Here is a 57671-nt window from a genome sequence, read left to right on the forward strand (position 1 = left end):
CGCGCTCGCTACAGGCGGGTGAGATCATCGAAGTACAGGCGCGCCAAACCCTTTCCGACGGCACCGCCGGTGGCATCGAGCCAGGTGCTGTCAGCTTCCCGCTGTGCCAGGCGCTGGTCACCGGGACGGTGCTGGTCAGCGAGGACGAAATCCGTGCAGCCATGCGCGACATCGCCCGCCACGAGCGCTGGATCATCGAAGGCGCTGCGGCAGTTGCCGTCGCCGGCATGCAGAAATTGGCCAGGCAGTACCAAGGCAAGCGGGTTGCGGTGGTCCTGTGTGGCCGCAACATTGTTCTGGACAAGTTCCTCGAAGCGGTCGGGTGACAGCTGACGCCAGGGCCCGACATAGCGCCGGGCCCCAACCTCAACCGCTCAGAGCAGGCGCTGCACCTGGGCTGGCGTGCGCTGCATCAGCACCTTGCCATGGCGCACCGAGACCAGCGCATGCCCCTGGCTGCGCACCATCTCGTAGTCATCGGGTGCCGACAGCAGCAGCAGGTTGGCTGGGCGCCCCACCTCGATGCCATAGTGCTCGCCAAGGTTCAGGGTGCGGGCGCTGTTGTCCGTGATCAGGTCCAGGCAACGCTGCAAGTCTTCGTAGCCGAGCATGTGGCAGATGTGCAGCCCGGCTTCGAGAATGCGCAGGATGTTGCCGTTGCCCAGCGGGTACCACGGGTCCACGATGGAGTCCTGGCCAAAGCACACGTTCATGCCGGCGCGGTCGATCTCGGCTACCCGGGTAACCCCACGGCGCTTGGGGTAGTTGTCGAAGCGCCCTTGCAAATGGATGCTTTCGGTTGGGCAAGACACGAAGTTGATGCCCGACAGCTTCAACAGGCGGAACAGCTTGTAGCAGTAAGCGTTGTCATACGAACCCATCGCCACGGTATGGCTGGCGGTGACCCGGGCGCCCATGCCACGTACCCGGGCTTCCTCGGCCAGAACTTCAAGAAAACGTGACTGCGGGTCGTCGGTTTCGTCGCAGTGCACGTCTACCAGGCAGCCGCTGCGCTCGGCCAGGTCCATCAGGAATTTTATCGACGACACGCCCTGGTCGCGGGTGTTCTCGAAATGCGGAATGCCCCCCACCACGTCGGCACCAATGGCCACCGCTTCGGTCATCAATGCCCTGCCGTTGGCATACGACTCGATGCCTTCCTGCGGAAACGCGACGATCTGCAGGTCGACCAGCCCGCGGACTTCGTCGCGTACCTCGACCATGGCCTTGAGCGCGGTAAGCGTCGGGTCGGTGACATCGACATGCGTGCGCACATGCTGGATACCGTGGTCCACCAGCATGCCAATGGTTTTCTTGGCGCGGGCCTTGATGTCATCGTGGGTGGTGAACTGCTTGCGCTCGGCCCAGCACTCGATGCCCTCGAACAGCGTACCGCTCATGTTCCACCTCGGCTCACCGGCCGTCAGCGTGGCGTCAAGGTGGATGTGCGGCTCGACAAAGGGCGCTACCACCAGGTTCTGTGCAGCGTCCAGGTCGCCGGGCGCCTGCGCCACCACGTTTGCCTGCGGCACGATTGCGCTGATGCGCTCGCCAGCAAGTTCAATGCGGAACAAGCCGGGTTTGCCGCGCAGCCGGGCGTTGATGATGTTCATGCGGTTACTCCTTGCCGTGGGCTTCGCTCATGCGCCATACCAACATGGCGACCGAAGCATTCATGCGAAAAAGCGGGTCGTCGATCGACTGCCCGCTCAGTTGTTCGATGCGCTGTATGCGCTGATTGACAGTGTTACGGTGCAGGCCCAGGCGCTGGGCGGCTTTGAGGCTGTTGCCATTTTCCATGAGCAAGGCGTCGAGGGTGTGGACCAATGCAGTGGCTTGCTTACGCCCTGGTGCCAGCAGCGGGCCAAGGGTACGGCTGACGAAATCGTCGATCAGCGAGCGGTCGACGATGCCCTGTAGCAAGCGCAGCACGCCCAGCTCACTGAAATTGCAGTAACCACTGGCCGGGCGCAGGTGCCGGGCCACATCCAGTGCCTGGCGCGCTTCATTCAAGGCCTGGCGGTAGTGTGCACAGTCTTCGGCAAGGCTGGAAAGCCCCATGTACAGGCTTAACTCGCCGGCCACCCCTTGCAATTGCCGGTACAACCCGGCCAATCGTTCCGGCAGGTCTTGGGTGTCGGCCAGCAACACCACGAACAGGTCACCGGGCAGGTGCGCCGTGACGCTGCCCGGCTGCTGCCGGCACCAGGCTTGCAGTTGGTCCTCCAGGGCCTGGCGGGTGTGCTGCCAGCGCCGCTCGCCGAGCGTCAGCCCCAACCGCTGGAACAGCTCATCGACCCCGGCCAGGCGCAAGGCCAGCAGTCGGCGCGGCTCATCCAGCGCCAATTGCAGGTGCGCAGCGCGCTGCCGGGCAATCGCCAGGCTTGGGTAATCGCCACTGAGCAGTTGGCCGAGGATGTCGTTGCGCGAGCGGCGAACCTGGGTCATCTGCACCAGCGCAGTACCGATCAAGTGGGTGACCACCACCATTTTCAGGGCGTAAGGCTGTTCGATCAGTGGCAAACCCAGCTGCTCGGCACGGGCAATCACTGCAGGCGCAATGTGCTGGATGAAACTGCCGCCGGTGAGGATTACCAGCCCGGCAATGCCGACGGCGTCGCCGTCTTCGACCAGCGCAAGCAGGTTGGCCTCACCCCGTGGGTGGTTGATGCCGGTGACGAACACCAGCTCGCCGCCCATCACCCATTCGGCGATACCTTCGTTTTCTGCCACATAAGGCCAGCGTACCCGCCGTTGCAGGTTGCGCGCCCCGGCGCGCACGCTCATCTCGTGCAGGCCGGGCAGCTGCAGGATTTCTTCCAGCGCCAGGCTCACGGTTCGACGCCCGCCTGGGCCGCTGCGCGGCGCCCGCCCAGCTCAAGCACGACGATGTAGCACAGCGCCGAGGCGCCGATACCCACCAGCGGTGCCACCCAAGGCGACGCGTAGGCCAGTACGGCGCCAACGGCGTAGGCCAACAGCCCGACCAGGTTGTAACGGGGCAGCGTTGCAGTGCCCAGCGCCGGGTATTTGCCACGGTGGCGGTACCAGAAATCGGCCATGATCACGCCACCCACCGGTGGAATGATCGAACCCAGCAGCACCAGGAACGGGATCAGCATCTCGTACATCCCACCCATGGCCAGCACGATACCCACAGCGGCCGCCAACAGGGTCGCCGTGCGCCGCCGCTCGCTGCGCAGCAGGTGGCACGCGGCAGCCGAAACGTTGTAGATGGTCGGCCCCTGGATGGTCCACAGGTTCAGGCACAGCATGACCACTGCGGCAAAGGACAAGCCCTGCAGCATCATCACCTCGACGATATCGGCCTGCTGGTAGACCATGGCGCACCAGGCGCCTGCCACCACCATCAGGCCGTTGCCCAGCAGGAACGCGACCACACTGGCGCTTACCGCTACCCGCCCGCTGCGCGACAGGCGTGTCCAGTTGGTCGCCTGGGTGGCGCCGCTGGCAAAGGTGCCGAACACCATGGTCACTGCCGCGGAAAACGTCATGGTCTCATGCGGTACCACCGCCGCCAGGCCGGCGAACCCACCGGCATCCCGGGTGGCGATGTACATCGACACCAACAGCAGCACGAACATCAGCGGCACCGAAACCCGGGCCAGCACATCCAGCCCCTTGAAACCGAGGATGGCGGTGATGCTGAAGCCCAGGCCGAACACCACCATCAACGGCAGGCTGAAACCCTCTGCCAGGCCAAGCAACTTGACCAGCACGATCGCCACCGTGGCGGTGCCCCAGGCGTACCAGCCCAGTTCGGCGAAGCCCAGCAGGAAGTCGGACAGCCGGCTGCCTGCCTCCCCGAAACAGAAACGCCCCATCAACACCGTGTTCAGGCCGCTACGCGAGGCAATGAAGGCCAACGCGGCGGCATACAGCGCAAGCAAGCTGTTACCGAGGGTGGCGACCCATAGCATGTCGGCGAAACTGAACGCCATGCCCAGTTTGCCGCCGGCAAACATGGTGCCGGTGAAGAAGGTGAAACTGAACAGGACCATGGTGATCGGCAGCAGGCCCTTGCGGGCTGATGGCGGCGCTTCGCTGAGTGGAAATTCGCTGGGTGAGCTCATTGCACGGGGCTCCAGGTTGTAGTTGGGAGCAGCTGGAGCAAGATGCGGGCCGCTTTTTGCGGCCGCCAAACAGCGAAAAAACCGGGCATGCAGCCCATTGGTGCATGTGCACAGTGACCAGTAAAGCCGGGTTTTAGCCCGGTGAAAGTGTGCGGCTCGACTTCTTTTGAGGCATTCATGCACCAAAGCGGTTCCGGGCTGAGTAGTAACCACCCAGCCCGACACCGCACGCAACGTTATGCCGCCCCGTCCAGCCCCATCTGCCAGAAATCCGCTTCCAGGCTGGAGGCCTGGGCGAAAATGGCTGCCAGTTCGGCAAAACGCTGCTCGGTCATGCTGCGTGCTGCCAGCTCGTCGAGGTGCCGGCGAGCTGCCGCAGCCACGCCCTGGTAGGCTGTACCCGCGTACTCGCCAATCCACTCGCGGTACGGGTGGCCGCTCAAGTCGCCAATCTGTTCGGCCAGGGCGCGGCCGATTTCGGCATAGCCGACCACGCAGGGGGCCAGTGCCACCTGCAGCTCCAGCAGGTCCCCGGCAGCGCCGCAGTCCAGCACGTAACGGGTGTAGGCCACGGTGGCCTGATGCTCGGGCGCCGCTTCAATGTCGGCCTGGCTCAACCCCCAGCGCGCGCATAGCCGCAGGTGCAGCTCGGTTTCATCGAGAATGGCCGCGAGCGTGGTCTGTGCGGCACGAATGTCCGCCGGGCGTCGGCTTTTGTAGGCAGCCAGCGCCCAGGCCCGGGCAAACTGGACCAGGAACAGGTAGTCCTGCACCAGGTAGGTACGAAACGCTTGCTCGCTCAACGTGCCCGCGCCCATCTGCTGCACGAAGTCGTGCGTGACATAGCGGGCCCAGGGGCGGTTGGCGGCGGTTTTCAGGCGCTCGAAGATATCCATGCTCACTGGCCCTCCGGGTAGATAGCATCGAAGAAGGCCAGCTCCAGTGCCACGGTGCGTTGGTAGAAGTCACTGGCCAGCGCCGCCGCCTGCGGGCCTACCCGGTCCAGTTCAGCCTGCAGGAAGGCAACGAAGTCCTGGAAGGCCGGATTGTCATGCAGCGTGATCCATTCGGCATGGACAAAGTTCTCCGGCAAAGGCTTTGGCGCTTTAAGCGCCCAGTCCAGATACAGGCCCTCGGCAACGTTGAGCACCGCCAGCGCCGCCGCGTAGGAGCGGGTGGCGGCCGCTTCGCGCATGATCGCCTTGAAACCGGCGGTGGGTGCGGTATCGGCGGGTTCGCGCCGTTGCGCCGGGCTGACATCCAGCGCCTCGAACGCGCGCAGGAAATAGGTGTTCTCGTCGCTGCAGATCATGCCGGCAAAGCGGCCGAAGCGCAGCCGGGCCTCGAAGGTATCGGCGGTGGCGATGGCGGCACCGAGCAAGGTCAGGAAGCTGTCGAGAAAGCGGTGGTCCTGCACCAGGTAGTCGATCATGACCGGCGCCGGCAGGCTGCCGTCGCACAGTTGGGTCACGAAACGGTGGCCAACGGCGGCCGACCAGGTCGGTTCGCTGTGGCGGCGCAGGGTCTGGCTGAAGCGTTCGGTCATGGTGCTGTCCTTGTGGGGGGATGGCAGCGAGACCTTGGCACTGGGCATGGACGAGCCTCGCATGTGAGGCCGGCAAAAAGGCAGGTAACGACACGTATCGAGCCCATCCCTTCGCCGGCATGATCCGGATCAGGTTCGAAGGGTCACCGCGCTGCGATGCTCAGCGGTTTCTCAGCCCGTTGCCGGGCTCCCCTTGGTCGCGCTCAGGTATACCGTAGCGTGCCGCTGCTGTACAGCGCGCCCGATCACACCCGGGACAGCCGGGTGATTTAGGTTTATCGTGTAGCCATCCTCCACCGCCGCTTGCACCATGACCGATATCGAACGCTACCTGCGCGCCGCCACCCGCGACAACACTCGGCGTAGCTATCAGGCTGCCGTCGAACACTTCGAAAGCCACTGGGGCGGCTTTCTGCCGGCCACCGCCGAGAGCATCGCCCGCTACCTGGCCGAGCATGCCGACCAGCATGCCGTGAGCACCCTGCGCCAACGGCTGGCCGCGCTGAGCCAGTGGCACGTTGCCCAAGGCTTTCCCGACCCCACCAAGGCCCCCCTGGTGCGCCAGGTGCTGCGCGGCATTCGTAGCTTGCACCCGGCCCCGCCCAAGCAGGCAGCGCCGCTGCTGCTGCAGCACCTGCAAACGGCGGTCGCCTGTTTCGAAGAGGAAGCCCGCCAGGCCCGTGAGAATCACGACCTGGCCGCCTTGCGCCGCGCACGGCGCGATAGCGCGCTGCTGTTGCTGGGCTTTTGGCGGGGTTTTCGTGGCGATGAGCTGGCGCGCCTGCGCGTGGAGCATGTCCAGGCCGAAGCGGGTGTCGGCATCACCCTGTTCCTGCCACGCAGCAAGGGTGATCGCGAAGCGCTGGGGGTGCAGCACCGCACCCCCGCGCTCAAGGCCCTGTGCCCGGTCACGGCCTACCTGCAATGGCTGGAGGTTGCCGGCATTGCCCACGGGCCGGTGTTTCGCAAGCTCGACCGTTGGGGCAACCTGGGCGACAGCGCGCTCAACAGCAACAGCCTGGTGGGGCTGCTAAGGCGCATGCTGGCACGCGCCGGGGTTCCGGCAGCCTTGTACACCGGCCACTCGCTGCGGCGCGGTTTCGCCACCTGGGCCACCGCCAATGGTTGGGAGTTGAAAGCGTTGATGAGCTATGTGGGCTGGAAAGACGCCAAGTCGGCGCTGCGCTACATCGATGCGGCACAACGCTTCGGCGAACTGGCCGCCCTACCGGCCGGCCATGAGCAGGTGCTCATTCCCTGACGGCTGCGCAGCGCCACAGGCGGGCGATGTCACAGGCCCGCGCCTGCAGCAGCTCAGCAGCATCGGCACATGCCTGCTCCAGGCTCATTGGCCCACTGCTCAGGGCAAAGGCCGCATCCACGCCGTGCGCATACAACTGCTGGTAGCCCTCACCCAAGGTCCCGGCCAGTACCACCACCGGTACCCCGTGGCGCTTGGCGACCCGGGCCACGCCCATTGGCGTCTTGCCGCGCAAGGTCTGTGCATCGAAGCGCCCCTCGCCCGTCACCACCAGATCAGCACCTTGCACCAGGGCATCGAGCCCGGCCAGTTCCGCCACCACCACTACCCCGGGGCGGAACTGCGCGCCCATGAATGCCCGCGCGGCGAAACCCATGCCACCGGCGGCGCCACAACCTGGGTAGTCACGCACATCCTGACCCAGCAACTGCGCACAGTGGTCGGCAAAATGCCCCAGCGCCTGGTCCAGCGCCTGCACCTGCTGCGGGTTGGCGCCCTTCTGCGGGCCGAAGATCGCCGATGCACCATTGGCCCCGCACAGCGGGTTGTCGACGTCGGCCGCTACCTCGAACTGTACCTCAGCCAGGCGTGGGTCGAGATCGCTGGCATCGATATGCGCCAACTGCGCCAAAGCCAGCCCCCCTTCCTCCAGCGCCTGCCCCTGGGCATCCAGCAGGCGCAGGCCCAACGCACGCAACATGCCGCTGCCGGCGTCATTGGTGGCACTGCCGCCAATGGCCAGCACCACGCGCTGTGCGCCGGCAGCCAACGCGGCGGCAATCAGCTCGCCGGTACCCCAGGTGCTGCTGCGGCAGGCATCGCGCTGCCCGGTTGGGACCAGCTGCAGGCCACTGGCCTGGGCCATTTCGATGATTGCCGTGCGGCTGTGCGGCAACCAGCCCCAGCCGGCTTCCACGCTCTGCCCCAGCGGCCCGCGCACGGTCTGGCGGCGCAGCTCGCCGTCGCTGGCGGCAAGGATCGCGTCCATGGTGCCTTCGCCACCATCGGCCATCGGGCATTCGACCACCTGCACACCCGGGCAACCCTCACGCAAGCCGGCAGCGATGGCGCGCGCAACCCCGGCAGCATCGAGGCTGTCCTTGAACGAGTCGGGGGCAATGACGATCTTCATGGGGATTCTCCTGTCCTGATGGCGGCATGCTGACAGCTGTGCGCCCAGGCGGCCTCGGTCAAATGCACAAAACCCCGGGTGGGTTGTTTGGGCGGACGCCTTTGGCCTGTGGCGGCCCTATCGCCGGCAAGCCGGCTCCCACAGCAATGAGTGCTCCCTCAGGCCTGTATCTGTGGGAGCCGGCTTGCCGGCGATAGGGCCGCAACAGAGAAATGCTTCAGTCTGCAGGCAACAGCTGCAACCCCAGGTACAAGCTCAGCATGCCTTCCATCCGCAGCGGGTCGACCTCGCCCAACTCGGCAATGCGCTCCAGCCGGTAGCGCAGGCTGTTGCGATGAATGCCCAAGGCATCGGCACAGGCCTGGCTCTGGCCGTCATGGGCACACCATGCCCGCAGGGTGGTCAGCAGTTGGCCGCTGCTGTCCTTGACGCGTATGCGCTGCAACGGTTCCAGCAGTTCATCCAGTGCGTCATCATTGCGGTGGCGCCACAGCAGTGCCGGCAGCCGGTAGCGCTGCAGGCTGAGTAGGCGTTCGCCAGGCAATACCTCACGGCCATAAGCCAGCAAGTCACGCACCCGACGGTAACCCCGGCGCAACTGCTCCAGGCTCTGCGCGGCGCTGCCCAGGGCTAGCCGTTCCACTTCCCAGCCATGCCGTTGCAGGCGTTCCAGCAGGCGCGGCTCATCCAGCGCGGCACCCGCCGGGCGGCACCACAGCAACGACTGCCGCGCCGGGCTGACACACCAGCTGTCGGGGTAACGGCTGGTCAACCACGCTGCCAGTGCCTCGGCGGCCGGCCCCGAGGCCAGTTCGAACAAGCACGGCACACGCGGCAGCTGTGGCTTCAGGCCCAGTTGCCGGGCTTCGTCGAGCAACCGCGGGGAATCACCGCTGCCGCCAAGCAGCAACGCCAGCAGGTCGTCACAGCGCTGCCGCCGCCACTGCTGGTCGGCCTGCAAATGGCGCTGGGCCAGCAGCATTTCGGCGGTCATGCGCACCAGTTCACCGTAGGTCCGCACGTGCTGCGGGTCGCCGGTCAGGCCCAGCACGCCCATCAACCTGCCGTCGAGCATCAACGGCAGGTTGACCCCAGGCTGCACGCCCTTCAGGCATTTGGCCGCGTCAGTGTCCAATTCGACGATCCGGCCGTTGGCAAGTACCAACTGGGCGCCTTCATGGCGGGTGTTGATGCGTTCCGGCTCGCCGCTGCCCAGGATCAACCCCTGGCTGTCCATGACATTGACGTTGCACGGCAGAATGGCCATCGCCCGGTCAACGATATCCTGTGCCAGGTCATGGTCGAGTTCGAACATTGCACGGTCCTTAGGGTGTTAGGCTTTTGGGCTCGGGCACAGCAGCCCGCGCCCGGCACTGTGCAAAAGCACAAAGACAGGCACGCCGCAGTCCCCGAGACTCGTCAGGGCGAGCGCCGGCACAGGCGACGCGGCGATAACCATAACAACAGAGAATCCGATCATGGCACACAGCCCAGCCCCTGACCAAGGCACGGACACCACCCGCAACGCGCTGTACCGGCGCGTCACCCTGCGGCTGATTCCGTTCATTTTCATCTGCTACCTGTTCAATTACCTGGACCGCGTCAACGTCGGCTTTGCCAAGCTGCAGATGCTCGACGCGCTGAAGTTCAGCGAAACCGTGTACGGCCTTGGCGCCGGCATCTTCTTCATCGGCTATGTATTGTGCGGCCTGCCCAGCAACCTGGCGCTCAACCGCTTCGGCCCTCGGCGCTGGATCGCGCTGATGATGATCGCCTGGGGCAGTTTGTCCACTTGTCTGCTGTTCGTCACCACCCCGACCGAGTTCTATACCTTGCGCCTGCTCACTGGGGCGGCCGAAGCCGGCTTCTTCCCGGGTGTGGTGTTGTACCTTTCGCGCTGGTTCCCGGCAGCCAGACGCGGGCGCATCATGGCCCTGTTCATGTCGGCTATCCCGGTTTCGGGCCTGCTGGGCGGGCCGTTCTCCGGCTGGATCCTCGAACACTTCGCCGCCGGCCAGCATGGCCTGGCCGGCTGGCAATGGATGTTCCTGATCCAGGGCCTGCCCACCGTGGCCCTGGGCATTCTGGCAGTGTTCCTGCTCAGTGACGGTTACCAGAAGGCTGCCTGGTTGAGCGCGGGCGAACGCCAGCTGATCGCCGCAGACCTGGCGGCCGACGCTGCCAGCAAGCCCGCCACTACCGGCGACAGTGTACTGGCGGTACTGACCAACCCGCTGATCTGGACCTTTGGTTTCGTTTATTTCTGTATCCAGAGCGGTGTCTACGCCATCAACTTCTGGTTGCCGTCGATCATCAAGGGCATGGGCTTCGACAACCCGCTGCTGATCGGCTGGCTGAGCGCCATTCCGTATCTGCTGGCCGGGGTGTTCATGATTCTGTGCGGCCGCTCGGCCGACTTGCGCAACGAACGCCGCTGGCATCTGGTGGTGCCGATGCTCATGGGCGCCATGGGCTTGCTGATCGCAGTCAACTTCGCCGCCAACCCGGCCATTGCCATCCTTGGCCTGTCCATCGCCACCATGGGCGCGCTCACCGGTCTGCCGATGTTCTGGCCGATGCCCACGGCGCTGCTCAGCGCCAGTGCCGCCGTGGCCGGCCTGGCGATCATCAACTCGGTCGGCCAGATGGCCGGCTTCCTCAGCCCGTACCTGGTGGGGTTCATCAAAGACCAGACCGGGTCCACCGATGCCGCCCTGTATTCGTTGGCGGCACTGATCGTGCTCGGTAGCCTGGTGGCGCTGCGCGTGACCAGGGCCGGTGCACTGAGTGCTGCCCGGGCCAATTGAGTCCAGCGGCGAGCCAGCCCGCTGCCAGACCACGCCAGCATAGTGATGCAACGGGGGTGTTCTAGTGGCAGCGGGCGTGGCCCGTTACCACCGGAACACCGGTCGTCAGCTCAACGCACCCCCTTCCCACCTCAGGCGTCAAATGGTTCCAAAGGCCCCTTTGGAGAACCCTCATGACCCAGTACGCCGTGGCCCGCCTGGCACAACTCGACGAGGACCGCCCGTTGCGCGTTCAGGCCGGCAGCGAAGAGATCATCCTCGTTCGCCAAGGCCAGCAGGTACGCGCCTATCAGGCCAATTGCCCGCACGCCGGCGCGCCGCTCGACGAGGGTGTGGTGTGCGCCGGGCTACTGGTCTGCCCGTGGCACAAAGCCGCGTTTGCCGTCGACGACGGCGCAGTCTGCGAACCGCCGGCACTTGCCGACCTGCGCCGCTACCAGGTGTGGCTCAAGGGCGATCAGGTGTGGGTAGATGACCAGCCCCTGGCTGCCGTCGAGCCGCCCAGGCACAGCGATGCCCGCTGCTTTGTGGTGGTGGGTGCCGGGGCCGCGGGCAGCGCTGCGGTGGCCGCCCTGCTCAGGCAAGGTTTTGCCGGCCGGCTGGTGTGGATAGACCAGGAGCGTCAGCCCGCCTATGACCGGACCTCGCTGAGCAAATTCGTGATCGCCGGGCAGATGCCCCCCGACGAAGTACCCGCCTTGCTCGACGCCGATGCCTTGCGCCAAGGCCAACTGGAGCGCAAGCATGGCAAAGTGCGCAGCGTTGACGGCCAGCACCGCCAAATCACCTTGGCTGACGGCCAGTCGATCGCGTATGACGCTTGCCTGCTTGCCACCGGCGGTAAGCCCGTGCGCCCGCAACTGGCCGGTATCGATCTGCCTGGGGTGTTCACCCTGCGATCCCGCGACGATGCTGAGCGCGTGCTCGAAGCGGCCGAGCCCGGCCAGCCGTTGGTCATTGTGGGCGACGGCTTCATCGGCCTGGAGGCCGCTTCGGCCCTGCAGGCGTACGGCGCGCGGGTGCATGTGGTAGCCCGCCACGAGATCCCCTTGGCTCGACAGCTGGGTGAACGCATTGGCCGTTGCCTGCGCACGCTGCATGAGGCTCAAGGGGTGACTTTTCACGGCCCCACCGAGGTCAAGCTGATCGAAGGCCAGGGGCAGGTCGAGGCCGTGGTACTGGCCAACGGCGAGCGCCTGCAAACAGCCTTGGTCGTGCTGGGAACCGGCGTCAGCCCCGCGACGGCGTTTCTGCACGGGGTGCCCCTGGGGGAAGACAAATCGGTGAGGGTCGACGCCGACATGCGTGCTGCCCCCGGCCTGTGGGCGGCAGGGGACATCGCCACATTCCCGCTTGCCGGGCGCCCGGTGCGCATCGAACACTGGCGCCTGGCGCAGCAACAGGGGGTGATCGCAGCGGCCAACATGCTCGGCGAGCAACGCCGCTACGCCGACGTGCCGTTCTTCTGGACCTACCAGCACGGGGTTACCTTCGAGGTGCTGGGGCACGCACAGGACTGGAACCGCATCGAGTTCGTCGGCGAGCCGGAAACAGGTGACTTCATCGCCCTGCAGTGCGTGAACGAGCAGGTCGAGGCAGTGATTGCCAGGGGGTATTCCGATGCCATGGCGGCGCTGTCGCAGCGTATGAAACAGCCGTTGACCCTGCAACAGGCCCTGATGCTGATCGGCTGAAGGGGCTTGGGTAGGCCCGCCCTCCGATCACAGGCTCATGACAGCACCTTTATTACCAGCAGATGCACTGGATAAAACAGATAGCCCCAGCGCCCCACTGCCGGCACCCGCCAATCATCATGGCGCAACAGCGCTGAGCCAAGCGCAAGCGCCGAGGCCGCGCTCAGCAGTGTGAGCAGGGTGATCGGTGCCAGCAAATGCGCCTGCAACCAGCTATTGGTCAGGTTGCCGCCCATGGCCAGCAGGCAAGGCAACACCCAGGCCGCGCCGCCCTGCCGGCGCGCCATCAGGCAGGCGCCTGGCAGCAATACCCCGGGCACCCCATACATCAACTGCCCACTGAACAAAAAACCTGCCAGCCCGGCCGCCAAACCCAGCAAACGCAGCGACAGCAACGGGTAATGCACACCCCAGGCCACCAGCAACCCCAATACCAGCGTCGGCATCACGTTCAATGTCTGCGAGCCGCCGTCCAGCCAGCGATATGCAGGTTCCGATAGCACCGCGAACAGCAGCATCAGCCCCAGGTAGCGCACATTGCCAATGGTATTGAAAGCCCCTGCCCTGGCCCGCTGCACATTCACTGCAATGGCCAGGCAAAACAACGGGAACGCCAGCCTGCCCACCACGAACAGGCCATCGGCTGTGGGCCATAGAAAGCGCAGGTGATCGGCGACCATGGTCGCCATGGCGGTCCATTTGACCAGGTCCAGCCCCGCCGAGCGCAACGCTCAGCGCTCGCGTTCGACAGGGCTGACGCCCAGGTAGCGCTCGGTCCACAGGGCCAACGGCAGCGGTGGTTGCTGCTCCAAGACACGCCGCCAGATCAACACCAGGTCGCGCCTGTTGAACATCGACCCGGGCCCGGTTTGGAAAGCCGCTGGCACATCGACCACCCACTGCCCCTGGCGGTCCCGGTGGGCCATGTGGAAACGGAAGCTGTAGTTGCCCGGGATACCCATGCGCAAGTCCGTGACCACCAGCACGTCGCCGACCTGGTCGTAACGCAACCAGTCATCGGTGAACCAGCGCAAACGCTGATACAGCTCATCGGTGGCCAACACCTGCGCCAACTCCGTATTGCGCGGCAAGCGCTGCATTTCTGGCGCCTGCCGGTCGAAGACGCTGCTGATGCCTTCCAAGTAGTCACCCCCGGGGATTTTCGCCAACACTCGCCAGACCAGGCTGTTGAAGGCAATGGGTACGGCCCGCAGTTCAGTGGTGACGATACCTTGCTGGTCCAGTGCGGCCTGGAAGCGCTGCTCGGCGGCCATGCGCCCGGCAAGGCCGAAACCAAGGTACGCCGTGCTGAACACCAGTGCCAGGGTCAGCAGCCGCGTGGCCCTGGCAGTCACTCCGCGCACGGCCGCGTAGATAACGGCGGCCACCAGGGGCAAGGTATACACCGGGTCGATGATGAACACCGCAGCCCAGCTTTGCGGTGTGACTGGCAGAGGCCAGAACAACTGGGTGCCATAGACCGTGAAGGCATCGAGCAATGGGTGGGTGATCAGCACCAGCCAGAACGCCAGGAACAGCCTGTTCAAGGTATAGCCTTTGTCGGGCCAGCACTTGTTGACCAGCCAGGCCAGCAGCAAGGCCAGCCCGGTGAGCACGAACAGCGAGTGGGAGAAGCCGCGGTGGTAAGTCATCTGCGACACCGGGTCGGCGTAGCGGATGATCACGTCGAGGTCCGGCAGCGTGCCCAACGCCGCGCCATACAACAGCGCGCGGCGGCCTTGCAGGCGGCCCAGCACGGCACCCTGCAGGGCGGCGCCGAGTACAGCTTGGGTAATCGAGTCCAAGGGAGCATTCCTCGCAGGTGGTGACGGGGAAACTACCCTCAACCAGGGCCGCTAGGCAATTCCCCGCCTTGTTGCCAGATGCAACCCCGCAAGACCAGGCGGTTCAGCCGAGGTCACCGCCCCCCACCGGCAGGGTCACCCCGGTGATGTATGACGCTTCATCGCTGGCCAGGAACAGAATTGCCCCGACCTGCTCGTCGATGCTGCCGTAGCGGTGCATCAGGCTGCTGTCGAGGGTCTGGTCGACAATTTGCTGGTACCAGCGCCTCTCCTGCTCGGTTTGCTCGGCGGTGTTGCGCGGTACCCGCCGCGGCGGCGCTTCGGTGCCACCGGGCGCGGTGGCGTTGACGCGGATGCCACGGCCAGCGGTTTCGAAGGCCAGGCAAGCAGTCAGCGCATTGACCCCACCCTTGGCCGCACCATACGGCACCCGGTTCACGCCCCGCGTGGCGACCGACGAGACATTGACAATGACCCCACTGCCGCATTCGAGCATGTACGGCAGTGCGGCGTGGCAGCACCACAGGGTGGGAAACAGCGAGCGGCGCACTTCGGCTTCTATCTCTTCGGCCGCGTAGTGCTCGAAAGGCTTGGCCCAAATGGTACCGCCCACATTGTTGACCAGTATGTCGAGGCGGCTGAACGTTGCTACTGCGCTGGCCATGACCCGGACGCAGTCGGCGTGCCGTTCAAGGTCGGCGGTCAGGGTCAGCACCCCCTCGCCGGCCAGTTCGTGGACCAGTTCGGAGCGGTCTACCGCCACCAATTGCGCACCCTCGGCCTTGAGCCGCCAACACACGCCACGACCGATGCCTTGGGCGGCGCCGGTGACCAGGGCGACCTTGCCTTGGAATCTGTTGTTCATGTTCAAATCTCCGCTTCCCCGCGGTCCCCGTAGGAGCGGGTATACCCGCGAATGCGTCCGACAAGGCAACGTTGCTGTACCTGCTGGCCTCTTCGCGGGTAAACCCGCTCCTACAGGCACTGCACAGTGTTCAGAACCTGTGGCGGACCTGTGGGAGCGGGCGAGCCCGCGAAAAAGCCAACGCTGATGGATCAGGTTACTGACCGGCCTGGGCCGCTGCATCACGCGAGGCTTGCAGCCACTGGTCAAACTGCTGACGGTGGGCGGCAACCCATTCACCTGCTGGTGCAACTGGCCCTTGGCAACCAGGGCGTGGCGCTGGGCTGGCACCACCTGGTGGCACAACTGGTGGCCCAGGGGCTGCTGGTGCGCCCGGTGCAAGAGGAGTTGGTGCTCAAGGACACCTTCCACTTCCTGGCCTTCAACGAAGATAAGGAAAATGAGCCCAGTTGCCTGCGCTTGCGCGACTGGTTGCTCGAAGAGTTCCAGCCGTTGCTGGATTCACTGGGCAGCAGCTGCCGCTGTTTCGCAGGCGCGCAACGGCCGGCACTGCCCACCCGCTCACTGCGGTAACAGCTTGCAACCAGTCCAGCCCACCATTGAGGCACTTTCCTCACACGCACGCCCCGGCATCTGTTAAAAAGCCCACATGCCCACCCTTTTCCTCTCCCACCTACGCCGCCGCTGGCTGACCTGGTTGTGTGCCACCTTGCTGGTGATCGGCCTGCCCAGCAGTTGCGCGGTGCTTCAGCACAAAGAGCGCGAACTGGTGTTCCGCATCGAACCTGGGCAGGCCAGCTGGTTCCGTGGCCTGCCCAGCGGTGTGCAGGAGCTTGACCTGCGGCCCCGCAGTTTCGCTGCCAATCAGAGCCTGCACGCCTGGTGGTGGCCGGCCAGGCGCGCCAATGCCCCGGCCATCCTCTACCTGCATGGGGTGCGCTGGAACCTGACCGGGCAGTTGTTCCGCATCGAGCAGTTGCATGCCATGGGCTACTCGGTGCTGGCCGTGGACTACCGCGGCTTTGGCCAGAGCCGCGGCGGGCTGCCCTCCGAGGCCACTGTCTATGAAGACGCGCGCATCGCCTGGGAGCGCTTCGCTCAGTTGCAACCCGACGCAGGCAAACGGCTGATCTTCGGCCATTCGCTGGGCGGTGCGGTGGCCGTGGAACTGGCCCGCGCGCTGGCAGCCGAAGCACGCCAGGGCGGTGCCGCGGCCCCGGCGCGTGGGTTGATACTGGAATCGACATTCACCTCGTTGGGCGATGTCGCCGCTGAGGTAGCCAATACGTCACTGCCGGTGCGTTGGTTGCTGTCGCAGAAGTTCGACTCGCTGGGCAAGATCCAGGATATCGGCTTGCCCGTGCTGCTGGTGCACGGGCTGGATGACCGCTTCGTGCCAGCGCGTTTCAGCCAGCAGCTGTACGAGGCGGCCCGGCAGCCCAAAACCCTGCTGCTGGTACCGGGTGCCAGCCACAACAACAGCATGAGCCTGGCCGGGCCGCGTTATCGGCAAGCGATCCAGGCGCTGCTCTGAAAGCGTTACTGGCCGCTCCTACCAGGGCCAATACAACAGCCAAAGTCACTGTACGGGCAGGAAGTTCATCAGCAGCAAGCTCTGTGCATAGTTCAATCCGATCCGCCGATACCGCTCGTCCAGCAACTCTGCCAGCAAATCCAGGCGCGCCACGATCTTCCCGAACTCCACGGCGAAACTCAGGTTGCTGCCCTCTTCGGAAATCTCGTTGGAAAACAGCAGCAACACGCCATTGGCATCTTGCCGCTGGCTCAACATCCAGGTGGCCTTTTCGATATTGCGCGCGGCGTTGTTGATGAACAGCGGGTCGATCGTGTCGGTCATGTAGAACTCGGTGCGCCCGCCGTGAGCGGTGATCAGCATGCTGCCGATGGCATAGATGAAGGCGCCGACGCGGTCACCGCGAAACTCCGGGCTCAACGCGTAACTCAAGGCTGCCAGGTCGCGACGGTTGCCCAGCTGCGCCAGCGGCTGGCGGTGTTCGATGGCCTTGCGGATCTGCCGCTCGGCAGTGGCGGCGTCGACGTACCCCGACAGCTTCAACTGGTTGGGGTTGCGCAGGTACAGCTTGTTCATCAGCAGGTAGAGGCTTTGCAGGTTGTCGCGCATCGACAACGTGGCCAGGCGGTCGACACTGGTCTGGAACAGTTCGCTGGGCTTGCCGTCGGCAAACTGGTCGAGCATGTCGCGGCCCTGTTCCTGGGTGCAGGCACACAGGCAGGTGAGCACGCCTGCCAGCAGCACGCGGGGAATCAGATGAGGGTAGCTTGCAACCATCGGCACCGGGTCGATATTCGGCGGCCGCATCGGGGATTGATGTGGCCTGGCCAAGCATAGAGCGCGGAAATGGCAAAAAGTGCAGTGTAAAGGCCGCCGCAGGCCCGGTGCCGTACCCTCACATGGCGTGGCGCAGCTTCTCCACCATCTGCGCGTGCAGCGCCGGGTCGCCACAGGCCACTACACAGCCGCCGTGCTGCGCCGAACTGCCATCCCAGGCGCTGATCACCCCACCCGCCCCTTCGATGATCGGCATCAGCGCCTGTACGTCATAGGGTTGCAAGCTGGCCTCCACGATCACATCGACGAACCCCGACGCCAGCATGCAGTAGGCATAGCAATCGCCGCCGTAGCGCATCAGCCGCGCCTGCCCGGCTACCGCCTCGAACGCGGCCTTGCGCTCGGCTGTGTCGAACATGTCGGGGGTGGTGCACATCAGCGTGGCCGTAGCCAGGTCGGCGCAGGCGCGGGTACGCAAGGGTGTAGCGTTGCGCCAGGCACCCTCGGGCGTGCCAATGAAACGCTCGCCGGTAAAGGGCTGGTTCATCACCCCCAGTACCGGGCGGGTACCGTCGTTCAGCGCAATCAACGTTCCCCACAATGGCAGGCCAGTGATGAAGGCACGGGTGCCGTCGATGGGGTCGAGCACCCAGGTCAGCGGGCTGCTGCCCACCGCCACCCCGGCCTCTTCGCCAAGAATGCCGTGGTCCGGGTAACGCGCCTGGATCAACGCGCGCATCGCATCCTCGGCCGCCTTGTCGGCCACCGTCACCGGGTCGTACAGGCGCCCCCCCTTGTCCTCGACGTCCAGGCTGGCACGAAAGTACGGCTTGATGGCCAGTGCAGCGGCGTCGGCCAGTTGCTCGGCGAATGTACGCAACTCACCAATCTGTGGGGCACTCAGGGACATTGGGAACAGGCCTCGTGACAGTTATGAAGATCGGCATGATACCTGACAACCTGTATTGCACCAGCCGCGTGCGCAACGAGCCTGGCCGATGCTGCTTCATCCATGAATGCCAGGGAGTTGCAGGGGCTTTAAAGTTAATGCATCTGGTAATGATTCGTAGTAGCCTTAATTCTTTTCGTCCCCCTTCTCTAGCGCCCTACTTCAGGATCGTCCAGTCGATGCGTCGCATGTTCGTTTCGCTTTGTGTACTTCATGCTGTCTCCCCAATGGCCCTCGCCGAGCCCGAACCGCTCAGCGACCCGGCCCAGATCGAACTTCAGGCCCTGAGCATCACTGGCACAGCCGACAGCGAACGGGCTGATGGCCCAGTGCTCGGCTACAAGGCCAACCGTTCCGCCAGTGCCACCCGCACCGACACCGCGCTGCACGAAACACCGCAGTCGGTCAGCGTGGTGCCCAAGGCGGTGCTGCAAGACACCGGTGCCACGCGCCTGCAAGACGGCCTGGACTATGCCGGTGGCGTCGGCCGGGCCAACAACTTCGGTGGCCAGGGCCTTACCACCTTCACCGTGCGCGGCTTTACCACCGGCGAGTTCTACCGTAACGGTTTCCCGATCAACCGTGGCTACCCCAACGCACCAGACGCCAATACCGTCGAGCGGCTGGAGGTGATCCGCGGCCCGGCCAGCAGCCTGTACGGCCGTGGCGACCCCGGCGGCACCTTCAACGTGGTCAGCAAGCAGCCGCTACCAGAACCCAAAGTCACCCTGGGCAGCCAGTTCGACGACCAGGGCATGCACCGCGCTACCCTCGACGCCGCCGGCCCGCTGAACCAGGACGGCTCGCTGGCCTACCGCCTGAACCTGCTTGGCGAGGGCGGCGACAGTTTCCGTGATGATGTGCAAAGCGAGCGTTATGACGTGGCGCCAGTGCTCAGCTGGCAGGTAAACGACACGACCAAGGTTGTGTTCGAAGGCGACTTCATGCGCAACAACCACCCGCTGGACCGCGGCCTGACCCGCTACGCCACCCAGCGTGGCAGCGCCTCGCGCGACACCTATATCTGGGAAAAAGGCAGCGATAACCTGCTGCACAACGACAACAACATGGCGCAGGTGCGTTTCGAGCACCTGCTCAATGACAACTGGACGCTGGCGGGCGGGTTCCAGTTCCTCGATGGCTCGCTCAAGGGCAATGCGGTCGAAGCCAACGGCGCGCCGCTGGATGGGCGAACGCTGGAGCGTAACTTCAACTACCGCAAGCTGGAGTGGACCGATCGCGACTGGCAGCTGAACCTGACCGGCTACTTCGACACCGGCGGCTTCAGCCACACCTTGCTGACAGGGGTGGAGTACGAGAACTATGACTACAACTCGATCATCCAGCGGTCCTCTGCGGTGGCGGGCACCTACCCCATCGACATCTACGACCCGGTGCTTGGCCAGCCACGGCCGGCGCTGACCCGGACCACGACCTGGGACAAGGAAAACCTGCAGACCTGGGCCTTCTTCATCCAGGACCAGGTGGCCCTGACCGAGCGATTGAAGGCTTTGGCAGGGGTACGCTTCGAGCGCTTCGAGCATGACTACGACAACAAGCTGGACAATGCCGGTGATTTCAGCAAAGGCGAAAACGGTGCTACGCCCCGGATTGGCCTGGTCTATGACCTCACCGACACGGTCGCCGTCTACGCCAACACCGCGCGCTCTTTCAAACCCAACACGGGAACCCCGGCCAGCGGCGGGGGCTTCGACCCGGAAAAGGGCAAGTCCTACGAACTGGGCGTGAAATGGGAAGCGCTCGACCGCCAGCTGAGTGTCGACGCAGCGGTCTACCACATCGTCAAGGAAAACGTGTTGACCCGCGACCCGGTGGACCCGAACTACAGCGTGGCGGCCGGCGAAGTGCGCAGCCGGGGCCTGGATATCAACGTTGCTGGCAATGTCACCCCCGAGTGGCGCGTCATTGGCGGCTACGCCTATGTGGATGCCGAAGTGACCAAGGACAACCGCCTGCCAACCGGCACGCGACTGGCCAATATCCCGCGCAACAGTTTCAGCCTGCTCAACACCTATGAGTTCCAGGACGGTGTCGCCAAGGGGCTTGGCTTGGGGCTTGGGGTGAAATACGTGGATGACCGCAACGGCCAGACCGAGGCGACCACCTACACCATGGAGCAATACACGGTGGTTGATCTGCTGACCTTCTACCAGGTCAACGACCATATACGCCTGAACCTGGATGTGAAGAACCTGTTCAACAAGGCGTATGACGAAGGCGCATTCAACCTGTATGCCTACCCGGGTGCGCCACGTACGGTACAGGCTGGCGTCGCGTACACCTTCTGAACGGCTGGGGCTGCATAAGCAGCCCTACCTGTCAGAAACCTTTGCTGTAGAACAGCGAATACGACTCGATGCCGTCGTTGGGCTGCTTGATCCCGGCGTTGGAATAATGGATCGCACGCAGCCCGACCTTCTGCTCCCCTGGCAGTTTCAGGCCTAGGCCGATACGGTCCTCGAAGTTGAACGAAGAACCCAGGCGCTGGTCGCCTACATCGGTCTTGGAGAACGCAGCCAGGCCGATGCCCGCTTCGATGTACGGGGTGTAGGTGAAACCGCTGAATTCATAGGTGAACACCGGGCTGAACGACAGCGAATGGGCGCCACTGGCGTCGCCGCCCTCCCAGTAGGTGTAGCCGGCGTCCCAGTAACCGCTGACATAGCCGATGTCGCTTTGCAGCCACTTCTTGTCCCAGTCGAACGACATACCAATGCGGTAGGTCATGTCGCCCTGGCTGGTAACGCCCACGGCGCCGGACACCTGCGCGGCCTGGGCCGTGCCAGCGCCGGCAAGTGCCAGCGCGGCAACGGCCAGCGATGCTGCGAGACGGGTTTTCATCTACGACTCTCCTGATGGTCTACACGGCAAGCGGGGGCTGTAGCCCCTCGATTGATTGGCGACCGGTTCATCCGGACCGGTCACACGAGGTAATACTTTTCTGATTATTGTCCGATAATCAGAAAGTTGGAAGTAAATTGCCATTATTGCTCATACACCGTTGCGGTGTGAGGCGCTACCACACCGCGAGCGCCGTACAGACGTGCGGGCTAGACGTAGATTAGTAGTTTTAAATCATTTGTTTACGTTCTTTTCTTCAAGCAGTTTCACGAACATGCTCAAGCTGCGTGATACCGTGCCACGGCGCCACACCAGCCAGGTTTTCAGGTAGCGGAAGTCTTCCGACATGGGCCAGGCACTGACCGTGCTGCAGCCCGGCATGTTGTCGAGCATGCTGCGCGGCAGCATGGCCAGGCCGGCCCCGGCACTGACGCAGGCGAGCATGCCGTGGTACGACTCCATTTCATGGATCTTGCCGGGAACCGCCTGGTCCTGGACGAACCAGTTTTCGAAGTGATGCCGGTACGAACAGTTGGCCCGGAACGCGTAGATGTTTTCGCCGTTGACGTCCTGGGCGCGGGTCACCGGGGCATGATTGAGCGGTGCGATGACCATCATCTCTTCCTCGAACACCGGTATGCCCTCCAGCGTGGGGTGCAACACCGGGCCATCGACGAACGCAGCCACCAGGCGGCCAGACAACACCCCCTCGAGCATGGTCCCTGAAGGGCCGGTGGACAGGTCCAGGTCCACCTTGGGGTAGCGCTGGTTGTAGGCCGCCAGCAAGGCCGGGATGCGCACGGCTGCGGTGCTTTCCAGCGAGCCCAGGGCGAAGGTGCCTTGCGGGTCTTCACCGGCCACGGTCAGGCGGGCCTCGTGCACCAGGTCGAGAATGCGCCGGGTGTATTCCAGGAAGTTCCAACCCGCGGGTGACAGGCGCAAGCGGCTTTTCTCGCGGATGAACAGTTCCACACCCAGGTCTTCTTCCAGCTGCTTGATGCGCGTGGTGAGGTTGGAAGGCACCCGATGGATATGCTGCGCGGCAGCGCTGATGCTGCCCTGCTCTGCCACGGCCTTGAAGATCTCCAGTTGCACCAGGTCCACAGCCTTTCTCCAAACGTGAATGTTTCGCTCATTATTATTCAGTTTTCATTAAAGCCATAGCCCACTAGTCTGGCTCCACTGTTCAATCACGACGAGAGTGCCCTGCCATGAGTGCGATCAGCAGCCTGACCCACGCCATCTCCCTCGACCCGTACACCGGCGAGCAGATCGGCGCCTACCCGTTCGACACCGACGCCGCACTGGAAGCGGCGCTGCAGCGTGCCAAGGCCGGCTACCGCCAGTGGCGCCAAGTGTCGCTGGGTCAGCGCAGCGAGTACCTGCTCGCCTTGGCCAGCACCCTTGAAGCCAAGGCCGAGGCCTTCGCGCAGATGATCAGCCGTGAAATCGGCAAGCCCATCGCCCAGGCCCGCGGCGAAGTCGCCAAGTGCGTTGGCCTGTGCCGCTGGTATGCCGAGCATGGCCCCGCGATGCTGGCCGCCGAGCCTACCCAGGTCGAAAAGGCCCGCATCGAATACCGCCCGCTGGGCCCGATCCTGGCGGTGATGCCTTGGAACTTCCCGGTCTGGCAGGTACTGCGCGGCGCCGTGCCGGCGATCCTGGCCGGCAATACCTACGTGCTCAAGCACGCGCCGAACGTAATGGGCAGCGCCTACCTGCTGGGCGAACTGTTCAAGGATGCCGGCCTGCCGCAAGGCGTTTTCGAAGTGTTGAACGTGACCCCGGAGGGTGTCACCCGCGCCATCAACGACCCGCGCATTGCCGCGGTGACCCTGACCGGTAGCGTGCGTGCCGGCATGGCGATCGGTGCCCAGGCCGGTGCCGCACTGAAAAAATGCGTGCTCGAACTCGGCGGTTCCGACCCGTTCATCGTCCTGGCTGACGCCGACCTGGACGCCGCCGTCCAGGCTGCCGTCATCGGTCGCTACCAGAACACCGGCCAGGTCTGCGCAGCGGCCAAGCGCATGATCGTGGAAGCAAGCATTGCCGACGCGTTCACCCGCAAGTTCGTAGAGGCAACCCGGCAGCTGAACATGGGCAACCCGCTGCAGGACGACACCTACATCGGCCCCATGGCCCGCTACGACCTGCGCGACGAGCTGGATGGCCAGGTACAGGCGACGCTGGCCGAGGGTGCCACCCTGCTGCTGGGCGGCCACAAGGTCGAAGGCGTTGCCAACTTCTATGCCCCGACCGTGTTCGCCAATGTGACCCCGGACATGACAGCATTCAAGCAAGAGCTGTTCGGCCCGGTGGCGGCGATCATCACGGCCCGTGACGCCGAGCATGCCGTGGAGCTGGCCAACGACAGCGAGTTCGGCCTGGCGGCGACCATCTACACCGCCGATTATGCGCTGGCCGAGCGCATGACTGCCGCGTTGGATACCGGTGGCGTGTTCATCAATGGTTACTGCGCATCCGACCCCCGCGTGGCGTTCGGCGGCGTGAAGAAAAGCGGCTTCGGGCGCGAGCTGTCGCACTTTGGTGTGCGGGAGTTCACCAATGCCCAGACCGTGTGGCTGGACCGGAACTGAGCCCAGTCAGGCGGGGGCTGCGTTGCAGCCCCTGCCAACCTCAATCGCGCACCTGGTCCTTGACCCAGTCCAGCATCCCCCCCGGCACGATCAGCTCATGCCGCGCCCGTGAACAGGCGGTATACAAACCTGCCAGCAGGCGCGCCCGTTCATTGCGGTTACCGGCCACCTGCGGCGTGACCATCAGCTCGGGCGACACCATCACCCGGGCAAACTCCATGTTCTTCACATCCCTTACCCGCCCGAGGAACAGCTTTGGCGCCTTGGTCCAGCGGTAACGGCTCTTGGCCTGGGCAAAGTGCTGCGGGGTGTAGCCCTTGCGCAGCAGGTTGGCCACCGCGACGAATGCCTTGTCCTCACCCTTGTCCTGCTCCAGCGCCTGCCAGCTGGCATAGCGGAACAGCATCGGGTGACGAGGCCGGGTGCCATGGCGGTACAGCTCGATGCAATCCTCCACGAACAGTTCGAAGTCCTTGCGCGCGCTCTGCAGCAGCACGAACGGCACGCCCTGGTGCGTCAGGCGCTGGAACCAGCCGAACAGCCCCCACTCGTCATCGACGATCAACGCGGTGGGCTGTTCCGGCACCGTGACCGCATCGAAGAAGCTGACCCGGGTGTAGTGCTCGGCGTTCCCACTGAAGGCCGCCTGGATCGATGCCGGGTGCGCCTGTATCAGCGGGTTGAGCACGTTGTCCATCGCCGGCCCTGCGCGCAGCGAGTGGTCGATGCAGCGCTGGCGGATGAAGCTGCCATGGTGCGCACTGAGGCCGTTCAGGTTCTGCAGTTCGTCACCGAGGGCGATGACCGCTTGCGGGCTGCGGTCAAGTACGGCAAGCATCGGTGCCGACAACTCGTGCGCCTCGTCGACGATGACGTGGGTGTAGCCGCTGTCAATCACCAGGCCGGTCAGCGCCAGCAGCTTGACCCGATGGTAGTCGCGTACCGGCAACTGGATTTCCCGCGCTGACGGGCGAATCAGCTCCTGCCAGTACAGCCGTGCCTTTTCCAGCAACACTTCCTGGTCCAGTGGCGATGTGCCCGGCCCGGCCCAGGGCACATGGTGCAACTGCACCTGCGCGTCGGCACTGTGGCAAAACGCCCGCACCGCGCGGATGCACAAGGCGACCACATCGCGCGCGGCAAGCGGGCCAATGTCGGGTATGGCCAGCCAGCGCACCACCTGCGCCTCTTGCGGGCGCCACGAGCGCTTGGTGCGGTAAGGGTCGCGCAGGCGCCAGCCGTTGCTGGTGAGGTCGCGGTTCAACAGCTCGTCGGCCAACTGACCGAAGGTCAGCGCGGTGTAGGCAGCGGCATCCTTGACCCGCGCCCGCAGCGCACGCAACTGGCCCTCGGTCAAGGCCAGCAACAAGGTGCGCTGCGGCTCCAGCAACCGGGCGAACTGGTGGATCAGAAAGGTCTTGCCGGTACCGGCAAAGCCCTGCACGGCGACCGATTCGTCGATACCCCCCAGAAATTCACGCAACAGCCGGTTCTGCTGGTCGCTGAGCATCAGGTCGCTGGCCAGCGCCGGCAGGTGCACGGGGTGCAGCGGCGTGGCGCGCTGGCGATAGCGGTCGGCGAACTGGAAATTCCACTGCCCCTCGCCGTCCTGCAGTTCATCTGCGCTGTACGCCACTTCGCCACTGAGCAGCGCAATGCCGTTTTCGCCCAGCATGCCCAGGCCCATGGCGAAGGCTTCACGGTCGAAGTGCTGCGCCACCTGCCCCTGGAAGCGCCCAGGCGCGGCACGTTCAACGTCGTTGGCGATCCGCACGATCTCGGCAAAGCGGCGTTCCTGAGCATCGGCCGAGGCAGTCGCCGGTTGGCGAGGCAGGTTTTGCACGAACAACACCGCAGCGGCCTGGAGCAGGCTGGCGCTGCTGAAGAAGTCGGTGAAGGGAACACTGGCGAGGCTGTCAGCCTGGTCACTGGGCAAAGGCAGGTAGAACATCGGCACCTCGGGTCGAAACAGGCTGGCACGATAGCAATTTTCGACGCCGGCTGCTGGACTTGCGGGCCGGCGGTTCAGCGCTTGACGCGCTTGAGTGTCTCGCTCGGAAATTCCTTGAACAATTGCCGGTAACTCTCTGAAAACCTTCCCAAATGCCAGAACGACCAACGCATCGCCACTTCTGCCACGGTCACGCCACCGCCCCGCAACAGATCGCGCCGCGCCCCGTTGAGCCGGCGCAACCGCAACCAGTGCGCGGGCGGCATGCCGGTGTAGGCCTTGAAGGCCTGCTGCAACTGGCGCAGCGACACGCCCGCCACCGCCGCCAGTTCCACCAGGTTCAAGGTTTCTTCCGGGCAGTCAGCCGCCCACTCGCTGACCCGGTGCATGATCGCCCGCTCCTCGTCCCGCCGGCCCATGGCCATGCCCTGCAAGCGCTGGCAGGCATTGTCGAGGATGAACAGGCAGTCCTCCAGCAACTGCTCCGCCAACGCCTGCCCCTGCAACGGGCACCCAGCCTCGCCCAGGCGGGTCAGGGTGGCACTGAGCCAACTGCCGAACAACGCATTCTGGCCACTGCCCAGCGGCACCATGAACAAACCGTCAAGCCTGCGGGGGTCCAGGCCGTGGCTGGCGAGAAACGCCTGGTCGAACACGACGGCGACTTCCTGGTAATTCTCTGGCGTGATCCAGATGTTGCGGCTCTGCTCGTTGAGCAGGTAAAGGCTGTTTTCGCTCTGGTCGAAGCAGAACGCCAGCGACCCGCTCGGCGCCCGGAAGAACTGCTCTACCCGGGTGTTGAGGCGTTCTTCGTAGACCTGCACGCCGTCAAGCCCCAGGCAGCGCAACTGACCGCTGAAATGGCCCGGCGACATCTGCCGGTACTGCTGCTGCCAACCGGGGGTGATGCGAACCTGCTCGGACACATCCGAAGTGTGGAAAGCTTGGACCTGCAAGGCGTTGGGCGTTGTCACGCTTTGTCCTGGATGCACTCTTTTGGTGCATTGAATGCCGAAGAAAGTGGATAGATGGCGGTGTGGCGCCGAGCTCAAGATAGCCTCCAGCGTGTCACCTGGGAAGCGCGACGCCCTTGACGCTGTGCAACGGCTCTGGCGGGTGCAGCGGCTCCCACATAAAAAACCCAACCAAGAGGTCTGTATGAACGCCCCTTTCGATCAGCTCTCCACCTGGCTGAAAGAACACCGGATCACCGAAGTAGAATGCGTGATCAGCGACCTGACCGGCATCGCCCGCGGCAAGATCGCACCGACCGCCAAGTTTCTTCACGAACGTGGCATGCGCTTGCCCGAGAGCGTGCTGCTGCAAACGGTCACCGGCGACTACGTTGACGACGATATCTATTACAACCTGCTCGATGCGGCTGACATCGACATGGTCTGCCGCCCCGACCCGAGCGCTGTGTACCAGATCCCGTGGGCCATCGAACCTACCGCGATCGTGATCCACGATACCTTCGACAAGCAAGGCAACCCCATCGAGCTGTCGCCGCGCAACGTGTTGAAGAAAGTGCTGAAGCTTTACGCTGACAAGGGCTGGCAACCCATTGTCGCGCCAGAGATGGAGTTCTACCTGACCAAGCGCTGCGAAGACCCGGACCTGCCGCTGCAAGTGCCACTGGGGCGTTCCGGCCGGGCCGAAAGCGGCCGGCAGTCGTTCTCGATCGATGCCGCCAACGAATTCGACCCGCTGTTCGAGGACGTGTATGACTGGTGTGAAATTCAGGGCCTGGACCTGGACACGCTGATCCACGAAGACGGCCCGGCGCAGATGGAGATCAACTTCCGCCACGGCGACGCGCTGGACCTGGCCGACCAGATCACCGTGTTCAAGCGCACCATGCGTGAGGCTGCGCTCAAGCACAACGTGGCTGCGACGTTCATGGCCAAGCCGATCACCGACGAGCCGGGCAGTGCCATGCACCTGCACCAGAGCGTGGTCGACATCGCCACCGGCAAGCCGATCTTCGCCAACGAAGACGGCAGCATGAGCCCGTTGTTCCTGCACCACATTGGTGGGTTGCAGAAGTACATCCCCAAGCTGCTGCCGATGTTCGCCCCCAACGTCAATTCGTTCCGCCGCTTCCTGCCGGACACCTCGGCACCGGTCAACGTCGAGTGGGGTGAAGAAAACCGCACCGCCGGTTTGCGCGTCCCCACCTCCAGCCCGGAAGCGATGCGCGTGGAAAACCGCCTGCCCGGCGCGGATGCCAACCCTTACCTGGCGATCGCTGCCAGCCTGCTCTGCGGCTACCTGGGCATGGTCGAGCAGATCGACCCGAGCGCCCCGGTGCAGGGCCGCGCCTACGAGCGGCGCAACCTGCGCCTGCCCATCACCATCGAAGATGCGCTGCAGCACATGGAAGACTGCGAGACCGTGCAGCAGTACCTGGGCAAGCAGTTCGTGCAGGGCTATGTGGCGGTCAAACGGGCCGAGCACGAGAACTACAAGCGCGTGATCAGCTCGTGGGAGCGCGAGTTCCTGATGCTGAGCGTCTGAGCCGCCCTGGGGGCTGTGCAGCCCCCACCACACCTGAACTCGTAGAACAAAACCAACGAGGTGTTCCCATGCGTCATCTGCAAGCCCTGATCCCCGCGGCATTCACCCTGCTGTTCGCCACCACCAGCCACGCCACACCCACTGTGAGCGTGTACAACTGGACCGACTACATCGGTGACACCACCCTGGCCGACTTCCAGGCCAGCAGCGGCATCAAGGTGGTTTATGACGTGTTCGACTCCAACGAAACCCTCGAAGGCAAGCTGCTGGCGGGGCGCACCGGCTACGACGTGGTAGTGCCCTCCAACCATTTTCTGGCCCGCCAGGCCCAGGCCGGTGCATTCTTGCCGCTGGACCGCAGCAAACTGCCGAACTGGAAGCACCTGGACCCCAAGCTGCTCAAGCAGCTTGAGCAGAACGACCCCGGCAACCAGTATGCGGTGCCCTACCTGTGGGGCACCAATGGCATCGGCTATAACGTGGAAAAGGTCAAGGCTGCATTGGGCGTAGACCGCATCGATTCCTGGGCGGTGCTGTTCGAGCCCGAGAACCTGAAAAAGCTCAAGCAGTGCGGCGTGGCCTTCATGGACTCGCCCGATGAACTGTTCCCCGCCGTGCTCAACTACCTGGGCATGGACCCGCGTAGCGAAAAGCCGGCCGACTACGCCAAGGCCGAGGCGCGCTTGCTGGAGCTGCGCCCGTACATCACCTATTTCCACTCGTCCAAGTATGTTTCCGACCTTGCCAACGGGAATATCTGCGTGGCGTTCGGTTATTCCGGTGACGTGTTCCAGGCGGCCAACCGCGCCGTGGAGGCGAAGAACGGCGTGAAGGTCGCCTACAGCATTCCCAAGGAAGGCAGCAACCTGTGGTTCGACCTGCTGGCCATTCCGAAGGATGCGAACAACCCGGAGCAGGCGCTGGCCTTCATCAACTACCTGCTCGACCCCAAGGTGATCGCCAAGGTCAGCGCCACGGTCGGCTATGCCAACGCCAACCCGGACGCCAAGGCCTACATGTATGCCGCGCTGGTGGACAACCCCGAGATCTACCCCCCGCAGGAGGTACTGGACAAGCTGTACATTTCCAGTACCCCCAGCCCGAAGATCATGCGCGTCATGACCCGATCCTGGAGCAAGATCAAGTCCAACCGCTGAGCCGAGACCCTCTATGTCATTCAATACCCAACACACCGCTTCGTACTATGCAGCCACTGCGCGCGATGCGGCCCCCTACCCCAGCCTCCACGCTGACCTGAGCGCTGATGTGTGTGTGGTCGGGGGTGGGCTGACCGGGGTCAATACGGCGCTGGAGCTGGCCGAGCGTGGTCTGTCGGTGGTGCTGCTGGAGGGGCGGCGCATCGGCTGGGGTGCCAGTGGCCGCAACGGCGGCCAGCTGATTCGCGGCATCGGCCACGATGTCAGCGGTTTTGCCCGGCATGTCGGCCAGGATGGCGTGCGCTACCTCCAGCAGGCCGGCATCGACTCGGTGGCGCTGGTCGCCGCGCGCATCGCCCGCTACAACATTGCCTGTGACCTGCGCTGGGGCTTTTGCGAACTGGCCAACACGCCCGCGCAGTTCGACGCCTTCAAGGATGAACTGCAAGACCTGGCAGCGCTAGGTTACCGCCACGAAACACGGCTGGTCGCAAGCGGGCAGTTGCATGAGATCGTCGCCAGCGACCGGTACGCCGGCGGCCTGGTGGACATGGGTTCAGGGCACCTGCACCCGCTCGACCTGGTTCAGGGCGAGGCCCGCGCCGCCCATGCCCTGGGCGTGCGCATTTTCGAGCAAAGCCCGGTGCTGCGTATCGAGCATGGGCCCAGCGTTACCGTGCATACGGCCCACGGCAGCGTGCGCGCGGGCCGCCTGGTGCTGGGCTGCAACGCCCACCTGGACGACCTGGAACCGCGGCTGAGTGGCAAGGTGCTGCCGGCCGGCAGTTACGTGGTGGCCACCGAACCGCTGCCCGAAACACTGGCGAGCCGCTTGATCCCGCAGAACATGGCACTGTGCGACCAGAAAGTCGGCCTGGATTACTACCGCCTCACCGCGGATCGCCGCCTGTTGTTCGGCGGCGCCTGCCACTATTCCGGCCGCGACCCCAAGGACATCGCCGGCTATATGCGGCCGAAGGTGCTGAAGGTATTCCCGCAACTGGCCGATGTGCGCATCGACTACCAGTGGGGTGGCATGATCGGCATCACCGCCAACCGCTTTCCCCAGGTCGGGCGCTTGAGCCAACACCCCAACGTGTATTACGCCCAGGGCTATTCCGGGCACGGGCTGAACGTGACTCACTGGACAGCCAAGCTGCTGGCGGAAAGCATCGCCCTGGGCCACAGCCACGGCCTGGATGTGTTCAGTGCAGTGCCGCATCTGACGTTCCCCGGTGGCAAGGCACTGCGCTCGCCACTGCTGGCGCTGGGGATGTTGTGGTACCGGTTACGTGAGGTGTTGGGCTAGCAATGTGTGGGTGTTATTTGGCAAAAGATATGCATCGCCTGGGAGATCGAGCGCCGCCCGCGCGGCGCATCGCGAGCTGCGCTCGCTCCTACGCTTGTTTCGGGCCAGTAACCCCTGTGCCAGGTGCGCGCGACCGCCTTGTTTGTACGGCGCGACATTGAGGCATGCGCCAAGGCGTTCGCGCGCAAATCCCACAGGCATAATTGGCCCGAAACAAACGTAGGAGCGAGCGCAGCTCGCGATGCGCCGCGCGGGCGGCGCTCGATCTCCCAGGCGCTGCACATCTTGTGTCAAACACGCGTCAGCCCTCATACGATCCCTACGGGAGCTGGGCTTGAACGGCGATGAACTGCAAAGCAGCCCCCTCCCCCCCGCATTAGCTCAACATTCGACGAATGCAACCGCCAGGCCGCCGCGCGAGGTTTCCTTGTAGTTGGCATGCATGTCCGCCCCGGTATCACGCAAGGTGCGGATTACCCGGTCGAGCGAAATGAAATGCTCGCCATCGCCCCGCAGTGCCATTTGCACCGCATTGATCGCTTTCACGGCAGCGATGGCATTGCGTTCGATGCACGGCACTTGCACCAGGCCACCGACCGGGTCGCAGGTCAGCCCAAGGTTGTGTTCCAGGGCAATTTCGGCAGCGTTTTCCAGTTGCGCCGGCGTCGCGCCCAGCACCTGGGCCAGGCCGGCGGCGGCCATCGAGCAGGCAGACCCGACCTCCCCCTGGCAGCCGACCTCGGCGCCGGAAATGGAGGCGTTCTTTTTGCACAGGATGCCAACCGCAGCCGCGGCAAGCAGGAAGTCCACGACATCCGCGTCGCAGGCACCAGGGTTGAACTTCATGTAGTAGTGCAGTACCGCCGGGATGATACCGGCTGCACCGTTGGTAGGTGCAGTGACCATGCGCCCGCCAGCGGCGTTCTCTTCGTTGACCGCCAGGGCGTACAGGTTGACCCACTCCATGGCGCCGAGCGTCGACCCGATCACATTAGGCTTGCCCAGTTCCTGCAAGCTACGGTGCAGCCGCGCCGCACGGCGTTTGACGTGCAAACCGCCGGGCAGAATGCCCTCGTTGCGCAGGCCGTTGTCCACGCACTCGCGCATCGCGGCCCAAATGCGCAGCAGGCCGTCGCGCACCTCGGTTTCCGGGCGCCAGGCGCACTCGTTGGCCATCATCAGTTGCGCCACACTCAAGCCGTGGGCCTGGCACAGCTTCAGCAACTGGGCACCACTGCCGAACTCGTAGGGCAGCACGGCGGCGTTCTCTGCAGTTTTCGGCGCATCGACTTCGGCCTGTTCGACGATGAACCCACCGCCTACCGAATAATAGGTCTGGCACAACAGGCTATCCTGCCCGTGCATGGCTTCTACGCGCATGGCGTTGGGGTGGTACGGCAAATTTTCGTCGAGCAGCAGCATGTCTTGCCCATACTCGAACGCCACGGGGTGGCTGCCGTCCAGCATCAGGCAGTGTTCCTGCAGCACCTGACCGATGCGCGATTCGATGGTGGCCGGGTCGATACGGTCTGGCCATTGCCCCATCAAGCCCAACAGGCAGGCACGGTCGGTGGCATGACCAACGCCGGTCGCCGACAGCGAGCCATACAGGCGCACTTCAACGCGCGTCACCCGCCCCAGCAAGCCCTGCTCGCGCAGGGCCTGGGCAAAGGTCGCAGCCGCGCGCATCGGGCCGACGGTGTGGGAGCTGGACGGGCCGATGCCGATTTTGAAAAGGTCGAAAACACTGATAGCCATACTAATGCCTGACCATGCGCTGATAGGTAGCCAGTGCACGGGTATCTGGAGAAATTGGGCGCTGCTGCGATTTTGCGCGATACTGACGCTGTGCGATTGAAATGACCAACGAAACTTCCTAAGCAAGGCTTTAGCAGGACTAAACGATGCGACGCCAACTCAACGGCCAGATGTTTGTTTGGCTGCACGTCTTTGCCTGCGCCGCCAGGCACCTGTCCTTTACCCGCTGTGCAGAGGAACTGCACATCACCCCCGGGGCGGTCAGCCAACAGATGCGCCAGCTGGAAGAGCGCCTGGGTTACCGGCTGTTTCTGCGCCGGGCACGGGGCGTGGAACTGAGCGCCGAAGGCCAGCGACTGGCGCAGACCGTGACCGACGCCTACGGCAGCATCGAGGCAGAGCTGCTACGCCTGGATGCCGGCGAGATTCGTGGCACGTTGCGGGTGCGCTCCATCCCCTCGTTCCTGGCCAAGTGGCTGACGCCGCGCTTGCCACGTTTCCAGCAGCGCTACCCGGACATCGAACTGCGCCTGGTGGCCGAAGACAGTGCCCAGGCGTTGACCCCGGGCGACTTCGACCTGGCCATCGACCTCAACGATGGCAGCTACCCGGGCATGCTCTCCACGCCGCTGCTGGACGAGCAGATCTTTCCCGTATGCGCGCCCTCACTGCTGCGTGGGCGCCCCCCGCTGCACGGGCCGGCCGACCTGGTGCACTACCCGCTGCTGCACGACATCACCGCCTGGCGTGGCAGTTCGGAATATGCCGAATGGGAGTTCTACCTGGACGGGATCGGCGCCACTGGGTTGGACGTACGCCGCGGGCACACCTTCAACCGCAACCACCTGACCATCGAAGCAGCGATTGCCGGTATCGGTGTGGCCATTGCCCGGCGCACGCTACTCAACGATGAACTGGAGCGCGGCGCGCTGATCGTGCCGTTTGGCGTACCGATCGCCAACCACAAACGCTACGTGGTGCATTACCCGCCCGGCGGGTTGACCCAGCCGGGCGCGCGGGCGGTACATGACTGGCTGGTGGAAGAAGCACGAGGGTTCCGCGAACTGCACCCGTTGAACACAGCATGAGGCCTGTTCTGCACCTGTGGCATGACAATCAATAGGCCTGTTTACCGGTGAACGCATTCAACGTGCGTACCAGAATCACGAAATCCAGCCACAACGACCAGTTGTTGATGTACTCGATGTCGGAGTCCACCCGCTGGATCATCTGTTCGATGTCCTTGGTCTCGCCACGGAACCCGCGCACCTGGGCCAGGCCGGTCATGCCCGGCTTGATGTTGTGGCGAGCGAAGTAATCCACGATGTCCTGGGAATACAAGGTGTCGTGCTGCAAGGCATGCGGCCGTGGCCCGACCAGCGACATTTCGCCGGTCAGCACATTGAACAGCTGCGGCAGTTCATCGAGGCTGGTACGGCGGATGAAGGCCCCAACCCGGGTCAACCGCGGGTCGTTCCTCTGGGCTTGCTGCACCACACCGCCTTCGGGCTGGTGCACATGCATGCTTCTGAATTTCCAGATACGAAATGCCTCACCCGTCCAGCCGGTACGCTCCTGGCGGAAAAACACCGGGCCGCGGCTGTCGAGCTTGATGGCCAGGGCAACGGCCAGCAATACCGGCGACGCACACAGCAGGATCAGCGCGGCCAGCACCCGGTCCTCGAGGTTTTTCAGGAACAGGCTCATGCCTGTGAGCGGGGTTTCCGACAAGGTCAGCACCGGAATGCCGGCAATTTCCCGCACGCTGTGGTTGATCAGGCGCAACGAGAAGATATCCGGTACCCAGTTCACCGCGATGCACTTGTCGAGCAGCTTGAAGTACACGTCGTTGATCACTTCCGAGCCGCCCAGCGGGGTCACCAGGTAGACCGTGCGGATGCCGTGGCGGGCGACCAGTTCGTCAAGCTCGGCAATATGCCCGAGCACCGGCAGGCGCTGTTTGCCCTCGGCGCCCTCGCCTGCTTGCGGTTCAACCTTGTCGACCAGTACACACCCCAGCACCCGCTCGCCAAACCACGGGTTGCTGCTGATTTTCTGGTAAAGGAAGTTGGCCAGGTCACCATTGCCAATGATCAGGGCATTGTCCAGGCGTGCATGTGCGGTGAAACGCTTCTGCAGCTCACGCACGGCGAAGTGCAGGAACAGCTGGGCGAAGTAACCGATGACGAACAGCTGGCCAACCAGCAGCCGGGAGTAGGTTTCGCTCTGCTTGGTCAGGAATGCCATGACCACCAGAAAGCAGAACGTGGCCGACCAGGCCTTGAACAGGCGAAAGGCCTTGATCGAAAGCCCGACGTTGGTCCGGTAGATTGCGTAATGATCATAAATGACCGCCAGTGCGCCGATCAGCAACAGCAGCATGATCACGTAATCGGAGGTGATGTAGCCGAACTGGTCATAGATCAGGTACCAGGCGATACCCGTCACGGCAATGCCGTCAAGGCCGGCCTGGATGGCGTTGCTGACACTGCTTCGGCGCTGGAGTAAGGAACGACTGCTTCTGGGTTCGAAAACCATTTCAGACCTCATCAATTGGAGCGTGGCAAGTGCCTTACAGCCAACAACCAGTCTTGAATCACAGCCATGCAGCGCCGCACGCGGCGAAGCGCGCAGCGTCCAAACCATTGATATCACTGTAGCAGCCAGCTGCCGCAGGCGGGCCCGGAATACGTGCTGCCACAGCTTTTGGCCGATTCACAGCGTGCGCCTGGCCGCAGCGCTCGCCCGCCGATACAGCAAGGTGCGCAGCAGAAACAGCGGGTTGCCCACCACGTAGCGCATGAACAGGCGCCTGGGCTCACGGCACAGCCGATACAACCACTCGCCGCCAACCGCCCGCAGCCAGCCGGGGGCGCGGCTGACCTTGCCGCCGAGAAAGTCCAGGATCGCCCCACCACACACGATCAGGCAGGGGCCGCTGATGCCGGCCAACTGTGCGGCGACCGCTTCCTGCTTGGGCATGCCCATGCCCAGCACGATCAGTTCGGGTTGATGCTCGCGCGCCAGTTGCAAGTAGGTATCGACAGTGGCAAAGCCATCGTGAACCGACACCGGCGCCACGCCGAAGGTGTCGGCGCAGTGCTGCACCGCCTGGCGCAGGTAGGGTTGCCGCGTGCCCCAGAAGGCCACCTTGCGCCCCCGGTAGGCCGCCAGCAGCCTGGGAATGAAATCGGTACCGTTCATGTTCAGGCCAGGCTCCAGGCCCAGGCGGCGGTATAGGATCGCCATGCCGGAGCCATCGCGCAGCAACACATCGGCTGCCGACAGTGCCTGGCAATAAGCCCCGTCGCGCACCACCAGGTTCATTGCGTGGGCATTGACGAACCCCAGCACCGTCGCTTTGCTCGGGGTTGCCAGGTGCTCGAGCAGGCGCTGCACGGCGTTTTCGTCGGCGACCACATGCAGCTGCCCGACCAGGCGCGCCCAGCGTTGCTGCCATTGCCGCTGGCTCATCAGTCGTCATCCCGTTTCGAGCGCACCCATTCGACCTGGCGCTTGATCAGAAAGCCCAGGTAGAGGGGGATTTTCCTGGCTGCGTAGAACGGTGCGTACAGCAACACCGAGAACGGGATCAGCTCCCGACAGAAGCGCGCCCAGGCCACCACCACTGCCACGCCGAGCAACCCCAGCCCCAGCAGGGCGAACCCTGCAGATGCCGCCAGCCCGGTTACCAGGTAAACCAGCCAGGTCAGCAGGTTGAACCCCAGCAGCGCCAACACCAGCAAGGCCAAGGGTGATACCACCAGGTCCAGGGTCATCGCCGCGAGGGCACCATTGCGCTGGGTGATGGCAGCCAGCGCCCGCTTCGGCCCATCGGTCAGCATCAACCCCAGGTGGCCATGCTCCCAGCGCGTACGCTGGCTGTTGAGGCCTTGCGGGCTGAGCGGGAACTGGCTGGTCACCAAGGCTTCGGGGCAGAACAGCGGTGGCTTGCCTTGTTGGCAAAGATCCAGCCCGAGTTTCACATCCTCGACCAGATGGCCATTGGCGAGGTTGACCTGGCGCAGGTCGTGCCAGCCGAAGGCCATGCCGGCGCCCATCAACTGGCAAGGCAAGCCCAACCGCGCCCAGCCACGCGGACGAACCAGGTTCTTCACGCGCCAGGCAAATTCGGCGACCTGCACTTTCAGCCCGGCACCTGCGGGTGCCCGCATCAGGTACAGCGCCTGCACCGGGCGCGCCGTTTCACGGCAACGCCGAGCCAGGATATCGATGGCGCCCTCGCCGACCTGGCAATCGGCATCCACCACGATCACCACCTCAGGGGGCAGGCGCGCCAGATGGCGCACGCCGAAGTCCAGGGCATAGCCTTTGCCGCGCAACTGGGCGTCATACCGCTCCACCACTTCGGCCCCCGCTTCGCGGGCCAGCTGCGCCGTGGTGTCGGAACAGTTGTCGGCCACTACCAGCAAGCGGTCACCCTCGAGCAGTTGCGGCACGATGCTCGCCAGGCTGGCCTGGATGATCGAGGCCTCGTTGTGCGCCGGCACCAGCACCGCAAGCGTTGGCCGCGCCGTGGTGCAGGGTGGCGGCCTGCGTGCGGGCAGGCAAGCCAGCAATACCTGCAGCGAAAACACCAACACCGGCACCAGGACGATGACCGTCAGCAGGCCCAGTAACCACGCTAATACACTTATCATGCGAATGCCTTGAAGTAGCCGGCCAGCCTGGCCGCCTCGGTGTCGATGTCGTGCCGTTGCAGTACCCGTTCGTAGGCCGCCTGGCCCATGCGCTGCAACACCTCGGCAGGTTGCGCCAGGCACTCGGCCATGGCCGCTGCCAGCTCGTCCACCGCGCCTGCGGGGAACAGCCAGCCATTCTCGCCGGGCCTGACCAGCTCCGGGATCCCGGCAACAAACGTGGTCAGCACCGGGCGGCGCAAGGCCATGGCCTCCATGATCACCACCGGCAGGCCCTCGGCAAAGCTGGGCAATATCAGAGCGCGGGCAGCGAGGATCTCGTCGCGCACCTGTGCACTGCTGATCCAGCCAGTAATGCGTACGTGCTGCTGCAGGCCTTGGCGGGCAATCAAGGCCTCGATCTGCTCGCGCATTTCACCGTCACCGGCCAGCACCAGCTCAAAAGCCTGCGACTGGGCCGCCAGCCGGCGCGCGGCCTCCAGCAGCAACAACTGGCCCTTCTGCTCACACAGGCGCCCAACGCACACTAGGCGTGGCGCCGCGGGCGCCTCTACCGCAGGCACCGCATGGAACGCGCGCTCCAGCCCACAATGCACCACCTTGACCTTGGCCCAGTGCTCGTGGGCCACCCAGCGCAGCAGCTGGCTGCGCCCATACGAGCTGACCGCCGCGACAAAAGCGGCGCGCCGGACCTTTTCCCCCAGGTGCAGGAACTGTGGCTTGTCGAACTCTTCGGGGCCGTGCACGGTGAAACTGTAGGCCGGCCCGCCCAGCATGTTGGCCAGCATGACCACTTCGGTAGAGTTGGTGCCAAAGTGCGCGTGCACGTGCTGCGCCTGCCCTGCCTGCAGCCACTGCAGCACCTGGCAGGCTTCGGCCAGATACACCAGGTGATAGGGCCAGGCGCGGTCCGCCCGGCGGCCAAGCCGCAGTGCCAGCCACAGCGCCCGGCCAAAGCGCCGCGGCTGCGCGCGCAATACCTGCCACATGGGCCGCAACAGCTGTTTCAGCCCGCCTTGCAGCACGTAGCGGGTCTTGCCCCGCTCGACCACGTCCTCGGCATCCTGCACCTCGGCGTCCCAACCACGCAGTGCCAGGCGCTGCACCTCTACCCCTTGGCGCTCCAGCGCCAGGATCTCGCGGCGGATAAAACTGTGGCTGACCTTCGGGTACTGATTGATGAAATAAGCAATGCGCATATGAACCCAGATCCAAACCCGCTTGATGACCAACCGCCCCAGGCAACCTTTACTTCAGGCTGTCGACTACCGGCGGCCTGCCTACTGCCGATGCACTCACAGCAAATGCATCCCCCTGTGTTCCTTGTAGTCCAAGGTTGGCACCATTGCTTGGCAAAGCTGCTTGCAAGCGGGTGAATACATCGTCGAGCAATGCCTGGCGACGGCGATACATCGCCCGTTTCTTTGCCGGAATGTCGGCCTCGGCACGCTGCGCCGGCGCCAGTGGCAGGCTGTAGAAATCGGCATGCTCCGAAGCGCTGGCACCATGCTCCTGCCAGATAGCGTCGTAGTTGGCCGCCAGCTCCTGGCCCTTGTCACGGCCAAAATAAGCGTGGCGGTGATGCCGGCTGGCATCGTTCACGGCATACAACCGGGCAACCCCCAACGTTCTGGCCAGGCACTTCAACGCCTCCAGCAGCAAGCTGCGCGGGCGCAACCCCTCGAAGTCTTTGGTCAGGTCGCGGTAGATGGCCAGCGAGGTGTCGCTGTCGATGCCTTTATGGATACCCTGCACTGCGCCGATGTACAAACCGATGCCGGCCGGCCCCTGGCACAGGGTGAACGCCAGGGATGCCACACGCAGGTCACCCTGGAACAGGTTGAGCACCAGCTCGCCTTCGCGCTTGAACCAGATCGGCCGGTCGAGCACCAGGCAGCAGCCCGGCGAGTAGCTACCCAGGTCACACAGGGCAAGGCTGTCGTCCCGGCCCAACAGCAACAGCCCAGGAAAATGCCGGGCCACCAGCTCGAAGTGCGAGGCCACTGCATCGAGGCGCTGCGGCGCCTGCCAGTGCTGGCTGATATAGGGCCATTGCACGACACCGATGCAGTCAACGCCCAACTGCTGCACCCCCGGCTGGCCCAGTGCCGCGGTCAGGCGCTGCATGAAGGTGTCCAGCTGAGGCCAATGCCTGGCCATCTGCAGGCTCAGCTTGTACTTGTTGTGCAATGCCCGCAACGAGTAACCGGGTTGCAGGGTAAACACGCTTTTCACGAGGGTGCCGAGCATCATGGGCCTCTCTCACTTGTACTCGATCAAAGCCGCTTTGCCAGCCGCCAGGCGGTGGCGCAGAAACTTCAGCTGGCCGAGCATTTCGGGGAACTTGCCCAGTACCAGAAACACGGCCTGCAGCCAGTTTTCGCGCGGCGACCTGTTGCCCCGCTGCGCCAGGCGCATGGCCTGCAACGGGTAGATCAACAACAACCCCAAGCCCCAGCCGCCCACCAGCAGGCAGGCCAGCACGATCGACACGGGAATGCCCAGGCCCCACACCCAGGCCCGGCGCGACTCGCGCAACCAGTGCCGCTCGGGAGGCTGCCCGTGCAGATAGGCGCCCTCGGCGTAGGCATGCCCGGCACGCAGGCTGCGCCGCCACCATTGGCTGAACCGGGTCATGTCGGCGTCGTGCAAGGTCATCTCGGCATCCAGGCGCCAGATTTTCCAGCCCTTGGCGCGCAAGCGCACGCACAGCTCCGGCTCTTCCCCGGCGATCAGGTCAGGCCGAAAACCGCCCACGGCGGTGAAAGCGTCTACCCGCATCAACGCGTCACCGCCGCAGGCCTTGGCCTCGCCGATCGGGGTATCCCATTCCAGGTCGCACAACAGGTTGTACACCGAGCGCTGCGCGAAGCGTTCGCGGCGCCGGCCACACACCACCGCCACCGCGGGGTGTGCGGCCAGAAACGCCTGGGCGGTGGCCAGCCAGCGGGCATCCACTTCGCAGTCGCCATCGACGAACTGCACCCAGTGCATGGCGGGCAGCAACCGCTGCAACACGGCAAAACCTTCGTTACGCGCCCTTGCCGCGGTGAACGGGGTGCCCATGTCCAGCGCCAGCACCTCGACGCCCAAGGCAGCGGCCAGTTGTTGCGAACCGTCGCTGGAGCCCGAGTCGACATACACGACCTTGTCAGCCCCATGGGCCAACGAGCGCAGGCAGCGCTCCAAACGCTGGCCCTCGTTGCGGCCAATGACCACCACGCCGGTCTGCATCGCCAAGGGCCTCACTCGACCGCCGCCGGGGCGACCAGGTGCCGGGCCTTGATGACTGCCGGTACGCCGACAGCCAGGGAGTTATCTGGCACATCCACCAGCACCACGGCATTGGCACCAATGATCACGTTGTTGCCGATGCGAATGCTGCCCAGTATCTTGGCGCCCGTACCTATATCGACGTTGTTGCCGAACACCGGGGCGATGGGCTCGTCGACATTTTTCAGGCCCACTACCACGCCATTGCGGATGCGACAGTCGTCGCCGAACCGGGCGTAGCCGCTGACCACGATGCCACCGAAATGGTCGATGACGAAATTGCGGCCGATCACCGCCTCGCAGGGCAGTTCCACCCCGGTGATGATCTGCACGAACTTGAACAACACCTTGTACACCAGTGAGCACAGCTTGCGCAGCAGCGCCGGGCGCACGCCGTAGCGCCAGCGGCCGAAGCGGTACACCAGCAATACCCAGAAGCCCTGGGCGCCCCAGTCGCCACCATGGGCCCGCAGGTCGGCGCGAATATTCTCGAACATGACGGTAGCTACCTTGTCGGTTGGCTGGCGTAACGGGTCTGCAACAGCAGTGACCAGGTCGCCCGGCAATGACGCCAGCAGGCCTGTATCGCGCCCCGGCCGCGTCGTTTCAACAGCGCTTTGAGTGCCAGCACCAGGTCGCCCACGGTCACCAGCAGCATATGCAACGCCAGCCCGGCCAAGCCATGGTGCTTGCGAAAATACAGCAGCTCGCTCTCGATCTGGTAGGCGGAAATCTGCCGGCTGGCAGCTTCCAGCTCGGTGACTGACTTGGAGCTTTCACCCCCTATGTGGACCACCGTGGTATGTGGGTAGAACACCACTTTCCAGCCGGCCTGCTTGACCCGCTTGCAGTGGTCGACTTCCTCGTAATAAAGAAAGTAGCGCGGATCGAACAGGCCTACCTGGTCCAGCACTTCGCGGCGTACCAGGTAGAAGCACCCGGGCAACCAGTCGCATTCGCGGACCGAAGCGTGGTCCCAGTCCATGTCGTCGACCATTTTCAGCCCAGGGAACAGGCGCCCCAGGCCGGTACGCCCGACGAAGACGTTCAGCGGCGTGGGAAAATAGCGGCAGCTGGGTTGCAGGTCACCCTCACGGCCTTCGAGGCGTACCCCCAGCACACCGCAGTCCGGGTGGGCATCCATGTAGTCGAGGGTTTTTTGCAGGGAATCGGCAGCCACGAACGCATCGGTGTTCAGCAACAATGCATACTTGCCTTGCAGGTGGGCCAGCAACTGGTTGTTGGCACGGCCAAAACCTACGTTGTGCTTGTTGCTGAGCAACACTGCCTCTGGGCATACCTCGGCCATACGCTGCAGCGAGTCGTCGACGGAGGCATTGTCCACCACCAGGTAACTGGCCAGGTGTTCGCTGCCTGCGCGGCGCAAGGCATCGAACATTGGCTGCAGCAACCCGGCGGTGTTGAAATTGACCACCATCACGTCGACCGGTTTGCTAGCCATTATTGCCATCCCCGAAGAAGTACTGGCGCCTCTGCGCCATCAGTTGCGGCTCAACCGTGGGGTCGTAGGCGCCGTCGCGCTGTTTGATCAGGTCGATCCACGGGTAGGCTTCGCAGCGTGCCTCGACCCGTTTGACCAGCGCCTCGGTGGTGCAGATGAACACGGCCGGGTTGCCGCCGTAGACGGTGCCCGGTGGCACGTCCTTGGTGACCACCGCCCCTGCCGCGACGATGGACTCGGGGCCGATGGTCACCCGCGGCATGATGATCGCACCGTGGCCGATGAAGCAGTTGTCCTTGATGTCGATGAAACCGACCGAATCAAGGTGTTTGCCAAACCGGTGTTCGATCAGCAAGACCACCCCGTCGTGGCCGATCAACGTGCAGTCGGACAACCCCACGCTGTTGCCGATACGCACCAGTGACGGGTCGAGGAACTTGCAGCCGGCATTGACGAAGAAATTGTCGCCTACCGAGTGAAAGTTGCCCCAGCGTTTGAGGTAGGCGCCCCACTCCAGCCCCGACGGCCTGCAGAACCGGCGGTAGAACGTGCCTCCGCGCCCGGTTGCATGTGCGTAATGTGCCACTGCCTTGCGTATCCATCCCATCATCCTTCCTGGCCTCGCGATCAATACGGCTCGAATGCCCTGAGGCGATGCGGTCTCGTTCTTCTAGATGCTGACCACTACGCACTCAACCTGTGTACAACATTGTTCACGCGGCGGCGCCGCTTTCCGTCCTCATCTTCGCGTCAAGGTGGTCGGCCAGCCGCACGGCGAACTGCAACAGCGGCATGGTCGGGTTGGAGGCGCCGCCCTTGGCAAAAATACTGCTGCCGGCGACATACAGGTTTTGCGTGCCGAATACCCGGCAGTTGCCGTCCACGACGCCCGTTTGCGCTGACGCGGCCATGCGCGTGGTGCCCATGTGGTGGGCATGGGGCGCCATTTTCAGCGGTATCGAGGTGTCATAGACAAACTCGTTGAGTTTGACGAAGCCCAGGCCCGTGTCAGCGAACTGCTTGGCCAGTTCGGTACCGATGCACTTGACGGTGTGGCGGTCATCGGCACTGAGCACCCAGTTCACGCTGACCTTCGGCACCCCCAGCGCGTCGTGCTCGTCGAGCAGCGAAATGCGGCTGTGCAGGTTGGGGAACTGCTCGATCATGGTACTGATCACGCCGTCACCGGGGCAGCTGAACTTGGCCACGAACTCGATCTTGCTGGAAATCCCCATGTCGCAGGCCAGGTTCTCGAGAAAATGCTTGACCTCGGCCGTGCGGCCATAGGTTTGCACATCGGCCAACAAGGCTGTGGTGACGTTGCCTTTGCCGGCCTGGTATTCGGCGAGGAAGGCATCGGTGGTGTAGTACTGGCGCGGCTCCGGGTCTTGCCCGGACTTGAGGATGAAGGTGCCCATCTCGATGTTCAGGTGCTCCATGAAGCACGCGCCAACCAGGCCTTCCTTGTTGACCACCCCCGCAGCCACCAGGGACTGGCTGTTCAGCAACTGTCGGGCATTCTCGATGGCCCCCGTGGCCAGGATGAAGTTGCGGGCCACCAACCGCTGGCGATTGCGCTGGTAGTCCGACAGCACCACCGCCGCCAGGTGGCCGGATGCCTGGTCGAATTCCAGGTCCACGCAGTTGCAATTGATGAACAGGTCCAGGCCCTTGGTCTGCTCCAGCGCCGTGGCGTATTTCTGGGCAAAGCGGGTCGGGGTGCTGAGCAGGAAACGGTCAGCTTCGAAGTCACCACCCTCGAGCGCAGTGTTCAGTGCCCGAAAATCTGCCCCGGCGGGCAGGTCGACGATATCCATGGCCACCGGTAGGTAGGGCTCGATCTCCGCATAGGCAATCGGCCAACCCGGCAACTCACCCGGTGGGGCCACGGCGAAGTCGGAAGCCGTGAAGGGCCGACACCGGCCGGCCCAATGGTTGGACGTGCCGCCCAGGTAACGCAGGCGCGTTTCCTCGGCATACAGCTCCAGGCCGGTCGAGGGGCAGGCGTACAGGGCTTGCGAATGCGGGGCGTACTCACGCCCCCCACCTTCGGCCAGCAACACGTTCCAGCCGGCTGCCGCCAGGCGCAGGCCAAGGGTGATCCCCGCAGGGCCAGCCCCGATGATGCAGAAATCGTAGTTGTCGCGCAGCGTCTTCTGCTGCTCATAGTCGTGGATCATGCTGGCTGGTTCCGAAAATAGCGGGACGGCAGTACCCAGCCGTTGATCACCACGAACCCTGGTTTTTCAACCGGTTTGCCAGCAAACATCGCCGTGGCGCCGAACGCCGCGCTGCCCACGCCCAGCAGCACGCAACTCTGGAGAAAGCCTCTACGACCCAACTGCGCAGTACAAAAAGTGAGCTTCCCCATGATCCTGTGACCTGTCCCCATGAAAGTTACACCCAGCACGCAGCCCTACAGCCAGTTGAAGAAGGCCGTGAGCAACGCCCCGCACAGCGCCCCCACCAGCAGCATCGGTAGCACCACCAGCTCACGTTTGAGGCTGAAGATGCCCAGCTTGCGATTGACATGAACAACCAGTACCAGCGTCGGCACCGTGTGCAGGGCCACCCCCCAGATCGCCCATTGCACACCTCCCAGCGCCAGCAAGAGCGGCAGGAGCCCCCACAGCGAAACCAGGCGGATGATGTTGTCCATGGCCTGGTACTTGGTGAGGCCCAACGCAATCCATACCTGATGAGCCAAGGTATAGCGCAATACGATGAAGGACAGCGAAAGAATCGCCAGCATTTGGCCAGCTTCCTGGTAGCGGTCATCGTACATCCAGCCAATCAGCAGTGGGCTGGCTGTGAGGAAGCCCCCGCAAATGAACAGCACCAGCAGGTCGACCAGCAAACGGAAGCGGTAATACAGGGTCTTCAGCCGCGCTTTGTCGTCGGCCCTGGCCGCCTCGCTGAACGCTGGCAGCGCCACGGCGCCGACGATCTTCATCAGCGCCGTCTGAACCGCGCCAAGGATGAGCACGGCAATGGAGTACACCCCCAATTGCGCCGCCGACATGCTGGCGCCAAACCAGATACGGTCACCGTACATGGCCAGTACCCCAACCATCGACGACAACAGGATCCAGCGGCCGAACACGATCAGTTCGGTGAGTGCCGTACGGTCCCAGCGCAAGTGGTTGCGCGGGCCCTCCAGCGCGGTGTGGCCCAGCACAGTCCAAGCCACCGCCGAGACCAGGCCCGCGATGACCAGGGCCCAGATCGAGTGGGTCAGCACGCCCAGTACCAGCATCACCACCAGCCCGGCCAGTTGCGAGGCCAGGTCGACCAGCACCACGCGCTTCTGCTGGAAGGTACGCACCGCAACATCGATCTTGGTGGATTGGAAGCCCCATATCAGCGCCGACAGGCCGGTAACCGCCAGCACCATTGGCAGCACAGGGGCGGCATAGGTGGAGTCTGCCGGCCACAACTGCTGGTACTGCGCCACCCAGGCCGCCAGGGCCAGCAGCAGCGTCAGGGCGAACAGCACGAAGCCGCGGATGATCTGCACGGTCCACGCCGTATTGAGAAAGTCCGGGTCGTCGCCACGGTGGCTCTGGATGATGTTCTGGCGCAGGCCAACATCGGACAGCAGATGCAGGAGGACCGAAACGGTGGTGGCGATGACCATGACGCCGAACATTTCCGGCAGCAACAGCCGCGCCATGATGAGGTTGCCGCCAAGGCGCATGACCTGTGAAGCCACCTGCGAGACCAGGTTCCACGACCCGGCCCGCATGGCCCGCTTGCGCAGGCTCGCGGAGGCTGACACATCAATCGACGGCATGAATTCATTCTCTGACTGATTGGCTAAAAGTCACTATAGTTTCAATTAGCCACGATGCTAGTGCCCTGGCACGGAACTCAGCGCCTCACTGCCTGGCGGCGTCTTGGGAGCCCGGCCGGCGTTGCCACTCGCCCGAAGACAGTGTAGTTCCGCGACAGGGCAGCCGCCGTTTGCCCACCGAAGGAAAGGTGCACATAGCCGATGCCTGAACATTTTCGTGCGTTGATCGTCATTCTGTTTCTGGCGAGCGTGGTCTTCCTGTTGGCGCGGCGGCCGGCCACCGACCTGATTCCGCTCAGCGATTACAAGCGCCGGCGCAATTTGTGGTTCCTGCTTACCGTGCTGGCGTTCGTCTCGCACAGCTTCTGGCTGTACCTGGGCGCGGGTGCGGCCATCCTGTTGCTGGCACGGCGCCGCGAGCACAACCCCATGGCGCTGTTCTACATGCTGTTGTTCCTGATCCCGCCGGCCTCGGTGCAAGTGCCGGGGTTCGGCGTTGTCAATTACCTGGTCGACCTGAACCACATTCGCCTGCTGACGCTGTGCGTGCTGCTGCCGGCTGCGCTGGAGCTGCGCCGGCACCCCGACAGCGTGCGCTTTGGGCGCACCTGGGCCGACCGGCTGCTGGCCGCCGGGCTGGTGCTGATGAGCGTGCTGTACCTGCGCGAGACCACCCTGACCGATACCTTGCGCCAGGCCCTGTACCTGTATGTCGACGTATTCCTGCCGTACTACGTGGCGAGCCGTGGCCTGCGGCAGCTCAGCGACTTCAAGGACGCGATGCTGGCGTTCGTGCTCACCTCCTTCGTCATGGCCCTGATCGCGGTTGCCGAATACGTGCGCCACTGGTTGCTGTACAGCGCCTTGGTCGACGCCATGGGCGTGCCTTGGAGCATGTCCGGCTACCTGAGCCGTGGCGGCGCCCTGCGGGCCAGTGTCACCACCGGCCAGGCGATTGCACTGGGCTATGTGATGAGCGTGGCGATTGGCCTGTTCCTGTTCGTGCAGGGTTACGTGCAGCGGCCCTTGCACAGGGCCATGGGCGCCCTGCTGCTGGCGGCCGGCCTGTTCGCGCCGTTGTCCCGTGGGCCGTGGATTGGCGCAGTGGTCATCGTGGTGGTGTTCATCGCGCTGGGCAAAGGTGCGGTCAGGCGCCTGGCACTGCTGGGGGCGGCCGGCATGCTGGCGCTGCCGTTGCTGACGGTGGTGCCGGGCGGTGACAAGGTGCTGGACCTGCTGCCCTACATCGGCAATATCGAAAAGGAAAACATCACCTACCGCGAGCGGCTGATGGACAACTCGTGGATCGTCATCCAGCGCAATCCGCTGTTCGGCTCGTTCGACTTCCGCAACACCCCGGAAATGCAGGCGATGATCCAGGGTGAAGGCATCATCGACATCGTCAACACCTACATCAACCTGGCACTGCGCGTGGGGCTGGTCGGGCTTGGCCTGTTCGTGGCGTTCTTTGCCGTGGTGCTGCACGGTATCCGCAAGGCGATGCGCAGCTTCCCGGACAAGGACGACGAACGACGACAGCTCGGCCGCGTGTTGCTGGCAACGCTGATCGGCATCCTGGTGATCATCTTCACCGTCAGCAGTATCACCTTCATCCCCGTGGTGTACTGGTCGATCGCCGGTCTGGGCGTGGCCTACACCCAGATGGTGCGGCGGCTGCATGCCAGCCCCGCGGTGGCACTGGCCGAACCCGACCTCCAACCCAGGTAATGTTCATGAATGCGCTCGCCCTGCGTGGTTTCATCCGCCTTTCGGCCTTCGCCAGCCTGGCCTTGCTGCCACTGCCGGGCTGGGCGTCTGCCTGGCAGGTCAGTGTCGACGAGCACACTGGCCTGCCCACCGTGAGCCGTGGTGGTGGCCCGGTGATGAAAGCCAAGTTCGATTTCTGGGCCGCCAACTGGAGCTGGACCGGCTTCTACACCGACCTCAAGGTCAACGGGCCGTACCACTACACCCTGCTGGGCAAGAACAAGGAGCTGGACTTCGACCTGGCCGCGGATATCCGCAAGGAGCAGGCGCAAACGCTGAGCTGGACCTTCGACCTCGATGCACACAGCCGCAAGGCCGGGGTCATGGGGGGCGGCATGGTGTTCCAGTTCGACCCTGCGCAGGTCACCGGGGCCATGGGCGCCCCGCAATTGCTGCCAGGCAACCGCGGCTGGTGGTGGGGCAACGCCGAGCAGGGCCGGCGCATCGAAATGCGCTTCGAGCCGCCCTTGGCCAAAGTGTATTTCGAGCGTGGCAACCCGTCTGAGCTGCGCGCGTTTCTGTACCAGGACCCGATCACTGCCGGCAAGCAACAGCTCAAGGCCGTGCTCAACCTGACCGGGGACATCGAGCTCGCACCCACCGCCACCGAACGCTTCGGCCTGGCCGACCCGGCCAGCTGGCCAGACGACCAGTTGGACTGGCGCAGCGCGCCGGTAGACTTGTCGTTCCTCAATGCAGCAGAAAAACCCGCTGGCAAGCGTGGCTTCGTCAAGGCGGTCGGCGAGCAACTGGTGTTTGCCGACAACACCGCCGTGCGGTTCTGGGGCACCAACCTGTCGGCCTATGCGTTGCTCAAAAGCCCCGACGAGGAGATCCGCCAGCAGGCCAAACGCTTGTCGGCCCTGGGTTTCAACCTGGTCCGCCTGCATCATCACGATTCACCCTGGGTCAGCCCCAATGTGTTTGGCGACGGTACCTTGGTGCGCGACACCCAGCAGCTCAGCGCCGAATCGCTGCGCAAGCTGGACCTGTGGATCAAAGCACTCAAGGACGAGGGCATCTACATCTGGCTGGACATGCATGTGCAACGGGCGCTCACTGCCAACGACAATATCGAAGACTTCGACGAACTGGCCAAAGGCGAAGCGCGCATCGACCTGAAGGGCTACGCCTACGTCAACCGCAGTATCCAGCAGGCAATGAAGCGCTTCGCCGAGCAGTACCTGACCCACGTCAACCCATACACGGGGCTGGCCTACAAAGACGACCCGGCCATTGCCGCCGTGCTGATCACCAACGAGAACGACCTGACTCAGCACTACGGCAATGCCCTGATGCCGAACAAGGATGTGCCGCGCCACAGCGAACGCTACATGGCTGCCGCCAAGGCCTTCGCCAAACAGTACGACCTGCCCGCCGACCTGACTTGGCGTGCCTGGGAGCATGGGCCATCGAAGCTGTTCCTCAACGACTTGGAGCAGCGCTTCAATGCCGACATGATCGCCCACCTGCGCAGCGTGGGCGTGAAAGTGCCGATCGCCACCACCAGCACCTGGGGCGGCAACGGCCTGAGTGCGCTGCCGGCACTGAGTGTTGGCGATGTGATCGACGCCCATAGCTACGGGGACATGGGTCAACTGGAGAAAAACCCGCTGACCAGCGACGGCATGATCGACTGGATCGGCGCCGCCCAGGTGGTCGGCAAGCCACTGACCGTCACCGAGTGGAACGCCGAGCCGTTCCCGCTGCCAGACCGTCACTCGCTGCCACTGTACATGGCCGCTACCGCCAGCCACCAAGGCTGGGACGCCCTGCTGCAATATGCCTACAGCCAACAGGCGTTCAACCCGGGTTGGCGCACGGCAGACAACTGGCACGCCTACAACGACCCTGGCATGCTCGCCACCCTGCCCGCTGCCGCCCTGCTCTACCGCCGCGGCGACGTGCAGCCGGCCACCACCGACTATGTATTCGCCCCGACGGCAGCCACCCTGTACAACCAGGAAATCACCCCGCGCAATTCACCACTGCTGCGTACTGCCATGGAAAAGGGCCGCTTGCAGATCGCCCTGCCGCAAACGCCGCAACTGCCCTGGCTGAAACCTGCTGCCATCCCAAGCGGTGCGCACGTGCTGCAAGACCCCCGTGAATCGCTGTTGCCGGCGGATGCCAGCGAATCGACCACCGACACGGGCGAGCTCAGGCGTAACTGGCAACAAGGCCTTTACACCATCGAAACGCCGCTCACCCAGGCTGCCACCGGCTGGCTGGGGGGGCGTTCGATCAGCCTGGGCGCTGTGCAGGTGCAGGCGACTACGCCCTATGCCAGTGTCGTGGTGCAGAGCCTGGACGACAAACCACTGGGGCAGTCGCGGGACCTGCTGGTGTCGCTGGGCACCCGGGCCATGCCCAAGCCCGATGACAAGACACCGTTCAATGTCGAGCCGCTGGAAGGCCGCCTGACCATCCAGGCGCCTGCCGGCCTGAAGCTGTACGCCCGCGATGCACAGGCGCAGTTGAAGGCGCTGCCTGTGGCCTACGACAACGGGCACTACACCCTGACCTTTGACGGCAGCTACATGTCCAACTGGCTGTTCTTGAAATAGGGCACATGGCCATCTACGCTCGATTCACTGCGTCGCTAAAACAGCAGGTCACAGGGGGTGCGCATGAAATGCCTGGTTGTCGGTGGCGCCGGCTACATTGGCTCACACATGGTCAAGCACCTGCTGGGCGCCGGCCATGAGGTGGTGGTGGCGGACCTGGTTTCACCTGGCCCCGGGGTTCAATGGGCCAAGCTCGACATTGCCGACGAAGCCGCACTGGATGTGTTGTTCGGCGTTGTGCATTTCGACGCGGTGTTTCACTTTGCCTCGTTCATTCAAGTGGGTGAATCGGTCAGCGCACCCGGCAAGTATTACCAGAACAATGTGGCTGCCACCCTTGCGCTGCTGCAGGCCATGGTCAACGCCGGCATCAAGTACCTGGTGTTTTCGTCGAGCGCTGCGGTGTATGGCAACCCGCTGTATGTGCCCATTGACGAAGCGCATGGCAAACAGCCGATCAACCCCTATGGCTTGAGCAAATGGATGGTCGAGCAGATTCTCGAGGACTTCGACCGCGCCTATGGTTTGAAGTCGGTTTGCCTGCGTTACTTCAACGCTGCCGGGGCCGACCCGGAGGGCCTGTTGGGTGAGCGGCATGAGCCGGAAACCCACCTGATCCCGTTGATCCTGCAGGCGGCATCGGGGCGGCGCGAGGCAGTCACTGTGTTTGGCCGCGACTACGACACCCCGGACGGCACCTGTATTCGCGATTATGTGCATGTGTCGGACCTGGCCACGGCGCATGCGTTGGCGGTGGACTACCTGCTGGCGGGTGGGGAGCGTACTGCGTTCAACTTGGGCAATGGCCTGGGCTTTTCGGTGCAGCAGGTGATTGATACCGCGCGTGGGGTAACCGGGCGGCAGATCGACACACTGGACGCCCCCCGCCGCGCCGGCGACCCGCCGCGGTTGGTGGCCGATGCCAGCAGAGCGCTGCAAGTGCTGGGCTGGCGGCCGGAGTTCGCCGCGCTGGAGCAGATCGTCCGGCATGCGTGGCAGTGGGAGTTGCAGTACCCCTGGGCCATACGCCAGGGGCGGTAGCCGAGAACAGCACGGGCCGCATTTGCTCCACAGTCGTCGCTAGCCACAGCGACACCGCCCGTTGAGGAGCAACTGTCTTTCTTAAAATTTGAAAAGCCTGCGCTATTCATTGTGGGAGCGGGCTTGCCCGCGAAGCAGGCGACGCGGTGTCTGGCACCGGCTGCGCCGGTGTTCGCGGGCAAGCCCGCTCCCACAGTAATTTGTGGGCGCGGGTTCACCCGCGGTAACTTAGCGGCGCCTCAGTAATAGGTACGCGGCTGTTCGTCAGCCTTGTTCAACACCGTACCAATCAGGTTGACCCCTGCCAGATGGTGCAGGCAGTCCTCGATTTCTTTCTTGTTGTTCATGCCATTGGCCACCACCAGCAATACACAATCGAACTTGGGTATGACGGTGATCGCGTCGTCGGAGCTCAGCAACGGCGGCAGGTCGAAAATGCAGATGCGCGACTCGTAGCGGTTGCGCAACTCGCCAATCAGGTTACTCACCTTGGGCGACGACAACACCTCGGTCGACAACGGCACCGGCACCCGGGTCGGCAGCACCACGAAGCGCGGCAAGGTCGGGTTGACCAGGCAGTCCTGCAGTGGCGACTTGTCGTTCAGGAACTCATTCAGTGCATGCTCCATCGGCAGCCCCAATGTGCTTCCCACCTTGGGCCGGCGCAGGTCGAAGTCCACCAGCAAGGCGGTCTTGGTGGTGTGGTGGGCAATACTCATGGCCAGGTTGACCGCCAACACGGTTTTGCCTGCCTCCGGCGTGGGCGAGGTGATGGCCAGGGTGCGCCAGCCGTTCTCGTCCATCAGCCGCAGCACCTGGGTGCGCAGCAGGTCGATCGGCCCGTTCATGTTCGAGTTCTTGTTGAACGCCACAATGCGGTTGCGCTCCAGGTGGTCTGGATGCAGTGGCACCACCTTGGTGTTGACGTAATCGAACTGCCCCGGCACCTCCGCCAGCGCCGTGCCAGGGGCCGGCGACAGCGGCTGAGGGGTACCCGGTGTGACCTGATGAATAGTGTTGCCAACAGCCGGCTTGGTCCTGTCCATCACTGCATTCCCTATACGAACCGCGACATGACTTTGTACAGCAGCACATCCAGTGGCATGTAGTACACGTGCACCAGCACTATCATGATAGCCGCCAGCGCCAAGGCCGCCACGATCAAGCGGTTACGCCAGCGTTTGCGCCTGGCCACATCGGCCCGCGTCTCGATATACGGCAGTGCCACCAACACCCGTTTGCCCAGCAGGTTCTCCAGAGCACCAACGCCCCGCACCCGCTGGTTGAGCATTTCCAGCAACATGACCAGCGCGCCGCCACCGGCCGGCGCCAGAACCAGCCCCAGCGCGGCGATCTTCTTGCGGTTAGGCTTGATCGGCTTCTCGGGCAACAGGGGCGGCTCCAGCAGCACAAAGCGCTCGGCTTTGTTTTCCTGCTCCAGGCTTTCGGTGATTTTCGCACTCATTTCCTTGGCGCGGATTTCTTCGTATTTCTTGCGTGCGTTGTCGTGGTCACGCATCAGGGTGACCAAGCCACGCTCGACCTGCGGCGCTTCCAGGATCTCGGCTTCATAGCCTTCCATTTTTCGGGTCAGCTCGCGCTTTTGCTCGGCCAGCGAAGCGATGCGTTCCTGGGTGGCGCTCATTTTGGCGCGTACCCGGGCAACATCCAGGCTGACCGAAGACGCAGTGCTGGTGCGACCACCACTGGCCTCCAGCGCCTGAATCTTGCGTTTGACCGCCACCACATCGGGGTGGGCTTCCTTGTAACGGGTCAACAGCCGGGCGTACTCTGCCTTCAGGCTTGGCAGGTCCTGGGCCTGGTCGGCAGCGGCAGGGCGCGCGCCATCGGCAGCCTTGGTCGCCAGGCCGGCATTGGCCGCCGACAGTTCGAGCTCCAGGTAACGCAACTCTTCCTGCGCCGCCTTGTAGTCCCGGTCGACCTCACGGAACTCCAGCTCCGAACGCGACAGCATGTTCATGCGCAGCGTCTGGTGTTCGGGCAGTGCATTGGCATGTGCCTGCTTGAAATCGGCCAGCTGGTTTTCCAGGCTGGCCAGCTCAGCGCCCAGCTTGTTGGCTTCCTGGGTAAGAAACTCGGTGGTTTCGTTGGCCCGCTCGGTACGCTGCTTGAGGTTTTCGTTGAGGAACAGCGATACCAGCTCATCGGCGACCTGCTTGGCCACTTGCGGCTGCTTGTGCTCGAACGACACATTGAAGGCCACGGTCGCCTCGCCCCTGCCGCGCACGAACGTGGTAAGGGTCTCGACCACGATGGCGTTGCGCATCTGGTCGATTTTGTCGCTTTCGCCAAGACGCTTGTCGGCGAACAGGTCGTACTTGTCGATGATGCGCAGCAGGTTCTCGCGGGTCATGACACGCTGGCGGATCACCTCGATGCGCTCATCGGCAAAACTGGTGGTGTTGGTTGATACCAGCTCGGGCGAAATCTGCTGTGACTCCACCAGGATAGTGCCGGTCGACTGGTAGATCGGCGGCACCATCAAGGCCACCGCCACGGTCGCGGCCAGAATGACTACGGCACTCACCCCTAGCACCAGGGCTCGGTCCTTGATTATGGCGATGTAATCTCTGAGGGATAGCTCGTAGTCAGACTTCATGGGGCCACCTGCCTGAAGTTCAGATGTCGGGGTACCTGTACGTCAACGTCAAACCCACGATGGTTGCGGTTGCATCCGGTACGTGGTCCTGCTGGCGTTCCTTGTACATCAGCGACAGGCGCAGGTCCCAATACGGCGAGAACTCTCGGCTGGCCCATACGCTGTACGTTTGCAGTGTGTTCGGTGACTGCCCTTTGCTGTCTTGCCAGGCAGCGTCTGCGCCCACCCGGGTCAGCTCGGTAACGGCATAGCTCCACACCCCGCGTACCTGGTCCAGCTCGGCGAAGCCGCCTTCGGCACTGGCCACCGTGCTGCGTTCGGCGGTGAAGCTGGCATCGGCCCGCACACCGGTATAGAGCAAAGCCACGCCACCCTCCCCGCGTCGGCCGCCTTCATCGCCCGACACCTCGTTGACACCAATGTGGGCATCGGCACTCAGGCCATCGGCCAGTTGGTACTTGATGCCCACAGCCGGGGTGTAACTGTTGGAAGCGGTGGCGGTCAGGTCCTGCTCGGGCTCGTAGCGCCGCGCGCCGAAGCGGGTATACACATCGGCGCGCTCGCTCCAGGCATAGGTCCAGGTAAACACGTTGGCCAGTTCGTTGTAACCCGTCAGCGTGCTGACGTCATACCGGGCGCGGCTGTAGGTGGTTTCGTTGCTCAAGGTACTGCGCTCGGTAACCGCCTGGCTCCAGTTGCCGGTCAGGGTGTAGAGCTTCTGCGTGCCATCGGTGGTGATCACCCCGGTATCCAGCACAGTGCCCGACAACGTCGAGCTTTCGTTGTAGCGTGCCACCAGGCCAAAACGCCCGCGCTCGGTGGTGCGCTGCCAGCCCAGGCTGATGTCGGGGTCCTCGCGGTTATCGACTACGTTGGTGTCGGACGAGCGCAATACATTCATGCCCAGCCCCAGTCTCAGTTCGTCACGGTCGAAGGTGCCGATCAGGGTGTAATCGGGCGCGATGATCGTGCGCGTGATGCCCTTCTCGCCCGACGTCAGCAACAATGGGTTGCTGTCGTACTCGACGGATGTCGGCACCACCACCGTAGACTGCCAATTTGCCGCCAGGGCCGATTCCGTAAACGGCAAGACCAAGATTGCCGTTGCAATGCTAGTTGTTCTGAAAAGTGGCATTAAATGTTCTTATTGAAGGCAAGATCAAGGAACGACCAGCGTGTCGCCAGCCTGAAGTTGGATGTTGGTGGACATATCGCGCCCAGACACCAGGTCCTTATATCGCACGGGCAAGATCTTTTGGGAAGCGCCTGCGCCACGAACTACCTTGATCTCGCTTTCGTCGGCAAACTTGTCCAGGCCACCCGACATGCTCAGCGCCTGCAACACGGCGGTCGGCCCGGCCATTTGCACTGGCCCCGGCTTGATCACTTTGCCCTGGACATAGACCAGGTTGCCGGCGATGCTCTTGACGACAACGCTGACATTCGGGTCGGGAAGGTATTTTTCAAGTTTGGCAGCCACTTGCTTTTCGACTGCGGTTACATCGAGCCCGGCAACATTGATGCGCCCGGCCAGTGGGAAAGTGATACTGCCATCGGGTAGTACGGTCGCTTCCTGGCGCAAGCTGTCTTCCTGCCAGACCGATACCATCACCACATCGCCAGGGCTGAGCAAATACGCAGAGCTGCCGGTATCGGCGCAACTGGCACTCGACCACACCGTCAACAAGCAGAACGCGGCAAACAATGAACGCATCATGAGGGTCCCTCCGGCCAAATGGCCCGACAAAGAGCACTGTATGAGAACAACGCACCAACTCTCGCTCCGCTTCGCGACCCACCACTGCCGCGACGGCCTCGGCCTTCCTGGAGGCCCTTAACTTGACGCTGTGCAGCCTGGGCTGCGGTGCCTGAAACCATGGACCTTCATGGGCTACAGGGAATATAGCAACGGTTGGTGAATTAACAAGCCAGCGGCAAAACCCCACCCCGCGACTTGCGGCAAAGGGTGTTCAGATTTTCCGGCGGTTGGCCACCGCCACAAAACCGACAACAGCGAACGCAAAGAACCAGCCAGCCGTTGAAACAGGAATGATACTGTTCTGGCTGATATAGGAATCGGCTGCACGCGCAGCGCCACTCAAGAGCACCAGCAAGAACATCGATTTGATTATCAGAGTCGTGCGCATACGCCCTTCCTTTAAACAGGAAAATCAATGAGTTATTGGCGAGGTAGTGCGGGGTTTGTGTCGCTGTTGAATTGAGCTTATGGGCACAGTGACACTACGTCAATGATCCGACACCATAATAAAATTCAATGGGCGGCAGGCAGATTCGTCAAAAAAACGACAGACAGGAAGTGCTGCATCCAGCCAGCTGCTGGATGCCAGCGTTTCACGGATGAGAAAGTGAAAGGTTCAGGCAGGCCTGCAACAGCGCCCTGCCCGGCTCATTCCTGGGCATGGTGAACGACCACCAGCAATTGCGCCGGCTGCGCGCCTACCGAGCGCAGGCGATGCGGGGTTTGCGCGTTGAAATGCAAGGCATCGCCCTGCTCCAGCAGCACCCGCTCGTTCATGAAGTCCACCTCCACCTGGCCCGCGTGCACGAACAGGAACTCTTCGCCCTGGTGCTCCTTGAAGGTCGGGTCGCTAAACTCCGAAGGCGGCTGGATCAGGAACGGTACCAGGCTGCGCTGCCCCACCTGGCTGGTCAACGCCGCATAGCCGGGGCCCTGGCCGTCACCCACCAGCGCCTGGCGCTCGCCGTGGCGCACCAGGCTATAGCGGCTCTGGCCGGCCTGCTCTTCGGCAAACAGTTCCTCGACATTCACGTTCAATGCGCGCGCCAGCTTCAGGGCGGCAGCAATCGACGGCGTGTTGAGGCCACGTTCGACCTTGGACAGGTAGCTTTTGGTCATGCTGGTCTTTTCGGCCAGCATTTCCAGGGTCATTCCCAGTTTCTTGCGCAGCAGTTTCAATCGGATAGACATGTGACGCGTGTTTCCCAGGCCGAGGCAGCCCGGGCATGATACGTGGAGCCGCCGCTCATGGCATCACCGGTGGCACATACTGCAGCGTGGTGCCCAGCGCCCAGAGCAATACCAGCACCAGCGGCACATGCACCAGCAGTTGCACAAAGGAAAAGCCGATCAGGTCGCGTGCCTTGAGCCCCAGCACGCCCAGCAGTGGCAGCATGTAGAACGGGTTGATCAGGTTCGGCAAGGCCTCTGCCGCGTTGTAGATCTGCACCGCCCACCCCAGGTGGTATTGCAGGTCGTTGGCCACTAGCATCACGTAGGGCGCTTCGATGATCCATTTGCCGCCGCCCGACGGGATGAAGAAGCCCAGCACCGCCGAATACACGCCCATCAGCAAGGCATAGGTGTCGTGGGTGGCGATCTGGGTGAAGAACAACGATATGTGGTGGGCCAGGGTCTGTTCGTCCACGCCCTTCACCTGGGTGAGAATGGCCGCGATCGAACCGTACAGCGGGAACTGGATCAGCACCCCGGTGGTGGTCGGTACCGCGCGCGCTACGGCGTCGAGGAAACTGCGCGGGCGCCAGTGCAACAGGGCACCGAGCATGATGAACAACAGGTTGTAGGTGTTGAGCCCGGAGATGGCGGTAATCGCCGGTTTGGTAGCGAACTCCTGGTACAGCCAGCCGGCAGCCAGGGCGACCAGCAGCAGAATCAGGATGGGGCTGTGCTCCAGCCATTCACCGGGGCGGGTGCGCTGGGGTGCCGCCGGTGCAGTGAAGCTGGGGTCCACGCCACACGCTTCAGCGCTGCGTGCGCTGTTCGGCCCCGGTGCCGTGGCGTAGGCGATGACCAGCGAGACGATGACCAGTGCCGCCAGCATTACCCCGGATTGCCACAGAAAGATGGTTTCGGTGAACGGGATGACGCCGGT

The 57671-nt window shown here is 63.7% G+C and carries 51 protein-coding genes and 1 riboswitch (2 of these 52 cut by a window edge); of the genes, 15 read left to right on the top strand and 36 right to left on the bottom strand.

Annotation, left to right across the window (positions count from 1 at the left end):
- On the top strand, positions 1–326 hold the 3' portion of the coding sequence (locus L1P09_RS13200; RefSeq protein WP_235767718.1) for a threonine/serine dehydratase. 676 nt of this gene lie to the left of the window's left edge; the window shows 326 of its 1002 coding nt (coding positions 677–1002); the start codon falls outside the window, past its left edge; the stop codon is at positions 324–326.
- A 48-nt stretch (positions 327–374) separates the two neighbouring features.
- Here L1P09_RS13200 and codA read toward each other — a convergent pair whose 3' ends face one another.
- From codA to L1P09_RS13225, 5 genes are all read right to left on the bottom strand, one after another.
- The gene (gene codA, locus L1P09_RS13205) at positions 375–1613 is read right to left on the bottom strand and encodes a cytosine deaminase (RefSeq protein ID WP_009686916.1); all 1239 of its coding nucleotides are present in this window, start codon (positions 1611–1613) and stop codon (positions 375–377) included.
- Between the two features lie 4 nt (positions 1614–1617).
- The gene (locus L1P09_RS13210) at positions 1618–2835 is read right to left on the bottom strand and encodes a PucR family transcriptional regulator (RefSeq protein ID WP_054904711.1); all 1218 of its coding nucleotides are present in this window, start codon (positions 2833–2835) and stop codon (positions 1618–1620) included.
- The gene (gene codB, locus L1P09_RS13215; RefSeq protein ID WP_154211343.1) at positions 2832–4094 is read right to left on the bottom strand and encodes a cytosine permease; all 1263 of its coding nucleotides are present in this window, start codon (positions 4092–4094) and stop codon (positions 2832–2834) included. Before codB ends, L1P09_RS13210 begins: the two co-directional genes overlap by 4 nt.
- A 236-nt stretch (positions 4095–4330) precedes the next feature.
- Positions 4331–4990: a thiaminase II gene (gene tenA, locus L1P09_RS13220; protein ID WP_054904713.1), complete on the bottom strand. Its 660-nt coding sequence runs from the start codon at positions 4988–4990 to the stop codon at positions 4331–4333.
- Positions 4991–4992: 2 nt separating this feature from the next.
- Entirely contained in the window at positions 4993–5640 is a 648-nt protein-coding gene (locus tag L1P09_RS13225; RefSeq protein ID WP_054904729.1) for a TenA family protein, read from the bottom strand.
- An 89-nt stretch (positions 5641–5729) separates the two neighbouring features.
- Positions 5730–5844, bottom strand: a riboswitch (TPP riboswitch).
- 106 nt (positions 5845–5950) lie between these two features.
- Here L1P09_RS13225 and L1P09_RS13230 point away from each other — a divergent pair.
- Complete coding sequence (locus L1P09_RS13230) at positions 5951–6901, top strand: site-specific integrase (protein WP_054904714.1); 951 nt, start codon at positions 5951–5953, stop codon at positions 6899–6901.
- Here L1P09_RS13230 and L1P09_RS13235 read toward each other — a convergent pair.
- Both L1P09_RS13235 and L1P09_RS13240 read right to left on the bottom strand, forming a co-directional pair.
- Entirely contained in the window at positions 6891–8033 is a 1143-nt protein-coding gene (locus L1P09_RS13235) for a glycerate kinase (protein WP_054904715.1), read from the bottom strand. The genes L1P09_RS13230 and L1P09_RS13235 overlap by 11 nt on opposite strands.
- 217 nt (positions 8034–8250) lie before the next feature.
- On the bottom strand, positions 8251–9348 hold the full coding sequence (locus L1P09_RS13240; protein ID WP_054904716.1) for a sugar diacid recognition domain-containing protein: 1098 nt from the start codon (positions 9346–9348) through the stop codon (positions 8251–8253).
- A gap of 163 nt (positions 9349–9511) precedes the next feature.
- On the opposite strand from L1P09_RS13240, the gene L1P09_RS13245 reads away from it, so the two are divergent.
- Complete coding sequence (locus L1P09_RS13245) at positions 9512–10840, top strand: MFS transporter (protein WP_029886214.1); 1329 nt, start codon at positions 9512–9514, stop codon at positions 10838–10840.
- A gap of 173 nt (positions 10841–11013) precedes the next feature.
- Positions 11014–12534, top strand: a complete 1521-nt coding sequence (locus tag L1P09_RS13250; protein WP_054904717.1) for an FAD-dependent oxidoreductase — start codon at positions 11014–11016, stop codon at positions 12532–12534.
- A gap of 35 nt (positions 12535–12569) precedes the next feature.
- Here the strand turns inward: L1P09_RS13250 and L1P09_RS13255 are convergent, their stop codons facing one another.
- The 3 genes from L1P09_RS13255 to L1P09_RS13265 form a co-directional block, all read right to left on the bottom strand.
- Complete coding sequence (locus L1P09_RS13255; protein WP_054904718.1) at positions 12570–13262, bottom strand: TraX family protein; 693 nt, start codon at positions 13260–13262, stop codon at positions 12570–12572.
- Between the two features lie 3 nt (positions 13263–13265).
- Entirely contained in the window at positions 13266–14339 is a 1074-nt protein-coding gene (locus L1P09_RS13260) for a metal-dependent hydrolase (RefSeq protein WP_235767719.1), read from the bottom strand.
- 103 nt (positions 14340–14442) lie between these two features.
- Positions 14443–15204, bottom strand: coding sequence for a 1,6-dihydroxycyclohexa-2,4-diene-1-carboxylate dehydrogenase (locus L1P09_RS13265; RefSeq protein WP_054904720.1), 762 nt, complete (start codon positions 15202–15204; stop codon positions 14443–14445).
- A gap of 186 nt (positions 15205–15390) precedes the next feature.
- On the opposite strand from L1P09_RS13265, the gene L1P09_RS13270 reads away from it, so the two are divergent.
- Positions 15391–15777, top strand: coding sequence for a type 2 periplasmic-binding domain-containing protein (locus L1P09_RS13270; protein ID WP_054904721.1), 387 nt, complete (start codon positions 15391–15393; stop codon positions 15775–15777).
- A gap of 76 nt (positions 15778–15853) precedes the next feature.
- Entirely contained in the window at positions 15854–16738 is an 885-nt protein-coding gene (locus tag L1P09_RS13275) for an alpha/beta hydrolase (protein WP_054904722.1), read from the top strand.
- Positions 16739–16783: 45 nt separating this feature from the next.
- Here the strand turns inward: L1P09_RS13275 and L1P09_RS13280 are convergent, their stop codons facing one another.
- Positions 16784–17545 carry a hypothetical protein gene (locus tag L1P09_RS13280; RefSeq protein WP_371105798.1) on the bottom strand — a complete coding sequence of 254 codons (762 nt, stop codon included), beginning with the start codon at positions 17543–17545 and terminating at the stop codon, positions 16784–16786.
- An 88-nt stretch (positions 17546–17633) separates the two neighbouring features.
- Positions 17634–18425, bottom strand: coding sequence for a histidinol-phosphatase (gene hisN, locus L1P09_RS13285; RefSeq protein ID WP_009682763.1), 792 nt, complete (start codon positions 18423–18425; stop codon positions 17634–17636).
- A gap of 218 nt (positions 18426–18643) precedes the next feature.
- On the opposite strand from hisN, the gene L1P09_RS13290 reads away from it, so the two are divergent.
- Positions 18644–20773 carry a TonB-dependent siderophore receptor gene (locus L1P09_RS13290; protein WP_054904723.1) on the top strand — a complete coding sequence of 710 codons (2130 nt, stop codon included), beginning with the start codon at positions 18644–18646 and terminating at the stop codon, positions 20771–20773.
- Between the two features lie 31 nt (positions 20774–20804).
- On the opposite strand, the gene L1P09_RS13295 is transcribed toward L1P09_RS13290, so the two are convergent.
- Positions 20805–21326 carry an acyloxyacyl hydrolase gene (locus L1P09_RS13295; protein WP_009682761.1) on the bottom strand — a complete coding sequence of 174 codons (522 nt, stop codon included), beginning with the start codon at positions 21324–21326 and terminating at the stop codon, positions 20805–20807.
- 234 nt (positions 21327–21560) lie between these two features.
- A complete protein-coding gene (gene ptrR, locus L1P09_RS13300) occupies positions 21561–22430 on the bottom strand; it encodes a putrescine utilization regulator PtrR (RefSeq protein WP_054904724.1) in 870 nt (289 codons plus the stop codon).
- A 107-nt stretch (positions 22431–22537) separates the two neighbouring features.
- On the opposite strand from ptrR, the gene L1P09_RS13305 reads away from it, so the two are divergent.
- The gene (locus tag L1P09_RS13305) at positions 22538–23923 is read left to right on the top strand and encodes an aldehyde dehydrogenase family protein (RefSeq protein WP_054904725.1); all 1386 of its coding nucleotides are present in this window, start codon (positions 22538–22540) and stop codon (positions 23921–23923) included.
- Between the two features lie 40 nt (positions 23924–23963).
- Here L1P09_RS13305 and L1P09_RS13310 read toward each other — a convergent pair whose 3' ends face one another.
- Both L1P09_RS13310 and L1P09_RS13315 read right to left on the bottom strand, forming a co-directional pair.
- On the bottom strand, positions 23964–25874 hold the full coding sequence (locus tag L1P09_RS13310; RefSeq protein WP_235767720.1) for an AAA family ATPase: 1911 nt from the start codon (positions 25872–25874) through the stop codon (positions 23964–23966).
- Positions 25875–25948: 74 nt separating this feature from the next.
- Positions 25949–26848, bottom strand: a complete 900-nt coding sequence (locus L1P09_RS13315) for a helix-turn-helix domain-containing protein (RefSeq protein ID WP_029885441.1) — start codon at positions 26846–26848, stop codon at positions 25949–25951.
- A 184-nt stretch (positions 26849–27032) separates the two neighbouring features.
- Between L1P09_RS13315 and L1P09_RS13320 the strand changes: the two genes are divergently transcribed.
- From L1P09_RS13320 to L1P09_RS13330, 3 genes are all read left to right on the top strand, one after another.
- On the top strand, positions 27033–28391 hold the full coding sequence (locus L1P09_RS13320; RefSeq protein ID WP_235767721.1) for a glutamine synthetase family protein: 1359 nt from the start codon (positions 27033–27035) through the stop codon (positions 28389–28391).
- A gap of 68 nt (positions 28392–28459) precedes the next feature.
- Positions 28460–29548: a polyamine ABC transporter substrate-binding protein gene (locus L1P09_RS13325; protein WP_235767722.1), complete on the top strand. Its 1089-nt coding sequence runs from the start codon at positions 28460–28462 to the stop codon at positions 29546–29548.
- A gap of 13 nt (positions 29549–29561) precedes the next feature.
- The gene (locus L1P09_RS13330) at positions 29562–30857 is read left to right on the top strand and encodes an NAD(P)/FAD-dependent oxidoreductase (RefSeq protein ID WP_235767723.1); all 1296 of its coding nucleotides are present in this window, start codon (positions 29562–29564) and stop codon (positions 30855–30857) included.
- A 381-nt stretch (positions 30858–31238) separates the two neighbouring features.
- Here the strand turns inward: L1P09_RS13330 and L1P09_RS13335 are convergent, their stop codons facing one another.
- Positions 31239–32615, bottom strand: coding sequence for an L-serine ammonia-lyase (locus tag L1P09_RS13335; RefSeq protein WP_235767724.1), 1377 nt, complete (start codon positions 32613–32615; stop codon positions 31239–31241).
- Between the two features lie 146 nt (positions 32616–32761).
- Between L1P09_RS13335 and L1P09_RS13340 the strand changes: the two genes are divergently transcribed.
- The gene (locus L1P09_RS13340) at positions 32762–33703 is read left to right on the top strand and encodes a LysR substrate-binding domain-containing protein (RefSeq protein ID WP_009682752.1); all 942 of its coding nucleotides are present in this window, start codon (positions 32762–32764) and stop codon (positions 33701–33703) included.
- A gap of 28 nt (positions 33704–33731) precedes the next feature.
- On the opposite strand, the gene L1P09_RS13345 is transcribed toward L1P09_RS13340, so the two are convergent.
- From L1P09_RS13345 to L1P09_RS13400, 12 genes are all read right to left on the bottom strand, one after another.
- A complete protein-coding gene (locus L1P09_RS13345) occupies positions 33732–35153 on the bottom strand; it encodes an undecaprenyl-phosphate glucose phosphotransferase (RefSeq protein ID WP_054905460.1) in 1422 nt (473 codons plus the stop codon).
- A gap of 177 nt (positions 35154–35330) precedes the next feature.
- Entirely contained in the window at positions 35331–36089 is a 759-nt protein-coding gene (locus L1P09_RS13350) for a WecB/TagA/CpsF family glycosyltransferase (protein ID WP_235767725.1), read from the bottom strand.
- A complete protein-coding gene (locus L1P09_RS13355) occupies positions 36089–37276 on the bottom strand; it encodes a glycosyltransferase family 2 protein (RefSeq protein WP_235767726.1) in 1188 nt (395 codons plus the stop codon). Before L1P09_RS13355 ends, L1P09_RS13350 begins: the two co-directional genes overlap by 1 nt.
- Positions 37273–38475 (bottom strand): glycosyltransferase family 4 protein, encoded by a 1203-nt coding sequence (locus L1P09_RS13360; protein WP_235767727.1) that lies wholly within the window; start codon positions 38473–38475, stop codon positions 37273–37275. Before L1P09_RS13360 ends, L1P09_RS13355 begins: the two co-directional genes overlap by 4 nt.
- 49 nt (positions 38476–38524) lie before the next feature.
- The gene (locus tag L1P09_RS13365) at positions 38525–39529 is read right to left on the bottom strand and encodes a VirK/YbjX family protein (protein WP_154211347.1); all 1005 of its coding nucleotides are present in this window, start codon (positions 39527–39529) and stop codon (positions 38525–38527) included.
- Positions 39530–39538: 9 nt separating this feature from the next.
- Complete coding sequence (locus L1P09_RS13370) at positions 39539–40516, bottom strand: glycosyltransferase family 2 protein (protein ID WP_054905465.1); 978 nt, start codon at positions 40514–40516, stop codon at positions 39539–39541.
- A 5-nt stretch (positions 40517–40521) separates the two neighbouring features.
- Positions 40522–41046, bottom strand: a complete 525-nt coding sequence (locus tag L1P09_RS13375) for a serine O-acetyltransferase (protein ID WP_029885432.1) — start codon at positions 41044–41046, stop codon at positions 40522–40524.
- Between the two features lie 8 nt (positions 41047–41054).
- Positions 41055–42011, bottom strand: coding sequence for a glycosyltransferase family 2 protein (locus tag L1P09_RS13380; protein WP_054905466.1), 957 nt, complete (start codon positions 42009–42011; stop codon positions 41055–41057).
- Positions 42004–42621 carry an acyltransferase gene (locus L1P09_RS13385; RefSeq protein WP_009682743.1) on the bottom strand — a complete coding sequence of 206 codons (618 nt, stop codon included), beginning with the start codon at positions 42619–42621 and terminating at the stop codon, positions 42004–42006. Before L1P09_RS13385 ends, L1P09_RS13380 begins: the two co-directional genes overlap by 8 nt.
- Before the next feature lie 103 nt (positions 42622–42724).
- Positions 42725–44191: a GMC oxidoreductase gene (locus tag L1P09_RS13390; RefSeq protein ID WP_054905467.1), complete on the bottom strand. Its 1467-nt coding sequence runs from the start codon at positions 44189–44191 to the stop codon at positions 42725–42727.
- Entirely contained in the window at positions 44188–44382 is a 195-nt protein-coding gene (locus L1P09_RS13395) for a hypothetical protein (protein WP_054905468.1), read from the bottom strand. The genes L1P09_RS13390 and L1P09_RS13395 overlap by 4 nt, the downstream gene beginning before the upstream one ends.
- A gap of 45 nt (positions 44383–44427) precedes the next feature.
- Entirely contained in the window at positions 44428–45804 is a 1377-nt protein-coding gene (locus L1P09_RS13400; RefSeq protein ID WP_009682740.1) for an oligosaccharide flippase family protein, read from the bottom strand.
- Between the two features lie 201 nt (positions 45805–46005).
- Here L1P09_RS13400 and L1P09_RS13405 point away from each other — a divergent pair, with 201 nt between their 5' ends.
- The 3 genes from L1P09_RS13405 to galE all read left to right on the top strand — a co-directional run bounded on the left by L1P09_RS13405 (position 46006) and on the right by galE (position 51179).
- Complete coding sequence (locus L1P09_RS13405; protein WP_029885429.1) at positions 46006–47532, top strand: O-antigen ligase family protein; 1527 nt, start codon at positions 46006–46008, stop codon at positions 47530–47532.
- Positions 47533–47537: 5 nt separating this feature from the next.
- The gene (locus tag L1P09_RS13410; RefSeq protein ID WP_235767728.1) at positions 47538–50138 is read left to right on the top strand and encodes a glycoside hydrolase 5 family protein; all 2601 of its coding nucleotides are present in this window, start codon (positions 47538–47540) and stop codon (positions 50136–50138) included.
- A 63-nt stretch (positions 50139–50201) separates the two neighbouring features.
- Entirely contained in the window at positions 50202–51179 is a 978-nt protein-coding gene (gene galE / locus L1P09_RS13415; RefSeq protein WP_154211350.1) for a UDP-glucose 4-epimerase GalE, read from the top strand.
- A 239-nt stretch (positions 51180–51418) separates the two neighbouring features.
- Here the strand turns inward: galE and L1P09_RS13420 are convergent, their stop codons facing one another.
- From L1P09_RS13420 to L1P09_RS13450, 7 genes are all read right to left on the bottom strand, one after another.
- Positions 51419–52225, bottom strand: a complete 807-nt coding sequence (locus L1P09_RS13420) for a CpsD/CapB family tyrosine-protein kinase (protein WP_009682735.1) — start codon at positions 52223–52225, stop codon at positions 51419–51421.
- 11 nt (positions 52226–52236) lie between these two features.
- Entirely contained in the window at positions 52237–53799 is a 1563-nt protein-coding gene (locus L1P09_RS13425) for a GumC family protein (RefSeq protein ID WP_029885426.1), read from the bottom strand.
- Positions 53800–53818: 19 nt separating this feature from the next.
- Positions 53819–54934: a hypothetical protein gene (locus tag L1P09_RS13430; protein WP_232892324.1), complete on the bottom strand. Its 1116-nt coding sequence runs from the start codon at positions 54932–54934 to the stop codon at positions 53819–53821.
- Positions 54935–54958: 24 nt separating this feature from the next.
- The gene (locus L1P09_RS13435; RefSeq protein ID WP_029885424.1) at positions 54959–55516 is read right to left on the bottom strand and encodes a polysaccharide biosynthesis/export family protein; all 558 of its coding nucleotides are present in this window, start codon (positions 55514–55516) and stop codon (positions 54959–54961) included.
- A 253-nt stretch (positions 55517–55769) separates the two neighbouring features.
- The gene (eppA, locus tag L1P09_RS13440; RefSeq protein ID WP_009682731.1) at positions 55770–55946 is read right to left on the bottom strand and encodes an EPS-associated small membrane protein EppA; all 177 of its coding nucleotides are present in this window, start codon (positions 55944–55946) and stop codon (positions 55770–55772) included.
- 260 nt (positions 55947–56206) lie between these two features.
- Complete coding sequence (locus L1P09_RS13445; RefSeq protein WP_235767729.1) at positions 56207–56749, bottom strand: helix-turn-helix domain-containing protein; 543 nt, start codon at positions 56747–56749, stop codon at positions 56207–56209.
- Between the two features lie 55 nt (positions 56750–56804).
- Positions 56805–57671 carry the 3' portion of a short-chain fatty acid transporter gene (locus L1P09_RS13450; protein WP_029885422.1) on the bottom strand. Its footprint extends 552 nt past the window's final position, so the window shows 867 of its 1419 coding nt (coding positions 553–1419); the start codon falls outside the window, past its right edge; the stop codon is at positions 56805–56807.

Origin of the sequence: Pseudomonas juntendi, assembly GCF_021560075.1 — a bacterium.
Classification (GTDB): Bacteria; Pseudomonadota; Gammaproteobacteria; order Pseudomonadales; family Pseudomonadaceae; genus Aquipseudomonas; species Aquipseudomonas juntendi.

Bases quoted from the DNA above. Each gene is read 5' to 3' on its own strand.
- L1P09_RS13265 (WP_054904720.1), bottom strand. From the start codon at position 15,204: ATGAACAACAGATTCCAAGGCAAGGTCGCCCTGGTCACCGGCGCCGCC.
- hisN (WP_009682763.1), bottom strand. From the start codon at position 18,425: ATGTCCCTGAGTGCCCCACAGATTGGTGAGTTGCGTACATTCGCCGAG.
- L1P09_RS13365 (WP_154211347.1), bottom strand. From the start codon at position 39,529: ATGATGCTCGGCACCCTCGTGAAAAGCGTGTTTACCCTGCAACCCGGT.
- L1P09_RS13350 (WP_235767725.1), bottom strand. From the start codon at position 36,089: ATGAGCCAGCGGCAATGGCAGCAACGCTGGGCGCGCCTGGTCGGGCAG.
- L1P09_RS13385 (WP_009682743.1), bottom strand. From the start codon at position 42,621: ATGATGGGATGGATACGCAAGGCAGTGGCACATTACGCACATGCAACC.
- L1P09_RS13395 (WP_054905468.1), bottom strand. From the start codon at position 44,382: ATGGGGAAGCTCACTTTTTGTACTGCGCAGTTGGGTCGTAGAGGCTTT.
- L1P09_RS13405 (WP_029885429.1), top strand. From the start codon at position 46,006: ATGCCTGAACATTTTCGTGCGTTGATCGTCATTCTGTTTCTGGCGAGC.
- L1P09_RS13375 (WP_029885432.1), bottom strand. From the start codon at position 41,046: ATGTTCGAGAATATTCGCGCCGACCTGCGGGCCCATGGTGGCGACTGG.
- codA (WP_009686916.1), bottom strand. From the start codon at position 1,613: ATGAACATCATCAACGCCCGGCTGCGCGGCAAACCCGGCTTGTTCCGC.
- L1P09_RS13245 (WP_029886214.1), top strand. From the start codon at position 9,512: ATGGCACACAGCCCAGCCCCTGACCAAGGCACGGACACCACCCGCAAC.
- L1P09_RS13320 (WP_235767721.1), top strand. From the start codon at position 27,033: ATGAACGCCCCTTTCGATCAGCTCTCCACCTGGCTGAAAGAACACCGG.
- L1P09_RS13280 (WP_371105798.1), bottom strand. From the start codon at position 17,545: ATGCGGCCGCCGAATATCGACCCGGTGCCGATGGTTGCAAGCTACCCT.
- L1P09_RS13330 (WP_235767723.1), top strand. From the start codon at position 29,562: ATGTCATTCAATACCCAACACACCGCTTCGTACTATGCAGCCACTGCG.
- L1P09_RS13425 (WP_029885426.1), bottom strand. From the start codon at position 53,799: ATGAAGTCTGACTACGAGCTATCCCTCAGAGATTACATCGCCATAATC.
- L1P09_RS13445 (WP_235767729.1), bottom strand. From the start codon at position 56,749: ATGTCTATCCGATTGAAACTGCTGCGCAAGAAACTGGGAATGACCCTG.
- L1P09_RS13410 (WP_235767728.1), top strand. From the start codon at position 47,538: ATGAATGCGCTCGCCCTGCGTGGTTTCATCCGCCTTTCGGCCTTCGCC.
- L1P09_RS13435 (WP_029885424.1), bottom strand. From the start codon at position 55,516: ATGATGCGTTCATTGTTTGCCGCGTTCTGCTTGTTGACGGTGTGGTCG.
- eppA (WP_009682731.1), bottom strand. From the start codon at position 55,946: ATGCGCACGACTCTGATAATCAAATCGATGTTCTTGCTGGTGCTCTTG.
- L1P09_RS13225 (WP_054904729.1), bottom strand. From the start codon at position 5,640: ATGACCGAACGCTTCAGCCAGACCCTGCGCCGCCACAGCGAACCGACC.
- L1P09_RS13305 (WP_054904725.1), top strand. From the start codon at position 22,538: ATGAGTGCGATCAGCAGCCTGACCCACGCCATCTCCCTCGACCCGTAC.
- L1P09_RS13230 (WP_054904714.1), top strand. From the start codon at position 5,951: ATGACCGATATCGAACGCTACCTGCGCGCCGCCACCCGCGACAACACT.
- L1P09_RS13295 (WP_009682761.1), bottom strand. From the start codon at position 21,326: ATGAAAACCCGTCTCGCAGCATCGCTGGCCGTTGCCGCGCTGGCACTT.
- L1P09_RS13400 (WP_009682740.1), bottom strand. From the start codon at position 45,804: ATGCCGTCGATTGATGTGTCAGCCTCCGCGAGCCTGCGCAAGCGGGCC.
- L1P09_RS13430 (WP_232892324.1), bottom strand. From the start codon at position 54,934: ATGCCACTTTTCAGAACAACTAGCATTGCAACGGCAATCTTGGTCTTG.
- L1P09_RS13240 (WP_054904716.1), bottom strand. From the start codon at position 9,348: ATGTTCGAACTCGACCATGACCTGGCACAGGATATCGTTGACCGGGCG.
- L1P09_RS13345 (WP_054905460.1), bottom strand. From the start codon at position 35,153: ATGGTTTTCGAACCCAGAAGCAGTCGTTCCTTACTCCAGCGCCGAAGC.
- L1P09_RS13390 (WP_054905467.1), bottom strand. From the start codon at position 44,191: ATGATCCACGACTATGAGCAGCAGAAGACGCTGCGCGACAACTACGAT.
- tenA (WP_054904713.1), bottom strand. From the start codon at position 4,990: ATGGATATCTTCGAGCGCCTGAAAACCGCCGCCAACCGCCCCTGGGCC.
- L1P09_RS13355 (WP_235767726.1), bottom strand. From the start codon at position 37,276: ATGATAAGTGTATTAGCGTGGTTACTGGGCCTGCTGACGGTCATCGTC.
- L1P09_RS13335 (WP_235767724.1), bottom strand. From the start codon at position 32,615: ATGGCTATCAGTGTTTTCGACCTTTTCAAAATCGGCATCGGCCCGTCC.
- L1P09_RS13275 (WP_054904722.1), top strand. From the start codon at position 15,854: ATGCCCACCCTTTTCCTCTCCCACCTACGCCGCCGCTGGCTGACCTGG.
- galE (WP_154211350.1), top strand. From the start codon at position 50,202: ATGAAATGCCTGGTTGTCGGTGGCGCCGGCTACATTGGCTCACACATG.
- L1P09_RS13360 (WP_235767727.1), bottom strand. From the start codon at position 38,475: ATGCGCATTGCTTATTTCATCAATCAGTACCCGAAGGTCAGCCACAGT.
- L1P09_RS13420 (WP_009682735.1), bottom strand. From the start codon at position 52,225: ATGGACAGGACCAAGCCGGCTGTTGGCAACACTATTCATCAGGTCACA.
- L1P09_RS13380 (WP_054905466.1), bottom strand. From the start codon at position 42,011: ATGGCTAGCAAACCGGTCGACGTGATGGTGGTCAATTTCAACACCGCC.
- L1P09_RS13235 (WP_054904715.1), bottom strand. From the start codon at position 8,033: ATGAAGATCGTCATTGCCCCCGACTCGTTCAAGGACAGCCTCGATGCT.
- L1P09_RS13340 (WP_009682752.1), top strand. From the start codon at position 32,762: ATGCGACGCCAACTCAACGGCCAGATGTTTGTTTGGCTGCACGTCTTT.
- L1P09_RS13325 (WP_235767722.1), top strand. From the start codon at position 28,460: ATGCGTCATCTGCAAGCCCTGATCCCCGCGGCATTCACCCTGCTGTTC.
- codB (WP_154211343.1), bottom strand. From the start codon at position 4,094: ATGAGCTCACCCAGCGAATTTCCACTCAGCGAAGCGCCGCCATCAGCC.
- L1P09_RS13310 (WP_235767720.1), bottom strand. From the start codon at position 25,874: ATGTTCTACCTGCCTTTGCCCAGTGACCAGGCTGACAGCCTCGCCAGT.
- L1P09_RS13270 (WP_054904721.1), top strand. From the start codon at position 15,391: ATGGATCAGGTTACTGACCGGCCTGGGCCGCTGCATCACGCGAGGCTT.
- L1P09_RS13290 (WP_054904723.1), top strand. From the start codon at position 18,644: ATGCGTCGCATGTTCGTTTCGCTTTGTGTACTTCATGCTGTCTCCCCA.
- L1P09_RS13250 (WP_054904717.1), top strand. From the start codon at position 11,014: ATGACCCAGTACGCCGTGGCCCGCCTGGCACAACTCGACGAGGACCGC.